General features: G+C 39.2%; 48 protein-coding genes and 1 pseudogene (1 of these 49 running past the window's edge). 33 read left to right on the plus strand and 16 right to left on the minus strand.

Translation table 11 applies throughout. The features are described 5' to 3' along the window. Nucleotides 1-546: 546 nt before the first annotated feature. The 15 genes from MKJ01_RS13745 (at nucleotide 547) to MKJ01_RS13815 (ending at nucleotide 17,636) form a co-directional block, all read left to right on the plus strand. Nucleotides 547-834, plus strand: coding sequence for a helix-turn-helix domain-containing protein (locus MKJ01_RS13745; RefSeq protein WP_241614671.1), 288 nt, complete (start codon nucleotides 547-549; stop codon nucleotides 832-834). Nucleotides 835-1,007: 173 nt separating this feature from the next. Continuing rightward, the gene (locus MKJ01_RS13750; protein WP_241614672.1) at nucleotides 1,008-1,253 is read left to right on the plus strand and encodes a hypothetical protein; all 246 of its coding nucleotides are present in this window, start codon (nucleotides 1,008-1,010) and stop codon (nucleotides 1,251-1,253) included. A gap of 625 nt (nucleotides 1,254-1,878) precedes the next feature. Then, nucleotides 1,879-2,520: a DUF6266 family protein gene (locus MKJ01_RS13755; RefSeq protein WP_241614673.1), complete on the plus strand. Its 642-nt coding sequence runs from the start codon at nucleotides 1,879-1,881 to the stop codon at nucleotides 2,518-2,520. Nucleotides 2,521-2,719: 199 nt separating this feature from the next. Then, entirely contained in the window at nucleotides 2,720-3,034 is a 315-nt protein-coding gene (locus MKJ01_RS13760) for a GIY-YIG nuclease family protein (RefSeq protein WP_241614674.1), read from the plus strand. Nucleotides 3,035-3,265: 231 nt separating this feature from the next. After that, nucleotides 3,266-5,002 (plus strand): DKNYY domain-containing protein, encoded by a 1,737-nt coding sequence (locus MKJ01_RS13765; protein WP_241614675.1) that lies wholly within the window; start codon nucleotides 3,266-3,268, stop codon nucleotides 5,000-5,002. A 263-nt stretch (nucleotides 5,003-5,265) separates the two neighbouring features. Continuing rightward, the gene (locus MKJ01_RS13770) at nucleotides 5,266-5,430 is read left to right on the plus strand and encodes a hypothetical protein (protein WP_241614676.1); all 165 of its coding nucleotides are present in this window, start codon (nucleotides 5,266-5,268) and stop codon (nucleotides 5,428-5,430) included. Nucleotides 5,431-5,499: 69 nt separating this feature from the next. After that, nucleotides 5,500-6,060: an NADPH-dependent FMN reductase gene (locus tag MKJ01_RS13775; RefSeq protein WP_241614677.1), complete on the plus strand. Its 561-nt coding sequence runs from the start codon at nucleotides 5,500-5,502 to the stop codon at nucleotides 6,058-6,060. Between the two features lie 218 nt (nucleotides 6,061-6,278). Beyond that, entirely contained in the window at nucleotides 6,279-6,467 is a 189-nt protein-coding gene (locus MKJ01_RS13780; RefSeq protein ID WP_241614678.1) for a hypothetical protein, read from the plus strand. Between the two features lie 155 nt (nucleotides 6,468-6,622). Further along, nucleotides 6,623-8,221, plus strand: coding sequence for a class I SAM-dependent DNA methyltransferase (locus MKJ01_RS13785; protein WP_241614679.1), 1,599 nt, complete (start codon nucleotides 6,623-6,625; stop codon nucleotides 8,219-8,221). Continuing rightward, entirely contained in the window at nucleotides 8,218-10,080 is a 1,863-nt protein-coding gene (locus MKJ01_RS13790) for a restriction endonuclease subunit S (protein ID WP_241614680.1), read from the plus strand. The genes MKJ01_RS13785 and MKJ01_RS13790 overlap by 4 nt, the downstream gene beginning before the upstream one ends. Before the next feature lie 25 nt (nucleotides 10,081-10,105). Then, entirely contained in the window at nucleotides 10,106-10,930 is an 825-nt protein-coding gene (locus tag MKJ01_RS13795) for an HNH endonuclease (protein ID WP_241614681.1), read from the plus strand. Nucleotides 10,931-10,933: 3 nt separating this feature from the next. Continuing rightward, entirely contained in the window at nucleotides 10,934-13,045 is a 2,112-nt protein-coding gene (locus MKJ01_RS13800; protein ID WP_241614682.1) for an McrB family protein, read from the plus strand. A 4-nt stretch (nucleotides 13,046-13,049) separates the two neighbouring features. Continuing rightward, entirely contained in the window at nucleotides 13,050-13,499 is a 450-nt protein-coding gene (locus tag MKJ01_RS13805; protein ID WP_241614683.1) for a hypothetical protein, read from the plus strand. Nucleotides 13,500-13,520: 21 nt separating this feature from the next. Continuing rightward, nucleotides 13,521-14,462 (plus strand): McrC family protein, encoded by a 942-nt coding sequence (locus MKJ01_RS13810; protein ID WP_241614684.1) that lies wholly within the window; start codon nucleotides 13,521-13,523, stop codon nucleotides 14,460-14,462. Between the two features lie 3 nt (nucleotides 14,463-14,465). Then, the gene (locus MKJ01_RS13815; protein WP_241614685.1) at nucleotides 14,466-17,636 is read left to right on the plus strand and encodes a type I restriction endonuclease subunit R; all 3,171 of its coding nucleotides are present in this window, start codon (nucleotides 14,466-14,468) and stop codon (nucleotides 17,634-17,636) included. Nucleotides 17,637-17,735: 99 nt separating this feature from the next. Here MKJ01_RS13815 and MKJ01_RS13820 read toward each other — a convergent pair whose 3' ends face one another. After that, the gene (locus MKJ01_RS13820) at nucleotides 17,736-18,038 is read right to left on the minus strand and encodes a hypothetical protein (protein ID WP_241614686.1); all 303 of its coding nucleotides are present in this window, start codon (nucleotides 18,036-18,038) and stop codon (nucleotides 17,736-17,738) included. An 801-nt stretch (nucleotides 18,039-18,839) separates the two neighbouring features. Between MKJ01_RS13820 and MKJ01_RS13825 the strand changes: the two genes are divergently transcribed. The 6 genes from MKJ01_RS13825 to MKJ01_RS13850 all read left to right on the plus strand — a co-directional run bounded on the left by MKJ01_RS13825 (nucleotide 18,840) and on the right by MKJ01_RS13850 (nucleotide 26,729). Next, a complete protein-coding gene (locus MKJ01_RS13825; protein WP_241614687.1) occupies nucleotides 18,840-20,702 on the plus strand; it encodes a type VI secretion system Vgr family protein in 1,863 nt (620 codons plus the stop codon). Between the two features lie 71 nt (nucleotides 20,703-20,773). Beyond that, complete coding sequence (locus tag MKJ01_RS13830) at nucleotides 20,774-21,865, plus strand: DUF2931 family protein (RefSeq protein WP_241614688.1); 1,092 nt, start codon at nucleotides 20,774-20,776, stop codon at nucleotides 21,863-21,865. Between the two features lie 21 nt (nucleotides 21,866-21,886). Further along, entirely contained in the window at nucleotides 21,887-23,767 is a 1,881-nt protein-coding gene (locus tag MKJ01_RS13835) for a DUF2235 domain-containing protein (RefSeq protein WP_241614689.1), read from the plus strand. A gap of 48 nt (nucleotides 23,768-23,815) precedes the next feature. Then, nucleotides 23,816-24,475 carry a hypothetical protein gene (locus MKJ01_RS13840; protein WP_241614690.1) on the plus strand — a complete coding sequence of 220 codons (660 nt, stop codon included), beginning with the start codon at nucleotides 23,816-23,818 and terminating at the stop codon, nucleotides 24,473-24,475. Then, nucleotides 24,463-26,043 (plus strand): hypothetical protein, encoded by a 1,581-nt coding sequence (locus MKJ01_RS13845; protein WP_241614691.1) that lies wholly within the window; start codon nucleotides 24,463-24,465, stop codon nucleotides 26,041-26,043. The genes MKJ01_RS13840 and MKJ01_RS13845 overlap by 13 nt, the downstream gene beginning before the upstream one ends. After that, complete coding sequence (locus MKJ01_RS13850) at nucleotides 26,040-26,729, plus strand: hypothetical protein (RefSeq protein ID WP_241614692.1); 690 nt, start codon at nucleotides 26,040-26,042, stop codon at nucleotides 26,727-26,729. Before MKJ01_RS13845 ends, MKJ01_RS13850 begins: the two co-directional genes overlap by 4 nt. Nucleotides 26,730-26,819: 90 nt before the next feature. Here the strand turns inward: MKJ01_RS13850 and MKJ01_RS13855 are convergent, their stop codons facing one another. Further along, nucleotides 26,820-27,176: a hypothetical protein gene (locus MKJ01_RS13855; protein ID WP_241614693.1), complete on the minus strand. Its 357-nt coding sequence runs from the start codon at nucleotides 27,174-27,176 to the stop codon at nucleotides 26,820-26,822. 407 nt (nucleotides 27,177-27,583) lie between these two features. Between MKJ01_RS13855 and MKJ01_RS13860 the strand changes: the two genes are divergently transcribed. The 7 genes from MKJ01_RS13860 to ychF all read left to right on the plus strand — a co-directional run bounded on the left by MKJ01_RS13860 (nucleotide 27,584) and on the right by ychF (nucleotide 35,341). Further along, nucleotides 27,584-27,841 carry a DUF1294 domain-containing protein gene (locus tag MKJ01_RS13860; protein WP_241614694.1) on the plus strand — a complete coding sequence of 86 codons (258 nt, stop codon included), beginning with the start codon at nucleotides 27,584-27,586 and terminating at the stop codon, nucleotides 27,839-27,841. Between the two features lie 190 nt (nucleotides 27,842-28,031). Next, nucleotides 28,032-29,840 (plus strand): translational GTPase TypA, encoded by a 1,809-nt coding sequence (typA, locus tag MKJ01_RS13865; RefSeq protein WP_241614695.1) that lies wholly within the window; start codon nucleotides 28,032-28,034, stop codon nucleotides 29,838-29,840. A 381-nt stretch (nucleotides 29,841-30,221) separates the two neighbouring features. Beyond that, nucleotides 30,222-31,250, plus strand: coding sequence for a M23 family metallopeptidase (locus tag MKJ01_RS13870; RefSeq protein WP_241632659.1), 1,029 nt, complete (start codon nucleotides 30,222-30,224; stop codon nucleotides 31,248-31,250). Nucleotides 31,251-31,262: 12 nt separating this feature from the next. After that, on the plus strand, nucleotides 31,263-31,379 hold the full coding sequence (locus MKJ01_RS13875) for an SH3 domain-containing protein (RefSeq protein ID WP_241632661.1): 117 nt from the start codon (nucleotides 31,263-31,265) through the stop codon (nucleotides 31,377-31,379). A 118-nt stretch (nucleotides 31,380-31,497) separates the two neighbouring features. Beyond that, nucleotides 31,498-33,090 (plus strand): glycoside hydrolase family 10 protein, encoded by a 1,593-nt coding sequence (locus MKJ01_RS13880; protein ID WP_241614697.1) that lies wholly within the window; start codon nucleotides 31,498-31,500, stop codon nucleotides 33,088-33,090. Nucleotides 33,091-33,542: 452 nt separating this feature from the next. Continuing rightward, nucleotides 33,543-34,094, plus strand: a complete 552-nt coding sequence (locus MKJ01_RS13885) for a ferritin (RefSeq protein WP_241614698.1) — start codon at nucleotides 33,543-33,545, stop codon at nucleotides 34,092-34,094. 155 nt (nucleotides 34,095-34,249) lie between these two features. Continuing rightward, nucleotides 34,250-35,341, plus strand: a complete 1,092-nt coding sequence (ychF, locus tag MKJ01_RS13890) for a redox-regulated ATPase YchF (protein WP_241614699.1) — start codon at nucleotides 34,250-34,252, stop codon at nucleotides 35,339-35,341. A 109-nt stretch (nucleotides 35,342-35,450) separates the two neighbouring features. Here ychF and MKJ01_RS13895 read toward each other — a convergent pair whose 3' ends face one another. The 3 genes from MKJ01_RS13895 to MKJ01_RS13905 form a co-directional block, all read right to left on the minus strand. Beyond that, nucleotides 35,451-35,615: a hypothetical protein gene (locus MKJ01_RS13895; RefSeq protein ID WP_241614700.1), complete on the minus strand. Its 165-nt coding sequence runs from the start codon at nucleotides 35,613-35,615 to the stop codon at nucleotides 35,451-35,453. Between the two features lie 73 nt (nucleotides 35,616-35,688). Further along, complete coding sequence (locus tag MKJ01_RS13900) at nucleotides 35,689-35,886, minus strand: hypothetical protein (protein WP_241614701.1); 198 nt, start codon at nucleotides 35,884-35,886, stop codon at nucleotides 35,689-35,691. 101 nt (nucleotides 35,887-35,987) lie between these two features. Next, the gene (locus MKJ01_RS13905) at nucleotides 35,988-36,170 is read right to left on the minus strand and encodes a hypothetical protein (protein ID WP_241614702.1); all 183 of its coding nucleotides are present in this window, start codon (nucleotides 36,168-36,170) and stop codon (nucleotides 35,988-35,990) included. A gap of 152 nt (nucleotides 36,171-36,322) precedes the next feature. Between MKJ01_RS13905 and MKJ01_RS13910 the strand changes: the two genes are divergently transcribed. Both MKJ01_RS13910 and MKJ01_RS13915 read left to right on the plus strand, forming a co-directional pair. Then, on the plus strand, nucleotides 36,323-37,270 hold the full coding sequence (locus MKJ01_RS13910) for an AraC family transcriptional regulator (protein ID WP_241614703.1): 948 nt from the start codon (nucleotides 36,323-36,325) through the stop codon (nucleotides 37,268-37,270). 86 nt (nucleotides 37,271-37,356) lie between these two features. Then, entirely contained in the window at nucleotides 37,357-38,121 is a 765-nt protein-coding gene (locus tag MKJ01_RS13915) for an SDR family NAD(P)-dependent oxidoreductase (protein ID WP_241614704.1), read from the plus strand. Nucleotides 38,122-38,218: 97 nt separating this feature from the next. Here MKJ01_RS13915 and MKJ01_RS13920 read toward each other — a convergent pair. From MKJ01_RS13920 to MKJ01_RS13950, 7 genes and pseudogenes are all read right to left on the minus strand, one after another. Then, a pseudogene (locus MKJ01_RS13920) lies at nucleotides 38,219-39,368 on the minus strand (methionine aminotransferase). A 501-nt stretch (nucleotides 39,369-39,869) separates the two neighbouring features. Next, nucleotides 39,870-42,650, minus strand: coding sequence for a T9SS type A sorting domain-containing protein (locus tag MKJ01_RS13925; protein WP_241614707.1), 2,781 nt, complete (start codon nucleotides 42,648-42,650; stop codon nucleotides 39,870-39,872). A gap of 114 nt (nucleotides 42,651-42,764) precedes the next feature. Continuing rightward, entirely contained in the window at nucleotides 42,765-42,968 is a 204-nt protein-coding gene (locus MKJ01_RS13930; protein WP_241614708.1) for a hypothetical protein, read from the minus strand. A gap of 109 nt (nucleotides 42,969-43,077) precedes the next feature. Continuing rightward, complete coding sequence (locus MKJ01_RS13935) at nucleotides 43,078-43,812, minus strand: LytTR family DNA-binding domain-containing protein (RefSeq protein WP_241614709.1); 735 nt, start codon at nucleotides 43,810-43,812, stop codon at nucleotides 43,078-43,080. After that, the gene (locus MKJ01_RS13940) at nucleotides 43,781-46,699 is read right to left on the minus strand and encodes a histidine kinase (RefSeq protein ID WP_241614710.1); all 2,919 of its coding nucleotides are present in this window, start codon (nucleotides 46,697-46,699) and stop codon (nucleotides 43,781-43,783) included. Before MKJ01_RS13940 ends, MKJ01_RS13935 begins: the two co-directional genes overlap by 32 nt. A 146-nt stretch (nucleotides 46,700-46,845) precedes the next feature. Beyond that, the gene (locus tag MKJ01_RS13945; RefSeq protein ID WP_241614711.1) at nucleotides 46,846-48,066 is read right to left on the minus strand and encodes a T9SS type A sorting domain-containing protein; all 1,221 of its coding nucleotides are present in this window, start codon (nucleotides 48,064-48,066) and stop codon (nucleotides 46,846-46,848) included. A gap of 439 nt (nucleotides 48,067-48,505) precedes the next feature. Next, nucleotides 48,506-49,225 carry a LytTR family DNA-binding domain-containing protein gene (locus MKJ01_RS13950; protein ID WP_241614712.1) on the minus strand — a complete coding sequence of 240 codons (720 nt, stop codon included), beginning with the start codon at nucleotides 49,223-49,225 and terminating at the stop codon, nucleotides 48,506-48,508. A 271-nt stretch (nucleotides 49,226-49,496) separates the two neighbouring features. Between MKJ01_RS13950 and MKJ01_RS13955 the strand changes: the two genes are divergently transcribed. The 3 genes from MKJ01_RS13955 to MKJ01_RS13965 all read left to right on the plus strand — a co-directional run bounded on the left by MKJ01_RS13955 (nucleotide 49,497) and on the right by MKJ01_RS13965 (nucleotide 54,715). After that, nucleotides 49,497-51,389 (plus strand): DNA topoisomerase IV subunit B, encoded by a 1,893-nt coding sequence (locus tag MKJ01_RS13955; protein ID WP_241614713.1) that lies wholly within the window; start codon nucleotides 49,497-49,499, stop codon nucleotides 51,387-51,389. A gap of 68 nt (nucleotides 51,390-51,457) precedes the next feature. Continuing rightward, nucleotides 51,458-54,049, plus strand: coding sequence for a DNA gyrase/topoisomerase IV subunit A (locus tag MKJ01_RS13960; protein WP_241614714.1), 2,592 nt, complete (start codon nucleotides 51,458-51,460; stop codon nucleotides 54,047-54,049). Nucleotides 54,050-54,073: 24 nt separating this feature from the next. After that, nucleotides 54,074-54,715 (plus strand): rhomboid family intramembrane serine protease, encoded by a 642-nt coding sequence (locus tag MKJ01_RS13965; protein ID WP_241614715.1) that lies wholly within the window; start codon nucleotides 54,074-54,076, stop codon nucleotides 54,713-54,715. A gap of 72 nt (nucleotides 54,716-54,787) precedes the next feature. Here the strand turns inward: MKJ01_RS13965 and prmC are convergent, their stop codons facing one another. The 4 genes in view from prmC to MKJ01_RS13985 are tightly spaced (at most 46 nt apart) and all read right to left on the minus strand, a layout consistent with a single transcriptional unit that may run on beyond the window. Continuing rightward, nucleotides 54,788-55,723 carry a peptide chain release factor N(5)-glutamine methyltransferase gene (gene prmC, locus MKJ01_RS13970; RefSeq protein WP_241614716.1) on the minus strand — a complete coding sequence of 312 codons (936 nt, stop codon included), beginning with the start codon at nucleotides 55,721-55,723 and terminating at the stop codon, nucleotides 54,788-54,790. Then, a complete protein-coding gene (gene yaaA, locus MKJ01_RS13975; RefSeq protein ID WP_241614717.1) occupies nucleotides 55,724-56,482 on the minus strand; it encodes a peroxide stress protein YaaA in 759 nt (252 codons plus the stop codon). 3 nt (nucleotides 56,483-56,485) lie between these two features. Further along, nucleotides 56,486-57,187 (minus strand): CPBP family intramembrane glutamic endopeptidase, encoded by a 702-nt coding sequence (locus MKJ01_RS13980; protein ID WP_241614718.1) that lies wholly within the window; start codon nucleotides 57,185-57,187, stop codon nucleotides 56,486-56,488. Nucleotides 57,188-57,233: 46 nt separating this feature from the next. Beyond that, nucleotides 57,234-57,671 carry the 3' portion of an L-threonylcarbamoyladenylate synthase gene (locus tag MKJ01_RS13985; protein ID WP_241614719.1) on the minus strand. 174 nt of this gene lie beyond the right edge of the window, so 438 of the gene's 612 nt are visible here — the last part of the coding sequence; its start codon lies off the right edge, out of view; the stop codon is at nucleotides 57,234-57,236.

The raw sequence follows: 57,671 nt of genomic DNA on the forward strand, positions 1-57,671 counted from the left end.
GTGAATGTTATCAGCTTTATAGGTTAATATTACCTCTGCTTATTTCTCTTCAATATCTTATGAAGCAAAGGTATAGACGCAATGCGACAAAACGTGTCGTGTTATACATTAGCTTCTGAAAAGTATCATCTGCTCCGATCTGTAAAATATCCGGCATTCTAAAAAAATCTTTACTGATCCATATCCATAATGAAACAGGGTGCCGGTGATGTCCTGATCTGCAACGCAAAGATACGGTTTTATATGATATAACAATATATCATTGAAAAATATTACAATGATATATTGTATTCTGTGCTTCGGAAAGCTCAGACCCTGCTATTAAAAAAAACTTTGAGCCCTGCGCAAATTCTTCAGCTTCAACTGTAAAATGCCGGTTTACCACGGCAAAAAATAGTACGTTAACAGCTTTGTACCTACAAAATTCAATAAAATAACCGGAATTTTGCAGAAGGCTGATAATAATTCACACAATGTTGACGTTAGAAACGTAAAACACAAATATGATGGGACAGGTCTATTATTGTATTTAATAACCATAACACGATGAAAACAAAATTCAACGGACCGTTCTCCGATGAAGAACAGTTCAAAGGCACCCTCCTGGCTTTCCTTTCCGAAATTCTCAAAAGCCTGGACAGAAAAGAGACCTGCAGCTCCGGCTATTACGACAGTGCAGATGTCAAGCAAATGCTGAATATCAGCGACCGCACCCTGCACCGGCTCAGGAAATCCAAGGCGGTTCCTTATATGAGGATCGGCAGGAAAATATTTTATCCCAAATCATTCTTCAGCGGTGAGCCGTATGGCGGCCCGGAAAAAAGGGAAGGGTAGTGCGCTTGGCCTTGTTCCCGGCTTTTACCCGGATGCTGTCCAGAGAGGCTGACCTGTAATTTCCCGCCGGGTGGGGTATCGGTTCCGGTTTTATCCGGCTGCCTGATCTTTCGGTGCTCCTCAAATGCGGTTCCGGCATTAAAATCGTATGCTATACTTCAAAACAGCATCATATGGATACCGGAAAAATAACAGTCAGGCATGCCTCAGGAACCTATACGATACAGGCAGACCCTGAAGCTTTCGATAAAGCCCGTAAAAAGATAACCGCCATTATAAAAGGCAAGAACAAATATTTCAGGCACAGGCCCGACCCTGATACGTTACAGGTGTTCACGGCAGAAATGCTGAGGCAGAGCGTAATCACCTTCGAGCGGCAGAAAGCGGGTGCGGGATTGATTTCGCAGGGCATCATATAGCGTTCTGCCCGTCCATCCGTACCGAAACAGCCTCCCGGCAGGGGCTGTTTTCTCTTGTTTACCCATAGGCCGGATCACCTTTTTACCCATTCAGCCACGAAAGTCCGTTCAGGAATATCCTGTGGTTACCTCTTTGGAAGGCTCTCCATCCTGCAGGCTGCCACCGGTTAGCGGATCAATCTCCGGCCGTACTCGGCACCTGGTTTTTTAACAGCCGGGATTATGGAACGGATCCCCGGTTTTTAGATGGCGTCCAAGCAAAATCCCTTATGTTTTTACGGTTTGTCCGTGATCAGCCTGCCGCCGCTTACCCGGAAGCTCCGGGAAGCCCATGCCATGTCTGTCCGGATTTTAATCAGAAGGAACCGGTGCCCTGCTCAAAACGGCCGGTCAAAATAAACCGGTCTTCCGGTTTTGTCCGGGTTTTGTTCGGTACTTGTTCGGAAAAAACATCTTTTTTCCGAACAAGTACCGAACAAGTACCGAAGGACTACCGAAGGAAGTCAGGAAGAGCCCTGACAAAACCTGCCAAAACCGGACAATAGCAGACACAGCTTTCCAGGGTATTTGAAAACCGGAAAACCTGTTTTACCTTCGTTCCGTTAACCATAAAAAACATAACATTATGGCAAGAATCACAAAAGGGATCCTCGGGGGATTCTCAGGGAAAGTAGGAACCGTCGTAGGCGCCAGCTGGCGCGGACAGGACATCATCAGGAGCACGCCGAAACCCAGCAGCCGGCAGGCGACCGGGAAGCAGATGCTCCAGCAGCTGAAGTTTAAACTGGTGATCGGTTTCCTCAAACCGCTTACCGGCATCCAGAACCGCTACTTCGGATCGGGGAGCGGTTCCAAGTCCAGGGTTAACCTGGCCGTATCCTATACCATCGGCGAAGCGGTACAGGTAACGGCGGATATTCCCAAACTGATCTACAGCAAAGTGCTGATCACCAAAGGCGACCTGGCCGGCTTCCAGGAACTCAGCGCAACCCCGCAGACGGGGAGTATCATCCGGTTTTCGTGGCGCGACAATTCCGCCCAGGGCAATGCTTCGGCTACGGATAAGGCCAATGTCGTATGCTACAGTGAAGAATTAGGCACATTCGAGATCTTTGAATCGGTTGCGGCAAGGACGGGCCTGACATCGGATGTCAAGCTGCCGGATTATTATTCGGGAGAGCAGGTCCATGTCTGGGCCTACTTCCATAATGCGGAAGGGAACTCGGCCTCCAACAGTGCTTACCTCGGCGCGCTGACCCTGGCCTAGCGGCGAAGGCTGATCGTATTTTGATCTCCACCCCGGAAGGGATGGGGATTTTTCTTGTTCATATTCCGGATACCATCAGTTTGGTGCGCTCCGGTGGCTGAGCGGAGCCGAAGCCACCGGGAAGAGCCGAAGCCACCGGGAAGACGTCATACATATGTTCCCGAAAATCACTATTTTTAACAACTAAAAAAGACCAACCATGAAAGGATGGATGTACATACTCCTGTGCTCCGACGGCAGCTACTATACCGGCAGCACCCATGACCTTGAATTGAGGCTGGTCCGGCATCAGGCCGGGGAAGGCGCCAACCATACTAAAAAACGGCTTCCCGTACAACTGATCTATTATGAGGAATATGACCGCATCGATCTTGCGTTTTACCGCGAAAAGCAGGTGCAGGGCTGGAGCAGGAAAAAGAAGGAGGCTCTGATCAATGGCTGGGACGAAGAACTTAAAAAAGCAGCAGAATGTATGAATGAAACCCATTATAAGTTCTATGATAAGGAACGATAGGGTAGCTTTCGGTGTCATCCGGTGGCTGAGCGTAGCCGAAGCCACCGGGTAGAATATGCGGCTGTCACCATTACCCTGAAAGCACAATTCGGAATCCGGTGACTGATCGTAGAAAGTACAATGCGGAATCCGGTGGCTGAGCGTAGCCGAAGCCACCGAACCCAGTCCCGAAGGCAGAAGCGGGAATGTCATTATTTTTCCTATTTTTAAACATGAATTAAACCGACCCCCATGTACAAATACCGTTACCTGTTCTATACTGTTTTAGGAATTCTTGTGGTATCCGCCGGAACACTGGTGTATTCCCTGATGTCCGACCCGGACCCGGCCCCTGATTTTGAGCAGAAGAAAACCGACCTGAACGGCGTATTCTCCGTCTATAACGGGAAAGTCTATGCCCTGGTGCCGGGCAACGGCTATTATGAAGTCAGCGGCGCCCGCCCGGGGACGTTCAAACCCCTGGAAGGGGAGTACAACGATTCCCATATCGGGTACGACGGTCAGCATGTCTATGCCGGCAACCGTGTGTTGGAAGGATTGCAGCCGGCAAAAACCGTGGCTTTGGGGAATAACTATTACTCGGACGGGAAGGTCACCTATTATGTGGATAGGAATTCGGAACGGAATGAAGCGTTAGGGACTTTCGGTTTCCTGGTACAGACGGTAGGGTACCGGTTCCATTGGACAGATAAGCCGCAGAACTATGGGTACCCTGTTGTAAGGCTTCCCGCAGGCCGCTATCATGCAGTACTTAACTATGCCGTAGCCGTCAATGGGCAGCAGTCATTTTTTAAAGGATTGCCGATGCCCAAGGCTGATCCCCACACCATGCATGCACTTCCGATCAGGTTTTCAGACCGTAGCGAGCGGGAAAGCATCGATTATTTTACCGACGGCAGGCACGTCTATTACCGCGATCAGCTGTTGCCGTTGGCTTATCATCCCGGACTGTACGAAACAGGCATTGAAGGCGATGTGGCTTCCCGGAATGCCTATCTGACGGATCAGCAGAACGGGATGGTGTATGTGGACGGCCATTCCTTTGCCCCGGAACCATCCCCTTACCGGCTCTTAAGTGCAGACAGCGAACATGCCAACCATATCCTGTGGCTTTCTCCAAAAGGCATTTATTTTTACAATGCCGAAACAGAAGAGCAGGAAAGGGCAGGGGACACTCCTTTTCAGGGCAAGCATCCGGAAGAACTCGCGCCCGATGTGTTCCGGAGCGGTGATGCGGTATATTACCTTTCGGCCTCTGAAAGCTGGGCCCGCAAATCAGGGCTGCAGAGCAGGAGCACCCACCTCAACAGACTGGAAAATATCCGGGCTTCCGGCTTGCAGAAAGTCCGTTCCGGGAGCCCGGACCACAGCAGGGTCTGGAAATCCGGAAGCCGCTATTTTTATTTTGACGACCTGGGGAGCTCACAGCTGCTGCCGTCCGCCATCTATGAAATCAAGGAAGCCGATGTCATTCAAAAGCTTATGGATGCAGATGACCTGGGAAGCGATGAGGTCCGCAGTCTTCTCAGTGACGGGAAGCTCACCGAACCGGACCACGACACCCTGGTCACCGCATCCACGGAGTACAACCGCCACACAAACGCTTTCTACTGGATTGCCGGCGGGGTTGTTGTGTTCATCCTGCTGTTTGCCCTGTTAGGCAGGATACAGGTTGACCCTTTTACCGTAAAGGGCGGGTACCTGATTGTGAATAATCTTTTCTTTAAAAAATACAAGCTTACGGATATTCAAAAAGTCGTTTTCGGGGTCAGTGTCCCTGTGATGAGCCGTGGCGGTGCCCTGGGAAAGATGCAGGTGGTGCTGTCTAACGGAAAAAGGAGCCGGAATTATACCTTCTCATCCAGAATAAAACTCCTGCCCGAATCCCAATACGAACTGAAATCCTATATTCAAAAGCTGCAGGCCCGGCTTAGGCAGTATGGGATCAAAAGCGAACTGGAAAAGTAAATAGGAATTCCTTTCCTTTGATATACCACTATGGCAAGGCAGCTTACTGCCTCTCCCGGACTGGAAACCGAAGAGGTCCGCAACCTCCGTCGGTGTACTGAAAAAAGCGGAATTGCCGACAGAGTTACGGTGTTGACCTATTATCCTGCCTACAGAAATATGCCGTACCGGATCACCGGCGGCAGTATTGTGCCGATGCTTATCCATTCACTGAACCGGAAAAAGATAAAAATGCCATTGGCTGATGAAGTTCACTCAACAGGTTGCCTACGTGCGTCCCTAACGAAAATACGTCCGGTGCATCCGGACCTTCGGGTTTTGCCCCTCAATCCAAACCCATCTTCCCGGCCATTCCACTGCGGCAGGATACTTGTATTGATGTGTGGGATCAGTGTGGGGTCGCGATGGGTCAGGAAATAGATTTATAACAGATCATCCGTCCGGTTGTTGCCGCCTGATCCGGAATGAATACAATACCAACTATAAAATATATCAATATGGAAAAAGTCATAGGGATTCTCGCAGGAAGCCTGCGCAAAGAATCGTTTTCAAAGAAAATTGCAGAAGCTATTATAAAGATGGCACCGGAAGGGTTTACGTTCCGGATCATTTCCTTAGACGGACTGGAGGTCTACAACCAGGATTTCGACGACCATCACCAGGTCCCTGAATCCTATAAAACATTCCGCGAAGCCATGCAGAACGTACAAGGGGTCATTTTCATCACCCCTGAATACAACCGCTCCATTCCCGGCGTCCTGAAAAATGCCATCGATATCGGTTCCCGTCCGGCCGGCAGCAGCGTGTGGGACCAAAAGCCCGCCGCCGTCTTCAGCAATTCCCCGGGAAACATTGCCGCCTTCGGAGCCAACCACCACCTGAGGCAGAGCCTCGTCTTCCTGAACATGCCCGTCATGCAGCAGCCGGAAGTCTACCTCGCCAAAGCCAACGAGCTGTTCGATGACAGCGGTGCCCTGAAAGAAGACGAAACCAAAAAGTTCATCGAAGAAGCGGTGGAGGCGTATGTTGCCTGGTTTGAAAGGAATGCAGAGGCTTAAATGCAGGAGTAGGGTTTTGGTATAATAACCACAAACAGATTGATAAATCTTTGCTGATCAAATGCCCGGTTGTTGCCGGGCTTTTTTGTGGAGTATATCGACAAGTTGTGTTGTGGTAGCTATGAGTTGCAATAGAACATAACAGCCGGAATTTATTTTTACGGCTTCCCATCTCATAGGGATTGATTTTTTAACTATATTTGACAAAACTTTAACCCATGAAAAAACTCTTTTTCCTAAGCATGCTCTGCTGTGCAGCCCTTTCTTTTGCACAGGTGACTCCCAAATTCGTTTATGCCGAAATCGTCGGCGAATCCAGGCTTTTCAGTACTAAAGTTACTGTGTCCATCGATTACGGTCAGGCGACTTCGTTTTTTGAGAATACAAAAGTTAAAAATGAAGATTGAAGCAACGGGAAGTTTAATTCTACGGGTGTATTAATAAAAAGGTATGGTTAATAATCATGTTTTAAGGCTTCTTCAGGTGAATAATTTGATATATTTTTATAATTCTATATTATTTTCTTGTTATGAAAATAAATAACTGAATTTAAGATAATTAAGTGACTCAAAAAGATATTAAACAGCTCGAAGTAGAACTTTGGGAAGCGGCAGATGAATTAAGAGCTAATTCAAAATTGACTGCTGCTGAATATAAAGATCCGTTATTAGGATTAATTTTATTGCGTTTTGCTGAAAATAAATATTTAGAAGCAAAAGATAAATTACAAGAAATACTACCTGTAAATCCTCGTACTGGAAAACGCCGTGACGCTACGAAAGATGATTATGTGGCTCTTGGAGCAATGTTTTTACCGGAAAAAGCACAGTATACCCATCTTGCCAACTTACCGGAAAGCGAAGATTTAGCCGAAGCGGTAAATTCTGCAATGAAGCTTATAGAAGCTGAATATGAAGAACTGGCAGGTATTCTTCCCAAAAACTATCAGGAACTGACTCCTGAAGACGATTCTGATAATAATTTGCTGGCAAATCTGATCCGCATTTTTAACAGTGACTCAGTACAAAAAGCTAAAGGCGATGTCTTTGGAAGAGTATATGAGTATTTCTTGATGAAACTTTCAATGATGGGAGCTGGTGCACAAGAAGGAGGAGAATTCTTCACACCTCCCTCATTGGTACAGTTGATTGTAAATTTTATTCAACCAGATCACGGGATAATCCATGATCCTGCTTGTGGTTCGGGAGGTATGTTTGTACAAACCGCACATTTTATTAAGGATCATCATAACAAAAAAGTAAACGAAGCCATTAAAGTTTTCGGTACAGAATATAAAAGCAATACCACACGTCTTGCTAAAATGAACTTAGCCATCCACGGAATAAACGGGAGTATCGCTAATAATAATTCTTTTTACAGCGATCCTCACGAATTATACGGGAAGTGCGATTTCCTGATGGCAAACCCGCCCTTTAACGTTGACAAAGTGGATGCTAAGAATAAATTTTTAGCAGAAGATAAGCGCCTACCATTTGGTGCACCATTAACAGGTAAGGGAACGATTGGAAACGCCAATTATCTTTGGATACAGTATTTTATGTCGTATCTGAACCCAACTGGAAGGGCTGGTTTTGTAATGGCATCTTCTGCAACTGATGCTGGAAATGCTGAGAAACGGATTCGTGAAGAATTAGTTAAAACAGGAAATGTAGATTGTATTGTTTCTATAGGGAACAACTTTTTCTACACTCGTTCGCTTCCTTGCCATTTATGGTTTTTTGATAAGGGTAAGGGAAAAGAAAACAAGAATAAAATACTGATGATCGATGCCCGTAATGTTTATCGAAAGGTAAGCACGACGATTAATGATTTTTCTCCTGAGCAATTGGAAGGATTAACGGCTATAATGGCATTATACCGAGGTGAAACTCCTGAAGTAGCAACAGACAATGCTTGGTTTAATGAGCATTTTCCTGATGGGACTTATCGTGATGTAGAAGGTTTGTGCAAAGTGGTGGATTTGAAAGAAGTGACAGAACAGGATTATAGCCTTACTCCGGGACGATATGTAGGTGTAAACATTGATATTGATATGGATTTTGATTACAAAACCCGAATGCAGGAATTGCATAGTGAACTAGCAGAACTGAATACAGAAGCTAACAAATTGATGAATCAAATTCAAGCTTTTAAATTATGAGAGAAGGTTGGAAGAAGGTGGCATTAGGTGATGTTTCAACTATGATCAAACGAGGTGTTTCCCCAAAATATGTTGATAATGAAGGGTTTGTAGTGCTTAATCAAAAATGTATTCGTGATTTTAAAGTAAGTTTTATTGGCTCACGTTTGACCTCAAAGGAAAAGAAAAGCTCAAAAGAAAAATTCTTACAAGTTGGTGATGTCTTAATTAATTCTACGGGAACTGGCACATTGGGAAGAACTGGTTTCGTAAAAGAACTATTTGAAAAGACTACAGTAGATACTCACGTTACAATAGTTCGAGGAGATGAAAAGGAGGTTAATTCAAGATTTTTAGGATTTCTTTTAAACTATTACGAACCCTTAATAGAAAATTTAGGTAAAGGAGCTACAAATCAGATAGAATTAAATGCAAAAGATTTAGCAACTTTAAAATTTAATCTTCCACCACTTTCAACCCAGCGTAAAATCGCCAATATTCTTTCTGGTTATGATGATTTGATAGAGAACAACCAGAAGCGCATCAAAATTTTAGAAGAAATGGCACAACAAACCTACGAGGAATGGTTTGTGCGGATGCGTTTTCCTGGTTATGAAACGGCGGTTTTTGATGAGAATGGTTTGCCGGAGGATTGGGAAAAGGTAACTTTAGATGAAATTACAAGTAAAATTGGTGATGGTTTACATGGAACGCCTAAATATGATGATAATGGTGAGTACTATTTTGTGAATGGGAATAACTTTGAAAATGGAGAGGTTATTATTAAAAGTGAAACTAAAAAAATATCTAAAATTGAATTCAATAAAATTAAGAAATCCTTAAATGAGCGAACAATTTTATTGGCAATTAATGGAACTTTAGGCAATATTGGATTATATTCAGGAGAAAAAATTGCGCTTGGAAAAAGTGCTTGTTATATAAATGTAGCTGAGAATGTTAGTAAGCTATATGTTAGATATGTACTAGAGAGTCAACATTTCCAAAATTATGCTTATTTATTTGCAACAGGATCAACTATTAAAAATCTTGGGTTAAAAGCTATTAGAAATTATAAATTAAATTTACCACCAATCATTGCTTCTGATAATACGCAAAGTATTCTATTTCAATTTGATAATTTAATACAGCCTATCTACCATTTTATAAAAAAACTACAATCTCAAAACCAACGTCTACGCGAAGCACGGGATATTTTGTTGCCACGATTGATGATGGGAATGATTGATGTAGAGAGTTTAGAAACAAAACCAGTTGAGGCTAAAATCATTCCGTTAGAACAACCTAAAAAAGAAGCTTCCAAAGAATTTAAAGAGGCTGTTTTGATTGCTTGTTTAACTAAAAGATTTGGAAGTGAAAAATTTCCTTTAGGAAGAAAAAGATATACCAAGCTATCTTATCTATTTCATCGATATTCAGACAATAAAATTCAGGATTATCTGAGAAAAGCTGCCGGACCTTATAACCCAAAAACAAAATATGGCGGTCCTGAAAAGATTGCGCTAAATAGTAAATACATTCAAAACTGGAAAGGAGATAAAGGTACGACAGGATTTGTCGTTGCCGAAAAGATAGATGATGCTAAAAAATACTTTTCCAACTACTGGCAAATAGCCGATTTGGATTGGCTTGTTACAGAGTTTAAATTCAAATCTAATGATGAATTGGAGCTTTTGGCAACGGTTGATAACAGTTTGATGGAGCTTGCTAAAAAGAATATGGAGTTTACTTCAGCCAATGTTTTGGACATTATAAAATCTGAAAAAGAATGGGAAGCGAAGTTGGAGCGAGCGATTTTCAGTGATGCAAATATGGAGAGGGCGATTGGGTTTTTGACTGAAACATTACAGTATGAGAAATAATTAAAAACTAAAAAAACTAAAACTTATGAAAATAATAAAAACAGAGTTCGTCGCAACTTTACTTTACGGAATCGATCACATAACAGGATTGGACGGACTAATAATAGAATCCAGAGGAGGGACAAAACAATCAAATAATTATAGAAACCCGGAACACAGTTTATTGCTAGCCTATGTTTTAAAAAAAATCCAGAATGCAAATGTTTCAGATTTAGAAATTTATGTAGCATCTAATTCATCAAATTATAAAAATATTGAAGACAGAAAAGTCTTATATAATGGTAATGTCAAAATTAATTTAAACTCCATTACTGATTTCGAATCTTTCTTAAAAAGTATAAAAAAATCTATAAAACAATCGGGACAAAAGAAAGGTTCAACAGGAGGAAATAGCACAAAGAGAATTACTTTGTATTCAAAAACCGAAAATTTGAAAGATTTGTTTACATCTGATGTAGAGGTTCAGGTAAGTAAACAAACCGAATCGGAACTTGAATATACCTATCAAAGAATTAAAAAACGCCTTCGTCAATCCAAATTCAGAAAAGAACTTTTAGAAGCTTACGATTATACTTGTGCAGTCACTGGAAGTAAAGTCATTGAATTATTAGAAGCTGCTCATATTCAACCGTATAATGGTGTTGATACAAGTGTGGTAAGCAATGGGATTTTACTGAGATCAGATATTCACGATTTGTTTGATTTAGAAACAAATGGTAAACGATTAATCAGTATATCAGCGGATTATGTAATTGAAGTTCATTCAGCATTAAAAGGTTCTGAATACTGGAAGTTTAATAGGAAAAAACTAAATCTTCCGGTAAATAAAAATAATTATCCAAAAATTTAATTAATGAATTACTGGCATATTCAGTTGCATGATAATCATTTAAGCCAAGCTGCTACCAAAGAAATTCTTTTATTTAAAAAAGTTATTGGTTTAGGTAGTTCTTGGAAAGACAAAAGTGGTAACGATGTACCTTTCCCTTCTTACTTTGAAAAAGATATGAAGATAGGAGATGTGGTAATGGTCAGAGATGGAAAGGAGCCAATTGCTTTAGTTGAAGTGTCGGGAAATGCTTACTTAGAGGACAGTCCAAATCTCGAACTCGATTGGTTTGATTTAAGAAGAACTATTAATCTCTTAGGTTTTTATGAAGAATCTGATAAAAATATACTTAAACAAATCTTAAGTCATTATGATAAAAACTATATACAAGCACCAGGAACTCTAACCTTTTGTAGTGGTAAAAATGCAACAAATGATTTTATCAAAGAATGGCACAAAGCAATAAAATTTAGGAACATTATGAAAAATATTATACTTTCAGACGTAAGCAAAAAACAATTAAGTCAACTCTTTGATACTTTTTGTCAAAAGTATAATGATAGCGATAAGATAACGCTAAATGATAATGCTTCTGTAATAGTTAATGAGTTTCAAACTTATATTGATAAGATTAAAACTAATTCTTTTACCCTTGATGATTACACGAATCGACAAGCTAATGATACAGGATTGCCTGGTTCTTATTTATGTAATTTTTTAGAAAGAAGATCAAGAGAATTGTTCGGTTCTTCTAAACCTGCAGGTTCGGCTTTGAGTTTTGGTATCAAAGCTGACAAAAATGAAAACTCATTTACAATCGATAGAAAAGATCCTGATAATTTTAATAAAAATAATAGAGGAGAAGCCGAGTCAGAATTTGAAAAGTATAAAACGTTTTTCAGAAATGTGGTAAATGAATCAGAAATTTTCCAACAAATGAAGTTGATAGAAGATTGTGATTTTATTTCAGCAAAACAGATTTTGAGAAAGTTTTTGGTTCTATCTCATCCCTTTCAGTTTATCTATGCATACAATGATAGGTTGGATGATCTATACCAATATTTCTTTGGTGATGATCAAAGTCTATCTAAAATAGAAAAGAGTTTTCATATCAATTTTGCAGTCAAGCAAATATTAAATGTAAATCAGGACAGCTACGCTAATCAAATAATTGTTTCTCGTTTTCTTTGGAAATTAGCAAGTTCTCAATCACTTTTTTCCAAGAGTAATCCAAATGTTATTTTATACGGTCCCCCTGGGACAGGTAAAACCTATAGAATTAAACAAGACTTAGAATTTTTAACTAAAGGTGATTCTTCACGAGTAAAATATATTGTTTTCCACCCATCTTATGGTTATGAGGATTTTATAGAAGGAATAAAGCCTTGTGGCGTAACAGAAAATGGTAATTTGAAGTTTGAGTTAATTAACGGCTCGTTTAAAGAATTTTGCAAACTGGCAAAAAGCAGACCTAACGAAGAATTTTATTTTGTGGTTGATGAAATTAACAGGGCAAATTTATCTGCTGTTTTTGGAGAAACTCTAGTTAGTTTAGAAAGTTCATACCGAGATGTAGTATCAAATAATTTTAATGATCGACATTTATTCAGTACGCAATATTCATCTTATCAAGAGCATTTGGACGAAAAGAAAAGGCTAGAGTTAGCTTATGAAATTTCAGAGACTGGAAGCGTTCTTTTTGGTGTTCCAGACAATCTATATTTCATTGGAATGATGAATAATGTGGACAAAAATATTGATAGTTTTGACCTTGCTTTACGTCGCAGATTTAAATGGATTTATTTTGGTTGCGATTATGATGTGATCGAAAATGTAAAAAGTAACAAAGGAGAATTATTTACAAATAGATTAGATTATGTTGATGCTTGTAAGAGTTTAAACGAATTTATTTCAGATTCGAAATATTTAGGATTAGGAAAGTCATTCGAATTTGGGCATTCTTTATATATGAAGATTTCAACAATTGAAAAGCAAAAACATATTCAACAAAAAAGTATGGATCAAATTTTCCGAGAGTTTTTATTGCCGACTTTAAATGAATATTTGAGAGCTTATTACGATGAGTCAGAAATAGAAAAGAAGTCAGAGGAAGCTCAAAATTATTTTAAGTTGTAATGTGATGCACATAACTTTACCAGTAAATTACAACTACGGAAACGATAAAATTGGTTGGACTGATTTGGAATTCAAACAATTCTTAAAATCCAATGACAGTTCATTTAATAAACAGATGATCAAAGACTGTTTTGATAATTTTGATGAAGTATATCTTAGTAATAGTCGCTACAGTAATTTAAATGTAATTTCTTTGCGTAAATCGACAAATTTAGATAAAGATCAAGATGCTTTTGTAATTAAGTTTTACAAAAAAAAAATTGGAGGAGAGACGATTTATTATATAGAAACCGGACAGTATGCTGGATATATTAATTACAAAGGATTTGTAATTAATATATCATTAAGTGAGCGATACAATGTTTCTGTATTGAATCATTTGCTTACTTATGCTAATAACATTTCTTTGGACTCAGAAGCCATCCTGACAAATTATAAAACACGAACGAATTAACTTGAATATCTTCTCTGTTTTATGTTTTTACAAAAACTAGAGAAAGCATCAATATTAGGACTCCCCAAAAGATTTCAAAATGTTAATGAGCGACTGAATACTGTTCGAGGTAAAGTCGAATTTAATTCATTCATAAAGAGAGACATTCCTTTTCAAGGAAAAGTTTCCGTTCATTACCGTGATAGAAGTGATATACAAGAAATTATTGATGTTTTGTTTTATACTTTATATATAATTAAAAATAGGTACTCATCAAATTCTTTATTTAAAGTAAGAAATGTTTATAATGAACTACTTTCTAAGTATAGCAAAATTAAACCAAAAAGTGATACAATATTTAAAGCTAAAAGCCATCCTGTTTTAGCAAATCCTCTATTTGTTCAGTTTAAAAAAGTCTTAGAATTAGCGGAAGTAATCATTAAGAGTTTTAGTCCTGATTTTAATCAAGAAAGTAAAAAACAAATATCTGGAAATCTCTATAACACATCAGAATTGTTTGAACTATATATTGAAAAGATTTTAAAATCTAATCTTAAAGGTTGGAATTTAGATGCTCAAAAAGAAATATCTATTTATAAAAATCATTTTTTTAGTCGTAAAATGATTCCAGATTTTATTCTGCATAATGTGAACCAAGATAAATATGCTATTTTAGATGCAAAGTTCAAAACAATGAATTATAATTATTTGGACGTTGATAGAGAAGATATTTTTCAACTGCATACATATAGCTATTATTATCACGATAAAAATGTATTGTCTGGATTAGTTTATCCACTACAAAAAGAGGTTGATGTTTCAAGAAAACATATATCAAATACTTTAGATCAATATTCAAACAGATTTGGAATCTTTGGAGTTGAATTAAATAAGAATTCAAATATAAAATCCATAAAAGAATCTGAGTCAAAATTCATAAATCAGATAAATGAATTGCTAAATCAAGAATCAGAAAAACTTTAAACTATGTCCTACGAATACTCAGAAGATGCATTAATAGAAAACGCTACCGAAGAAGTTTTAAGAGAACTTGGGTGGGAAGTTACTACAGCCTGGAAGAATGAAAGTTTTGGAACTGAAGGATTATTAGGTCGTGAGAATAAAGGAGAAGTAATCTTAGAACGATATGTTTTAGAGGCTTTACAGAGCTTAAATCCTGATCTTCCAGAATTAGCATATACACGAGCTTTAGAAAAAATTGTTCAAAAAGAAGCAGATAAAACTATTGCTCAGCAAAATAAAGCCAAATATCAATTATTAAAAAATGGTGTTGAGGTTTCGTTTACAAATGAGGATGGTAAAACCGAAAAGAAAACTTTAAGAATATTTGATTACAAAGATTATCTAAACAATCATTTTCTGGCTGTTCGGCAATTTGAAGTGAGTGGTGAGTTACATAATCGTCGTCCTGATGTGATTGGTTTTGTAAATGGTATACCTTTAGTATTCTTCGAGCTTAAATCTCACGCTGTCGATTTGCGATCTGCTTATGAAGATAATTTCAAGGATTATAAAGATACAATACCTCATTTATTTTATCACAATGCCTTTGTAATTTTAAGCAACGGTACAGATGCTAAAGTGGGTACTGTAACCAGTCCTTATAAATACTTTCTTGACTGGAAACGTATAACAGAAGATGCTGAAGGAATTGTAAGTTTAGATACAATGCTTAGAGGAACCTGTGGTCCTGAAAACCTGATGGATATTTTCGAGAACTTTTTACTCTTCGATGAAAGCAATGGAAATATTGTAAAGCTAATGGCAAAGAACCATCAGTTTATTGGGGTAAACAGAGTGTTGGAAAATGTTCAGAATATTAATGATCTCGAAGGGAAATTAGGAGTGTACTGGCATACCCAAGGTTCGGGTAAAACATATTCTATGGTCTTTCTTTGTGAGAAAATACATCGCAAGTTTGGAGGTTCTTATACATTTTTGATTGTTGTCGATCGCACAGAGCTGGAAAACCAGGCTTACGACACATTTTCAGGGGTTGGAATCGTTAACAATAAAAATGTAATTGCAGGTAAGAAGAAAGGTATAACGGGTAGGGATCATCTGAGAGAATTATTAAGCGAAAATCACAGGTATGTATTCTCATTGATTCATAAATTTTCTATTGATCCTGAATTAGAAAAAGAATACCCCTTAATTACTGAAAGAAAAAATATTATTGTAATTTCTGATGAAGCGCACCGTACGCAAGGTGGTAAATATGCAAGAAATATGAGATTTTTTGGATTGCCTAATGCTTCGTATTTAGGATTTACAGGAACTCCTATTATTAAAGAGGAGCAGGAAGTCACAAAGAATATTTTTGGAGAATATGTCTCTGTATATGATTTTAAAAGAGCAATTGAAGATGAAGCAACCCTTCCATTAAAATATCTGAATCGTGGGGAACGACTGAATATTGATAATCCTACATTGGATGAACAAATGGCTGAGATTCTTGAAAATGAAAATCTTGATGAAGATCAGCAAAAGAAATTAGCTTATCTATTTAAAAAAGAATACCCCATACTTACTGCAGAATCGCGTCTGAGAGAGATTGCTAAAGATTTGGTTTGGCATTTTAATGAAAGAGGCTATCAAGGGAAAGCAATGTTGGTAACACTTGATAAGCCGACAGCGGTTAGGATGTATGATTGCATTATGGAATATTGGCCAGAATATCTGACCGAACTGGAACAAAAAATTGCACAATCAAAAGACCTTCAGGAAGAGCAAGAATTGAAACGTAAATATAACTTAGTTGCTTCAACGGAGGTTTGTGTTGTCATCAGCTCAGAACAAAATGAAATTGATAAATTCAAAAAAATCAATTTGAATATTGAAACCCATCGTCGCAAAATGGTTGAAAGAAATCTTGAAAAAGAATTCAAAGATGAAGAGAATCCATTCCGATTGGCAATTGTATGTGCAATGTGGATAACAGGATTTGATGCGCCTGCTATTTCAACAGTTTATCTTGATAAGCCGATTAAAGGACATACTTTAATGCAAACCATTGCCAGAGCAAACAGAGTGTATGATGATGAAAAAGAAAACGGGCTTATTGTTGATTATGGTAATGTTTACCAACAATTAGAAAAAGCTTATGCTGTTTACGGAGAAGGAGATAATGGCAAAAAAGGAGAGAGGATTGATAATCAAAAACCATTCGAGCAATTAGAAGCAATGTCTGACGAAATCGAGGAAGCCATTTCTGAAGTTGTGGAAATGTTAAAAGAAGAAAATTTTGATTTAGATACTCTAATTGAAGCTACAGCTATGGGAAAAATTGCAGCAGTAAATAACGGAGCCAATGCTGTCTGTAGAAATGATGAATCCCGTGCTAAATTTGAAATAGCAGCTAGAAATGTATTTAGAAAGTATAAAGCTCTCTTCCCCGAAAAGCAGGCGAAAAAATTCACTCCACAATACAATGCTATTGATGCTATTTACAGCAAACTTAATCAAAAAGTAAAAGGTGCTGATGTTACCGAGATTATCTTAAGTTTACAAAGCATAGTTAATGATTCTGTTGTTGTAGATTCTGTTTACGAAAACCAGTATACAATGATAGATTTGTCTACTTTAAACATTGATGCATTAAAAAAAGCATTTGAGAAAATACCTCGAAAAAATGAATTGGTATATGATCTTAATAAAGCTGTAGAGCAAAAATTAGAACAAATGCTTAAGGAAAATCCTTTGCGTTTAGAATTTTATGATCGCTATAAAGAAATTGTCGAAGCCTATAATAATGGTAAATCTGAAGCAGAGCTTGTACGCAGTTTTGAGCAATTGTCAGCATTTGTTCAATCCCTGTCACAAGAAGAAAAAAGAGCTTACCAAGAAAATTTGGATGAACCTACCCTATCGATTTTTGATCTTTTAATTCAGGATAAAGAATTAAATAAAGAGGAGAGACAAAAAGTTAAACAAGTTGCGACACAAACGTTAGAGATTCTTATTAATGAAAAGCTTAACATTCCTCACTGGAAAGAAATTCGTGAAGTTAAAGCAAGTATAAAAGCTACTATTTATGAACATTTGTTATATCTTCCGGAAAATAAATATACTGATGAGGAAGTAAGTTTAAGAAGTCTTTCTGTTTATCAGCATATTTATTCTTATTCATTTGCATAAAAACCAAAGCCTGAGAACTCTCAGGCTTTACTATTATTTTTTCAATCAACTTCTCTATCAATTTAATCTGCTAATCCTTAGCCTTAATCAACTCCGCATTCAGCCGTTTAATCTCTTCCAAAGCTTCAATCCATTTTCAATGGGATTAACAGTAGGGTAGTAGCTAAATAGAGAATTGCCCGAAGCATGATCGCTGTTATTAACAGTATTCGAAATAATATTAATCGCCTGCTCTTCATCAAAATTCTGAAACGCCACCACGGGAATTTGCAGCACTTCGGAGATTTTATGCAGCAGGGCTTCTTCAGTAATCTCCTTTTGTTCGACGAGAGAATCTATGTCATAAAAGTTTTGATTCTTATTTTTTGGTTTTTCTTGAAATTGGTCCGGCGACTGTAACAAATGAACATTTCTATTAAGTACAGCAATTTCTCGATACGGTTTTTACAAAACCTACTCGAAGTGACGTTGGGAGCTCATCAATCGACGGAATTGAATTATTTAGGCCTTCTATTTGACCATTAAACTTTTAGCGTTAAGCAAATTGAAAGAAGGTGGCCACAGAGAAACCATCTTTGGTTCGGCGAAACCAATAAGAAATAAACAATGATGAGCCAAAAGTTTTATGTCCGAAGTGCGGACCAAAAAGTCACTAAGCACACAGATAGTCCATCCGCACAAACCTAACGGAGTGGTTCGACGACCAACGGGAGTCAATTTTTAAACTTTTCAGCGCCGGCTCAATTTGTAGCGTTAAAAAGTTTTGGGATCTTGAATTTTTGATTCTTTTGTTTGACTATGTCGAATCTTCGATTTCAAGACAAAAGAATTTCCACGAATCACACCCACTTCTCGATACTGTTTTTTCAAAACCTACTCGAAGTAACTACGCTTAAACGACAGTGTTTTCATTTAGGACAATTATTGGATTGGCTTTTTTCTGTAGAAGTTTCCCATCCGTCAATCCGAGTAATTTTCTGTAGTGCAGCGGAAGAAAATGGTATTGAGAATCTAAACCTGAAACTCTATCTAAGTCAAGCGAAAATAAATGTAAAGAACAACAATAACAGAAAAACCTTGAATAATAATCAGTTATCAAAAGTAGTAGTTTTACTACAATTTATCGAATAGTGTAGAATTAATAGTAATAAACCACAAGATTTAGCTACTTTTAAGATAAGAATTACACCAAACATCAATGATATGAGAAATTCTACAACCAATGCGGATAAAATTGCTGAAAGCCATGTTTCCGGGATACAGCGTGTGATACAGCTCGATATCGTCATCGACGGTAAAATCATCCGGCACTTCAAAAATTTTCAATTAAAGCAGAGTGTCAGAAAACACCATCATTTTGAACTCACGCTGGCTCATGATTCATTGGATGAAGTACAAAGCCATGAGCTTCAGGAGGCACACCGCTTTTTAGGGAAACGGCTCACGGTCGTTTTTAAATATAAGGATTTAGCCGGCGAAAGCCCTGAACGGACTTTTGTGGGGGTGATTACAAAAGTAGCGTACAGCCAGGAAAAAATGAGTCTTGGAAATGTTATTTTAAAAGGGTTCAGCCCGACCGTTCTTATGGATTCCGCGCCTCATACGCAAAGCTTCGGCGGAGATCAGGCGGTGAATACGTCGATTATTGCCGAAAGAATCATTAAGGAGACCATCGATTCAGGTAAATTTGATTATACCATTGATACACAGAATAAAAGCTACATCAATTACAGCGCCCAGTATAAAGAAACGCATTACAATTATTTATCGAGACTGGCAGAAGCGTATGGCGAGCAGTTTTTTTATGACGGTGAAGTCCTTCATTTCGGAAAGCTGCCTCAAAATGATAAAGCCGTAAAGCTGATGTACGGGAGTAATGTGACGGATGTGTGTGTAGAGTTAAAAGCAGTCCATACCAGGCCGGAATTTTTCGGATATAACAGCAGTGAGCATGCGAAACTGCAGAGTTCAAAAGCCGAGATCAAACATGTAGGACAGCTGGCGGACAAAGCCTATCAGATCAACCAGGATATTTATAAAACCCAGGCACTGATTTCTTCTCCTATTAATGCCAACCTGCCGATCGATCTGGATGACTCCCAGAAAAGTGCGGGGGGCAGTGCTGCTGTTGAAGTGTTTACAGTTTCCGGAGCAACATCGGTTCCGTTTTTATATCCCGGCTGTGCTGCGGATATTGAAATGAGAAAACCGGGCAGCAACCGGACGTCTTATTTTACAAAGCTCATGATCACCGAGGTGACTCACGAAGTCAATACCCGCGGATTTTACACCGGATCATTTGAAGGCATTGCTGAAGGGACAGGGTTTTTACCAAAAGCGGAATTTACTGTTCCTTCTGCCGAACCCCAGATTGCGACGGTTGTTTCCAATACGGATCCTTTGAACCAGGGACGTATTCAGGTGAGATTTGACTGGCAGGTGAACAGCACGACCCATTTTATCCGGATGATGAGTCCCGATGCGGGAGGTACCGGTGCCATTACCCAAAACAGGGGCTTCGTAGCCATCCCCGAAGTGGGAGACCAGGTGATGGTCGGTTTTGAATATCACCATCCCGATTTTCCGTTTGCCATGGGTGGCATGTTTCACGGGCAGGTAGGCCTTGGAGGAGGGGTGAATAATCACATGCGTTCCATCCAGACCAAAAGCGGGATACAGGTTCTGATGAATGATGATGAGAAGAGCGTTACGATCCTGGATCCCAGCGGCAATACCTATTTTATGGATGGAAACGGGAATATCACCGTAACAGCCCCTAAAAATATGACATTCAATGCGGGAGAAAATCTTACTATCAATGTAGGAACAGATATGAAAACCAATGTCGGGAATGATCATACTCTATCCATTCAGAAGAACCATCAGTTTTCATCGCTTAACTACAGGCAGACCGTGAACGAAAATAAAACAGTGAATGTCACCGGTGACCTGAACGAAACCACCTCTACCACCACCCATCTGGCAAAAAACGGAGATATCTTGTTGCAGAGCTCGGGAGTGGCCAAGATGTTAGGGAAGATTGATGCCAAAGTGAATAAGGGATGAAATTAAATACAGTACCCTTTACAGTGGTTTTCTTCTTTAAGAGATTATCGTAGAAGGAAAAATTACACATAATGAACTACATGCTAAAATATTTCTTTTGCCTTTTATTTTTTACACAGATTTCGTGTCAGGAAAAGAATGCCCATCAAAAAACAAAAGTAATGACAAAATATGAATGGACAGAAGGTACTTCTGCGTCTTTGGGGTATCCCATGGAAGTGTATAAAGGGGGAATGGAATATGAAGGCGACGGCTGGGTCGGTTTAAGTTTTGGGATTGTACCCGGAACGAAAGGCTGGGGATCTGTGAATAACGGGATGGACAGCGGCCTTAAAGGCTTGCCCACCCGATTAGATTTTGTCTGGATGTCTTACATGGAAAACCAATTCTACCAAATAGATACCGATATAGATACCAACAAGATAAGGGAATATTTTACCAAAGGATATGATAGTAAAGGGGCAAGCGGAAAAATACAACACTTAAATTACAATGTGATTTGTGTTGGCATGGCACCTGGCGGGGTTGTGGTGGTTTGGGTATCGGGAGTCGGCTGGCAAAAAGAAATAGGAAGATACCAGGGGAAGAAAGTGACCATCCCGGAATCGGAAATAGCTACATTGGATAGTCATGAAAACCGTTTTTGGAGGAAGGATTATTTGGATATGGTACGTACCGGTGATAGAATTGTTCCTAAAAAAGTACAGGAAGAAAACAAAGGAAAGCCTATACCGTTTGGAATTTGGGATGTTTATAGAACAAGATTTTCCTGGAAACCTGTATTTGAACTTCCAGTGGGAGCAAAACTCCATCCATCAACAATGGTGGGTATTGATTTTATAAATGGTGAGCGCGAGAAATTTGACGGATTAAAAACGCCATTATCAGATTATGATAAACGGGCCATTCCAACGTCTGTCTCTATGTCAATTTTAGACAAAGATAATCATAGATATGGAGCTTCCTGTGAAATAAATGAAAAGTCAAGCTTTGAAGCTTTCAACAAAGTTTTTGGGGATGATCCTGAAAGTACTAAAGCAGAACTTGTCGTCTATGTGAATGAAGCTTTCAGTTTTTTTACCATTAAATTAAAAGGTGAAAATGGGAAAGAGGTATTCATTAAGACTGATAGTGTAGAAATGTTTAAATCAAAGAAGAAATAATTAAATATTAATTATGTTAATATGGGAAAAACATTTGTTTATAACACGGGCAATGCTATATCTCCAATTGATCAACTACATCTGGAAGTAGGTGTTTTCTTTGATGGCACTTTGAATAACCTTAAAAATACTGAGCTTAGGCAAAAGTATAAAGACGGGAAGAATAAAATAGAAAGCACGGATTCTGATGAAGAGGTTTTGCAAAAAGAAAAAGCGATATCCAGTACTACCGAGCAACAGGAAAGCGAATATGAAAAATTAAAGACTAAAAAACATCCAGGGTCAGGCTCTGAATATGAACAGTATCTAAAAGCCATCCATAGAACCAGTATAGACAAAAGAGGGGTTGATAATAGTTTTAGTAATGATTTTACAAATGTGGCCAGACTGTATACATGCTGTGAACAAAATGACTACGCAATCTACGTGGAAGGGATAGGAACCGTAGATAACCGCAGGGATGTAGATGATGGATTTCAATATGGATCTGGATTTACAGGGGTAAGAGGAAAAGTAAGGCTTGGCTGTGAAAAATTGGCAGACCGGATAAAAAATAGTATTACAAAAGGTTCAAATTCAGATAAACAGTTAAAAAAAATCTCCATCGATACCTTTGGATTCAGCAGGGGAGCAGCGGCAGCCCGAAATTTTTCCTACGAAATCAACGGCAATAAAAGAGCTGAAGACATAGAGATAAAAACCGCTAAAAAACTGGTGGGTTACAGGAACAGCAGGTCTTACGGAAACGATGGTGTTATCCCGGAATATGAAACCGTTTGGATTGATAAAGACAAGACAGAGGTAGATCCGGATTTTCTTGTAGACGGAAAGCTGCCGAAATATGGTTTTCTCGGCTATTATCTGCTCAGTAAAGACATACTGACCCGCGAAGAACTTGATATATTAGAATTGGAAGTTCGTTTTATAGGGGTTTATGATACCGTTTCGTCCTATGAAGAATTTGGCGATATGGGTGCAGTAGAAAGAGTGGGACTGAAAGGAGCGATTCATTCTGCCATGGGCCCCAGCCATTATTTTGGTAATGATGTAGAGCAGCTTCAGCTAAAAAATCCGGGACCGTTTTTGAAGGCTGTGCATTTTACGGCACTGGACGAGCACCGTGAAAATTTTTCTCTTACCAGATTCCCGGGCAGCCTGGAAAAAGAGTTTCCGGGTGTACACTGTGATATCGGGGGAGCTTATGAAAATGGAATGGAAACAGTGGATGAAATTGAGACTTCCAACCACAAGCCTTTGTGGTTTCTGAATGACAGAAGGCAACATTTAATTGATGAGCATTGGTTTACAGACGAACAAATAGAGATAAACAATAAAATCTGGAGTGCTCTTACCTTTGGTACTGTTTACCGTAAAATTACCGGCAAACGTTTTTTAAGAAAAGAGTACAGCTATATCCCGCTTCATTTTATGGGAGAACATGGAAATCGATATTTTGATCATCAATTAATGAATAAGAATATTTTGGAAATATCTTATTCTATAGAGCACGATACATATTTACCATCAGCTAAAAATTATCTATACCATTATGTTTTTGAAAATGGAGAAAGATGGAATTTCAAAACAGATGAACAGGTAAAACTGGAAAGAGAATTAAAAGAAGCAGAACGTCTAAAAGAGGAAATACCTGCTGCTGTGATTGATCATGTTTACGTAAAACCTCCCCTGGAAGTCCCCGTTCTGCTCCCAGGATCAGAGCAGAATAGAGGAGATAAAAACGGCAATGAGATGAAAACGGTTGACCTTGAAGAGGTCACCGTAACAGGGTATTCTGAACAAACGTTATTGAGAATCTTAAGAAACAGGTATTTACACTGGTCAGCAAACAGGGATTGGTTGGGTATGGACCCTAATAGTGATTATAAACGACGGGTATATTAGCAAAGGTTAATGGGGATTTTACAGAACTTACATCAGAAAGTATACCGATTGGAAACAATGGTTACGGAGCAGAAAGATTTGTTTTATCTGACGGAGAAAAAATATGTAAGAAATGTGGAAGTTTATTATTTGGGTAAGACTGACAAAATTGATCATTTCCAGGTTTTGGTCGTTGAATTTGATTTTTCTGATGACGACAATGCTGAAGGAATACTTATAAAAGAGATCAGTTATTTATTTGATGAGCTGGAAATTTTTGTTGATGAGGAAGGAAATATTCTTAAAATTGGAAATTTAGATTTTCTAAAACGCAGATGGATTATCATATCAGGCAAACTTTCATTGAGCCACAAGGGTGAAACAATAGATAATTATCTTGCTCAAATAAGTGAGTTACTGGAGAATGAGCAGGAGCTGATTGATTTTTTATCTGGCTATAAAATGTTTGGATTATTGTTTAACGGGTTATTAAACTCATTTCAAAATAAGACAAGCAGGGTTTCTTCAGAAGGATTGACAGAAATTTTGAAGGTCAAAATTGAGAGCGATACAACGATGATATCAATTTCCGCAGATAACATTGAAGATACCGGCATCAAAGATTTTAGCGGAATATTACAATACAGAAATGATCGGTATGAAGAAGGTTTTATTCAAGTTAAAAAACACAATTACCATTTAAAACATTCATTACTATGGATAGGTTAAATAATGCAGCGCCCGGTTCCGTGCCGAATAACGATAAAAAGTCAAACGAATTTACTGAAAAATCTACGGGAACGGATAGCAGCAAAGATCTTAAATCTGAAAACAGCAGTAAAATGGAGGAAAAACGTGCTGATAGACAGAAGGAAGATAATAAATCAGACGATTTACTATTGGCCATAGATGGCGCAAAAATAAAGTTCAATGCCCATCCCGGAGAATTTAAAGTGATGAATGATGTCCCGACAACGCAAGGCAAACTCACCGGGACAATAGTGGAAAAACAGATTCCCAATTTTACATTTAATGATGGTTTCAAAATGATCTCCCTTACAGAATGGCAGGACTTTGGGACGGCCCAGGTACAGGACCATTATGTACTGTTAAAAAAATCCAGGCTCCCGGGAGTGGGTAAAATGCCGGGAAATATTCCGCCGGAAACAGGAAATATCGAATTTGTGGATTCCGGACAGATTAATCAGCCGGAAAGTATTGACACCGTGGGTGCACCGGTGCCTGAAAAGAAAGAGGACCGTTGCCCGGAATGTTCAAAGGAAATTACGGTTGAACAGATCAAAGACACCATTGGCGCTAAAACATTAAGCCAGAAACAAAACAGTACCATCAACTCTTTTTTGCCCTATTTAAATAAATACAGAAAAGATTTCGGGCTGGATACCTGTCTAAGGAAAGCACATTTTATAGCTCAGATTGCTTTAGAATCAGCCAGTTTTTCTACTTTCGAAGAAGGTGAGGAATGGTCTTCAACAATTTCTCTTGGAGTGTTCAGTTCTTCGGCTATCCAGATTGATGCTACGATTGTTGAGTCTTTAAAAGATCATCTGACGTCAATCTTTAAAATAACTGACAGTAAAGGAAAGGAACTGTCGAAATCCAATGAGGAGCTGAAAACAATTCTTCTCAGTGAAAAACCTTCTGTTGTTGATGGTGAGTTATACGCCAAGTATAAAGGGGTTAAAGATGCGAAAGATGCAAAAAAGAGGAATAATAAAGTTCTGAAACAGGTTCTGAATGCTGATAAATCTTTAAACTATAAGATAGAACTAAAACCGCACACGTTCTTCGGGGTGCCTCTACTATCAAGAGCTTACGCTCCGTATCCCGGCGATACAAGAGGGCTGGGCAATGGAAAAGAACTTACCAGGGATGGATGGAAATTTAAGGGCAGGGGATTAAAACAGGTTACGGGAAGAGCAAACTATGTGACATTCTCTAAGTATAGAAACAAAAATACATTTCCGGAAGATACTACCGGTTCAATTGATTTTACTGAGGAAAAACCAGGAGAAGATCTAAAAGGGAATTATTTGAAATTATCAGAAAATGCAATGTACGCCACACAGTCTGCTATCTGGTTCTGGAATGAAGGAACAAAATATAACAAAAAAACAGCAAAAGATCATGCCGATGCCGATGATGTAGATTCTGTTTCAAAGGCTGTCAATAGATATGACAGTAAAGCGTTGCCAAAAAGAAAAGCAAATTATGAGAGAGCAAAAGTTGCTTTTAAAATTGAAGAACATTATAAATCTTTAAAAATAAAAAAATGATAAGATTTTTTTCAGGTATATTGTTTTTTCTATTCTCCACTTATATGGTATATGCTCAGAATGTTTCTGTTTTAAAAGATTCCGTCTGTATCTCAAAGGAGTGTTTTGAATTGCAGGAGTTAAAAATCAATAGCCCAAACACACGGATCTATAAAAAAATCCAGAAAGATTATGACATTTTTAATGGCTTTTTATTTGACATTCCGGAAAAAAGACTGCAGGCAAAAAAGGATACGCTAAGAAAATTGATCTCGGAAAATTCCTTAAAAGAATCTCAGTTCGGCTTTGAAAAATACAGGATATTATTTGACAGAAATGGCTTGCTTAATTTATCTGTACGTATAAAGTCTTATGGCTCTCCCTGGGAAGACATCAGGTACTCTTTATTTGATATCAATGATCATACTGACATAGGGGATAAATTGTTTATCAATAAGAACCTGCTGTTGAAACTCTGCAATAAAAAGTTATACGATCAGGACCTTGTGAATTTTAAGGTGGACAGCCTGTCTGAATATATTTTAAATACGGATAATAAGAAAAACTTCACGGGTATTACTTTTATCATGTATAATACAGAAGAGAGAGAAAGTGGAGGATATAAGATGTATTCTGTGCCTTTTACACGCAGGGAAATTGAAAAATTTATTACGCCGAAATATAAAGAAACATTATTGAAACATTAATTGGTAAAGCTTACTGTCTTCCTAACCTAACTTACAAGTTAGACAATTAGATAGAGTCTGTATTCCTTCAGTATAGGATTTCTAATCTTGTTAATTCAAAATCTCCGAGCCCCTAATCCTTACACAATACTCACTTCCCAGAAACCTCGGGTCTCCATGCTTTTCAGACCAGAAACCGTCAAGGACATCATTGTTCAGGCATCGGTAAACGGCGGTTCCCTTGTAGATCGTATGATCTTCGCCTTCATAATTAAAATTGATCACCAGAATCCCGTCTTTATAAAACCCGGTGCCGTGCTGTTCATGGGCGCCGATCAGCCATTCGGCAATAATGCGGTTGTTTTCGTCGAGGGATAAGGTCAGGATGCCCTGATAGGAAAAGCCGTCTGTTTCTTCCTGGTTGCTGCCCTGGATAGAGTAGCTGCCTGTCAGGTCTTGTACTGTCATTGTTTGGTTTTTATCGGTAAAATAAGGAAAATTTTCTGGGATCAGGGTATTTTCATACCGGTAAATGGAAGAGCCTGTTTGAAAATGTCATTTTAAACGGATACCTGTTATTTCTGACATAAGCCTGCGGATCTAAAAGATTTTTCTGTGTTTTTACATCTGCGTCATCGCCATCACGATCATCTGCGGGAGAAAATCCTGTATAGCCGAAGGCAAACAGTCTTATTGAAATATGCAGCTGGATTTAAAGCGTGTTTGGAATATACGCTCGCAGATCTGCCGGATTGAGCAGATTTTATGAGCGTATATTTTTGTACTATTATTATCTGGGAAACCACAATATTGGGCTTAAGGTAATAATGCAATAGGATTATGAGGTTTATTATTGTTTCTTTAGATTTGTCTGTATGTTTTATGTACTGCTTCTCATTAACCTCATGACCTTTATCCTCTTTGGAATCGATAAGCGGAAAGCCGTGAGGCACCAACGGAGAATTTCGGAAGCTTCTTTGCTGGCCTGTACCTTCCTGGGCGGGACCATCGGGGCTATCGCGGGAATGCTGATCTTCAGGCATAAGGTTTCCAAAAAATCTTTCCTTGTGAAATTTGGACTGGTCCTTCTGGTGCAGGCGGTCGTGATTTATTTGCTGACCGTTATCAGATAAAGGCTCTGTCCAATTCAGGCTTTATAGAAATCTTCATGTTGATGGGTAAAGAATAAGAAGAGCATCGTAAATTATTTTGAGTCATTTGAGGAGGCAATTTAATTTCCTCATTATGAATTTGTTAATAAATAAAACTTCTTACCGGATATTTCATTTAATTTCCCTATTTTTGCACCCGTAAAAATCTTTTATGCAAAACATTAGAAATATTGCGATTATCGCACACGTTGACCACGGAAAGACGACTTTGGTTGACAAGATCATCCACGCTACCAATATTTTCAGAGAAAACCAGGAGAGTGGGGAATTAATTATGGATAACAATGATCTTGAAAGAGAAAGAGGGATCACCATCTTATCCAAGAATATTTCTGTTACTTATAAAGACACGAAAATTAACGTAATCGATACCCCTGGTCACGCCGATTTCGGCGGGGAAGTGGAAAGGGTACTGAAAATGGCAGACGGGGTGATTTTGTTGGTGGATGCCTTTGAAGGGCCGATGCCTCAGACCCGGTTCGTACTTCAGAAAGCTCTGGAGCTTGGATTAAGGCCATTGGTGGTGATCAATAAAGTAGATAAGCCGAACTGCCGTCCGGATGAGGTTCACGATCAGGTATTTGACCTGTTCTTTAACCTTGAGGCGACTGAGGAACAGCTGGATTTCCCAACGTTCTACGGTTCTTCAAAGCAGGGCTGGTTCAACACGTCATTAGAAAAGACGGAAGATATTTTCCCGTTACTGGATGGGATTTTACAATATGTTCCTGAACCTAAAGTAACCGAAGGGAACCTTCAGATGCAGATTACTTCACTGGATTTCTCTTCTTTCTTAGGAAGGATTGCGATCGGTAAAGTAACCAGAGGAGAACTTAAAGAATCCCAATGGATCGGTCTTGCCCAGGCAGACGGTAAAATAGTGAAAGGAAAAGTAAAGGAATTATACGTTTTCGAAGGATTAGGAAAGAAAAAAGTAACGGAAGTACAGGCAGGAGATATTTGTGCCGTAGTAGGTTTCGATGCATTCCAGATCGGGGATTCATTCGTAGATCTTGAAAACCCTGAGCCTTTGGAAAGAACGGCGATTGATGAGCCTACCCTGAACATGACGTTCTCCATCAACAATTCACCGTTCTTCGGGAAAGATGGTAAATATGTAACGTCCAATCACCTGAAAGAAAGACTGACGAAAGAATTAGAGAAAAACTTAGCATTAAGGGTTCAGCAGACGGATGATGCCAATACTTTCCTGGTATTCGGCAGAGGGATCCTTCACTTATCCGTTTTGATTGAAACGATGAGAAGAGAAGGGTATGAAATGACCATCGGTCAGCCACAGGTAATCCTGAGAGAAGATGAAAACGGGCAGAAACTGGAGCCTTATGAATCTTTGGTGGTTGACGTTCCAGAAGAGTATGCTTCAAGAGTAATCGATTTGGCGACTCAGAGAAAAGGGGACCTTCACATTATGGAAACCAAAGGCGAAATGCAGCACATGGAATTCGAGATTCCTTCAAGAGGATTGATCGGATTGCGGTCCCAGATGCTTACGGCAACTGCCGGAGAAGCGATTATGGCGCACCGTTTTACGGAATACAAGCCTTTCAAAGGGGCAATTCCGGGAAGAAACAACGGGGTATTGATCAGCAAGACCCAGGGTCCTGCTACAGAATATTCCATTGCCAAGCTGCAGGACAGAGGGAAGTTCTTTGTGGATCCGGGTGAGGAAATCTACGCCGGGATGATCATCGGGGAACAGAACAAGCCGGGAGACCTTGTGGTAAACATCGTGGAAGCAAAACAGCTGAACAACATGCGTGCTTCCGGAAAGGATAAAGATACCGGAGTGGCTCCTAAAATCTTATTCTCCCTTGAAGAATGTATGGAATATATCCAGGGTGACGAAGCCATCGAGGTTACGCCAAACTTCATCAGAATGAGAAAGAAAATCCTTTCTGAAGAAGAAAGAAAAAGAACAGAAAGATCTGCGAAAGCATAATCCTAACGATTCAATACAATTCTTAACAGAATTGATATCATACAACCTTCCGTTAAATACCGGAAGGTTTTTCTTTTTTAGTGAAAGTTAAATTATCCACCCCGCGCTTCAGATCACTGTAATTGATGCTTCTTTACTTCCTTATATTTAGTGTATACAAGAATCTTTGCATTAATACAGATCAGCAATCTTACCATCCGCTTCATTTAGACCAATTGCAATTGATCCGTCTTTACCCTCTTATCATAAACGCATATAAAAAATATTTGCGTTAAAAAAACACTTCATCTGAATAACCATGATCATTTAGAATAGTAAACATATTTCAGGTGATCATTTCGTCGATCCGGGGTTTACCGGTTTATCTTTAACCCTGAATACATGACGCTAAGCACCCGGCTGACTTTTTGCAGGATACTGGACATGAACAGATTGTTATCCTTCTTATCTTTTATCCTCACTGCATTTTTCATCTTTTCCTGTGACGGACTGAAAATGCCTAAACACATCTTTGAGACTTCCGAACGCGCCAAATACGAACGGGACTTTTCAGGGCCCGACAACCTGATGTCGAAATGGAAAGCCGGCTTCATTACTGCCGCAGCCAGCCAGCTTACAATACCGGATGGCTCGTCGTTTACGATATTCAGTACCGATCCGGATTTTTCTGCAGTGGCGTACTCGTTGGAACTTAAAAAAGGAGAGATGCTGGTTATCGAAGCAGCTGCCAATACGCAGGATGCTAAAATTTTCATTGATGTCCTGGAACAGGGTTCGGATATTGGGAAATCAAAAAGTGAAAGGATTAAGAACGGCCGGCTTACGAGGTTTATAGAAAACAGCGGCTGGCATAAAATCATTATCCAGCCTGAGATTGAGTACCGGGGAGCACTTGGAATGAAAATATACACCCAGCCTTCACTGGTATTCCCGGTAGCCGGTAAAGGCAACCGTGATGTACAGAGCTTTTGGGGAGCAGACCGTGACGGCGGAGGCAGGCGTCACGAAGGCGTCGATATTTTTGCCTCTCGTGGAACTCTTGTGATGGCTGTTGCTGACGGATTTGTTACCCGAACCGGCAACCAGGGCCTTGGCGGGAAACAGGTTTGGCTGCGTGACGGGATTCTCGGGAATTCATATTACTATGCGCATCTGGACAGCATCCTGACCGAAAGCGGGAAGCAGGTGAGAACCGGGGATACGCTGGGAAGAGTAGGGAATACAGGCAATGCCGAAGGTGGGCCGCCGCACCTCCATTTCGGGATCTACACCTCTGGCGGGGCAGTGGACCCGTATCCATACCTCCGCAAGCGTCTGGCAATGCCTTCTTCAGAAGCGGCTACGGAAATGCCGTCAGGAAAAAGCAGTAAAGCAGGCAGTACCCTCCGTACCGGTCCCGGTACGGAATAGGAGACGGTCACGATGCTGAAGTCCGCAATACCTGTTCAGGTACTGGCAGTAACAGGATCGTGGCTTCATATAAGAACTCCGGACAACGTAGAAGGTTTTATTTCTGCCAGCCGGTTAAAAGACCGTTAAATAACAGGTCTTCCTTATTTAATTTTTAATACATCATTTATCATTTATCATTTATCATTGTTCAAAACTAAACGCTTTCTTCCTGTCCGGAATAAAAGATTAATATTATTTTTGTGTTATGAACATCCGAACGATTAAACCTCTTATCTTTTTTCTTTCAGCAGCAGCCATGGCTTCATGCGCCTCACAGAAAGCTTCAGCACCGGCAAAAAGGCCTGCTGTGGAATCAAAACCGGCAGCTCAGGCCAAGCCTGTTCCCGCTGTGCCACCGGTAGCTGCGACAGCTGATGAGGTCTTCAGGACCGATCTTCCTGCCATAAAAAGGGAATTCCGCGGTGCCTGGGTTGCCAGTGTCGCCAACATCAACTGGCCTTCAAGAAACAGCCTGACCGTTGAACAGCAAAAGGCGGAAGCGATCAGGATGCTGGATATGCTTCAGGACAATAATTTCAATGCGGTTATTTTCCAGGCCCGGCCTTCGGCAGATGCTTTGTATACAAGCAATATTGAACCCTGGTCTTACTTTCTGACCAGTGAAACAGGAAGGGCACCATACCCGAATTATGACCCTTTACAGTTCTGGATTGAAGAAGCACATAAAAGGGGAATGGAGCTGCATGTATGGCTGAACCCTTACCGGGCACACCACAGCAACGGCGGTCCTGTAAACAGCTTATCGATGGCCAATAAGCTTTCGGATTTCGTCATCAGGCTTAAAAACGGGATGTACTGGTTCGATCCTGCCGATCCCAGGACCCAGGGGCATGTTTCCAACGTGGTAAAAGATATTGTGAAACGGTATGATCTTGATGCCATTCATTTTGATGATTATTTTTATCCGTATGCCACTTACAATAAAGGAGCGGATTTCCCTGACACTGCCACCTGGAACGAGTATGTAAGAAACGGAGGGACTTTAACAAGAGCCGACTGGAGAAGGGACAATGTAAATAAATTTGTAGAAAGGATCTATAAGGAAATCCATGCGGAAAAAAATGACGTACGCTTCGGGATCAGTCCGTTCGGAATCTGGAAGCCGGGTTACCCGCAGGGTGTGACAGGGTCTTCACAGTATGATGAGCTGTATGCGGATGCCAGATTATGGCTCAATAAGGGCTGGGTGGATTATTTCTCACCTCAATTATACTGGCCGGTGGAATCAAAAGGACAGCCTTTTGAGGCTTTGTTAAGCTGGTGGAAATCCGAGAACACTATGAACCGGCATTTGTGGCCCGGCCTGAATACCGTTGAAATAAAAGCAGCTGACCGCCCGGCGGAAATTAAAAACCAGATTGAGATTTCAAGGCAGGTTTTGGGCAATGATGCGGGAGAAATACACTGGAGCATTGCAGGGCTGACAAAAAATGCCGGTATGCTTCCGGCACTGAAAAACGGTCCTTATAAGGAAAAAGCACTGGTGCCGAAAAGTCCCTGGATTAAAGCGGCTCCTTTGCAAACCCCCAGTTTATTTATCAATGATAACGGAAGCAATGTACAGGTAAGCTGGAGCAATAAAAATATCCGGCAGGTATTCCAATGGGTACTCTTTACCCAGCACAACGGAATATGGGAAACAGAAATTCTGACACTTGATCAGCTTTCAAAAGAAATCCCCAAATATAAAGAAGGAAAAACCCTGAATGCAGTCGCCGTGAAAGCCATTGACAGGTTGGGCAATGAAAGCGATTATATCGCTAAAAAAGTAAAATAACTTTTATCCAATTCTTTATTCAGTACTATTCCTGCAGGATATCTTTGCAGGATTTTTTATTTTGATATTTTTTATAATTTGTTTAAAAACTTATTTTAGAATTTACGCTTGCGCATCTAACGGGTTCAGCAGATTTTATTTTCATTGACATCTGCGTTATCATCATAATCTATGGAAGATTATATGCTTCGGCCTAATATAAGCAGATTCTAAAAAAATTAACCATCTCACCAAGGAATTTTTAGGAAAAGAAAAAGCATTTCATTTATTTTCACTGCTAATAATAAATAGGATTTTTAACCACTGTTATTTTAGAATAACTTTAAATTGCTGTTTAAATATCAATAAATCAATATTTTATAGAATGTCTTTTTCGGTCGTGATTAAGATGAGGTACTTCTCGGAACTATTTTTGCATCCTTGATACCATAATCACTAAAGAATATTACATTATGAATACCAACAGACTTTCCGCGACGATAGAAAAAGCATTAAGCGACCAGATGAATAAAGAAATCCATGCCTCGCACGTTTTTTTATCATACGGGATCTGGGCGGATGATAAAGGCTACCAGGGAATTGCCAATTTCCTGTACCGGCACGCTCAGGAAGAAAGAAACCATTCCATTAAATTCATGGAATATGTACTGAACAGAGGCGGAAAACCGAAAGTAGAAGCCATTCCTGCTCCGCCGGCAGATCCGGAATCGTTAACGGCCTGCTTTGACGGTGTTTTCAGGCATGAAGTGGATAACACAACTGCTATTTACCGTATTGTAGATATGGCCCTTGAAGAAAAAGACTGGGCTACCTGGAACTTTATGCAGTGGTTTGTACAGGAACAGATTGAAGAAGAAACCCTAGCATCGAGCTTAATTGATAAACTAAAAATTGCAGGTGGCGACAGGGCTACTGATGAATCTCTTTTCACGCTGGATAAGACTTTACAGAATACCCCGAACGATGTCCCTCTGGCGCAGGAAGCTACAGGAGACAATCCGTAAAAAGATAAAACCGGATGAATTAAAATTAGATCAAGATCTGTCAGAATACTGGCAGATTTTTTTATTATGAAACTCCCTTTAAAATCACTATCTTTGCGCACCTTTATTTTTAACATGCAAAAAGCCCAAAGCCAATTGCTAAAAGCTAAGAAAATATGAAATGTGGAATCGTAGGCTTACCGAATGTAGGTAAATCAACTCTTTTTAACTGCCTGAGCAATGCAAAAGCACAGTCTGCCAACTATCCTTTCTGTACGATTGAACCTAATTTAGGAACTGTTTCCGTACCGGATCAAAGATTGTTTGAGCTTGAAAAAATAGTGAAGCCTGAGAGGGTATTACCGGCTGTGGTAGAGATTGTAGACATCGCAGGCCTGGTAAAAGGAGCCAGCAAAGGGGAAGGCCTTGGAAACCAGTTTCTGGCCAACATCCGCGAATGTGAAGCGATTATCCATGTGTTAAGATGTTTTGATAACGGCAATATCATCCACGTAGAGGGTTCGGTAGATCCTATCAGAGATAAGGAAATTATTGATATCGAGCTTCAGCTGAAAGATATGGAGACGGTTGGAAAAGCTGTTGAAAAAGCAAAAAAGTTCATCAAATCCGGAAAAAAAGAAGATATTTTAGCATATGAAACCCTTCAGAATCTTCAGAAATTTCTTGAAGACGGTAAAAATGCAAGAGAATTTCCTGTTGATGACGTTACGAAACCCATGATCAGCGATGTTCAGCTGCTTACCAATAAGCCGGTGCTGTACGTTTGTAACGTAGATGAAAACTCAATTAAGAACGGCAACGACTGGATTGCCAAAATTGAGGAAATGGCTAAAAATGAAAATGCTGAAGTGGTGGTTCTTGCTGCACAGATTGAAGCAGATATCAACGAACTGGAAACTTTTGAAGAAAGAGAAATCTTCCTTGAGGAATTGGGACTTACCGAACCGGGAGTAAACCGGTTGATCAGAAAGGCTTATGATCTCCTGAAGCTTCAGACCTATTTTACGGCAGGCGTGAAAGAGGTGAGAGCATGGACCATCGGTCAGGGCTGGACGGCACCGCAGGCGGCAGGGGTGATCCATACGGATTTTGAAAAAGGGTTTATCCGTGCAGAAGTGATCAAGTTTGATGATTACATGACATATGGTTCCGAGGCAAAAATCAAAGAAGCCGGAAAACTTGCTGTGGAAGGAAAAGAATACATCGTGAAGGATGGTGACATTATGCACTTCAGGTTCAACGTATAAAAAAATATTAAAGTTAGTTATATAGAAAAACGCTTCGGAATTTATTTCCGGAGCGTTTTTTGTCTAAAATGATAGCCTGATTAAGGATCACTAACAGGCATCCTCCTGTTTAAGGTTCTATTATAACATAATGGCATTCAAACTCCGCACATTGCCTGCCGTAGCTTTTGCATTGTCCTGTATACGGATCGATGCATTGCTGCAATCCTCCGGTAATTGATCTGAGCTGTTTTTTATCCAGCTTTTTTCCTTTTAGTAAGTTTTGATTTTTCATAATAATGAATTTTGGTTTTGGTAAATAATATTAACTAACATCCTGACTTTCTGCAGCAGCATGTTCTATGCTTTTATCTGGGCCTGCATTCTTTCTGCGCGCAGTCTATTGAAATTATCGTGCAGCCGAATTCATTTGCGGGCTGCTGCGGACATTCCGGGACGAATGGCGGACATCCCTGGGCAAAACAATCGGCTATGGCTCCTCCGTTAATAGAGCGAAGTTGTTTTTTATCTAATTTTTTTCCATGGATTACATTCAAGTTTTTCATAATAATTGATTTTGAGTGAGTTATTGAAACGGTATAATGAAATTATTCCTGTTTAGAAATTTTAGTAAACTAAATAAGTGTTTATCTGTTACTGTTTTACACTAAGGTCTGCAATTTGTTTGTGCACAGGATTTAGAGATGATTAAACACCCGTATTCATTAAGCGGTGGACATCCGTCGGGTGTCTGGCAGATTCCTCCAAGACAGTCCAATAATCCGCCTGTGATAGAGCGAAGTTGTTTTTTGTTTAGTTTTCTTCCGTTGATTGGATTCTGATTTTTCATAATAAATAACTTTTAAGTGTTTGATGAATACGAATATAGATATAATTTTGAACATATCACAAAGTTTTGAATAATAAATTATGAAAATAAAATGGTGCTTTTTAAGATGGAAATTGTTACTTTCATATGTTTGAATTTCACAAATTATGATCATGGAAAAAACTGCCCATACTTCACATACTTCACTCGAAGATTTCTACCGGGAAATGACGGATAAGCTCGGAGCTGATCTGGAAAGTATTTTCCCGAAAGGGCTCCATAAAGACATCGGGCATTTTAATGTGTTTGATATTGCGCAGACCATTGAGAAGATGAAGATGACTTCAGAAATGCCTTATAACAGGAGAAAATATTATAAGATCAGCCTGATAAGAGGAAGAAACAGGGCGGAATATGCAGACAAAACCATCCAGATCAGACAGAATGCCTTATTGTTTGCGACTCCCAAAGTACCGTACCACTGGATTCCTGAAGATTCCCTACAGTCAGGGAGCTTCTGTGTGTTTACGGAAGATTTTTTTATCAAGGACAGGTCGCACAGCACCCTTGAAGACCTGCCGATTTTCCAGCCGGGAAATGTTCCTTTGTTTGAAATTGATGATGAGCTTGCAGATGAAATTCAGGAACTGTATACCAAAATTAAAAAGGAAATTGCTTCGGATTATATCTTTAAATATGACCTGATCAGGAATTACGTGATGGAACTGATTCATTACGGACAGAAATTACAGCCTGCTGCAAAGCTCTCAACTTCCAATGATGCTTCCCTTCGGGTGGTCTCATTATTCATTGAGCTGCTGGAGCGGCAGTTTCCTATTGAATCTCCGGATCAGCGTTTAGCTTTGAAAACCGCCAAAGATTATGCGGACCGCTTAGCGGTTCATGTCAATTATTTAAATAAGAAACTGAAGGACAGCACAGGAAAAACCACCACGGAGATCATTGCTGAACGCGTGATTCAGGAAGCCAAGATTTTATTGAGGCAGACCCGATGGACCGTTTCGGAAATCGCATATGCTCTGGGGTTTGAAGAAATCGCTCACTTTTCGAATTTCTTTAAAAAGAAAACGTTAATGGCTCCTTTGGAATTCAGGTCATGATTTGAATTTTGCAAATTTCAGTTTGATTGGAGCAAACCGGCTTTTAAGCAAATGGCTGAACTTTGTCACTGTAAAAATATTGAAATATGGAAACAAGAACAAAAATTGCATTCATTACCGGCGGAAGCCGCGGACTTGGCCGGAATGCAGCCTTAAAAATTGCCGAAAAAGGGCTTGATGTCATTATTACGTATAAAAGCAATAAGGAAGAAGCTGAAAAAACAGTCCGTGAAATTCAGGCTCTGGGCAGAAAAGCTATTGCTTACCCACTGGATACAAAAGACATCAGAAGTTTTGATGCTTTGGTAAAAACCGTTGGGGACCATCTGGAAGAAAATACCGGGAGCAGGAATATCGATTACCTCGTTAATAATGCAGGAACCGCTTTATATTCCCCGATTGCTGAAGTGACGGAAGAGCAGCTGGACGATGTGGTGGATATTCATTTCAAAGGAGTATTTTTTCTCACCCAGAAATTTTTACCCTTTATTAATGAGAACGGTGGAATCATAAACATCTCTTCCGGACTGGCAAGGTTTGCTTTACCCGGATCTTCAGTGTACGGTTCCATAAAAGCGAGCGTTGAGACCTTAACGAGGTATATGGCCAAAGAATTAGGATCAAAGAAAATCAAAGCGAATGTAGTGGCTCCGGGAGCAATTGAAACCGATTTCGGAGGAGGCAGGACGAGAGATGATGAACAGGTAAACGCAATGGTTGCGGGTGCTACGGCATTAGGAAGAGCAGGAGTTCCGGACGATATCGGTGGAGTAGTGGCCTTCCTGTGTACAGAAGATGCACGCTGGATTAACGGGCAGAGAATTGAAGCTTCCGGCGGGATGTTCCTGTAAATAAGAGAATAAGTTTTTAAGAATTAATCCTATATAACGTACATCTGGGTAATCTCATTAAATAATCCGGTGGCTTCCTACAGAAGCCACCGGATTATTATATTTTTGAAAGGTTTTCAAGTGCTTTTTCCAGGGTTTCCTGCTTTTTGGCAAAACACAGACGGATCACGTGATCATTCCGTTTGTTTTTATAAAAGGAGGAAAAAGGAATGCTGGCAACTTTGTGGGTAGCAGTAAGTTCACCGGCAAATTCAAAATCATTTTTGTCAGAGATTTTGTCATATTTTAAAGCCTGGAAATACGTGCCTTCACAATCCAGCAACTCAAAAGGCGTATTGGATAACCCCCTGTCTTAAAAAGTCCCTTTTTTCCTGGAAGAATTGGTTTAAATACAGGTAATGATCAGGGTTTTTCATATGTTCGGCCAAAGCCAGTTGAAGAGGCATGTTTACGGAAAACACATTGAATTGATGAACTTTCCTGAATTCATCTGTTAAATTCTTAGGTGCAGCACAATAGCCTATTTTCCAGCCGGTTACATGAAACAATTTCCCAAAGGAAGCGACGACAAGACTTCTTTCTTTTAATTCGGGATATCTGCAGATACTCAGATGTTGTTTACAGTCAAAAACAATATTTTCATATACTTCATCACTAAGGATCAGTATCGAAGTATCTTTTACAAGAGCAGTCAGTTCCTGAAGATCATGTTCTTTTAAAATCCTTCCTGACGGATTATTGGGATTGTTAAGAATAACCATTCTGGTTTTTTCACTCATCAGGCTTTTTACCGCATTCCAGTCAATACTGTAGTCAGGCGCCTGCATTTCAAAACGTTTTACAATGCCTCCGAAAAGTTCTACCGTCGGTTCATAACAGTCATAAGCCGGTTCAAAAATAATTACCTCGTCGTCTTTCCTGATGAAAGTGGCAATGGCAGTAAAGATGGCTTGGGTGCCGCCAGCCGTTATGGTAATTTCTGATTCGGGATGATAAACAGCCTGATGGCTGTGTTCGATTTTTTTGGCAATCTCTTCCTTCAGGCCGATTATGCCACCCATCGGAGCATACTGGTTGAATCCTTTTTTTATAAAATATTCGGCGTGGCCTAACAGTTCTGGATCCGACATGAAATCCGGAAATCCCTGGGAAAGATTAATCGCTTCATGCTCATGAGCCAGCTGGGTCATCTGGCTGAAGATGGTAGTCCCGATATGAGAAAGTTTGGATAAAGGAAGTTGAATCATTAAAGGAATTATTTCTTACTTCGAATTTAATTCATTTTTTGTAATCAGAAGCAGAAATTCCATAAAAAAGACTGTCTTTCCAAGAACAGTCTTTGAAGTTGCAGCATTCTGTGAACGTCTATTGTGAAATCAGCAGTTTCTGGAAACTCCTGGTATGTTCAGATTTAACTTCAACAATGTAGGCACCCTGTACCAGCTTCTCAATATTCAGGCCATCCCCATCATTATAATTGACCATTCTGGAGATCTAGGCAAAAAGCAATTAGACGCATATAATATAAAAAAAATAGATGAAAAAGTGTAATTTTTTCACTATTTATTGAATAATATGGTGAATGTATAATTGATTAATAATGCAACATAAGCTGGAGAATGTTGCATGGAAACCTATGTTTGGGTGATTTTAAAAAAAGCAGCAGAAACTTTTAAAGCTTCTACTGCCCGCGAATATTTGTATTTTATATATTTAGCCTTAAAAAAGATGAATTATGCTTTCATCAGTTAATTTTTAATTAATTTATGAACCGCACTATATCCTTTAGTGTCCTGAATTGTAACGAAGTAAACGCCTGTATGCAGTTTACTTATATTTAGTGTTATGGAATTTTTTCCTGCCTCTGTCTTATGGGAATAATCCATTACTGTTTTTCCCTTCATATCAGTAACCATGATCTTTATCGTAGTTTTATATTCACAATCCATTGTTAATGTGATATCATCTTTTGCCGGGTTTGGAACCATTGTTGACTGGGCTGTATTAATACTTGCTTTTGGAATAGTAGGACTTGGCGGAGTATCTTCCATTCCGAAATTTTCAGAATCTTCATTGTTTTTTAGCATTTGTGCCGCATTCCAGAAATAGTTTTGCATAAACCCGTTATTTCCCCTGTAAAATAATTTGTTCCCCGGACCTACGCCTATTGAGCCCGCTACATTATTAGCATTGGGAGCCTGCCAGCTGGTTTCAACCCAGTCATGAATCCATGTATTATTGTTACTGCGATAATATAGATGCATTTTCCCGTCAGTACCACGGTAAAAAATCTGATTACCTTCTCCTGCACTTACATCCCCATACACATTGGTATCATTGCTTGTGCCCAGCCATTCATGCTGCCAGGAATTAGAGCTCCAGTAATACCTGTGCATCTTATTGTCTGCACCACGATAATAAACAGTATTGTTATTGTTTTTATCAATACTGATAGCCCCCGGAGCGGAATGGATATTGTAACCGGAATAGGCGTTACTTCCGGCAGGGTCCACATAGGCATGTACCCAGGCATTGTTACCCCAGTAATACATCTGTAGTTTTCCGTCCCCGCCCCTGTAAAATACCTGGGTTCCTTGGCTACCCACCACAATATCGCCATCGATTTTCGTATTGTTATTAATGCTTCCTGAGATAACCCCATGCTGCCATGCATTATTACTCCAGTAATAAATATGCATTTTATTGTCTGTACCACGGTAGTATACTTCATTATTGACGTCTCCCAATGCAAGACTGTGTGGAGAGCTGTGAACGGAGCCTCCCAGAACGCCATGCTGCCAGTTATTATTGGCCCAGTACATGGTATGTATGCTTCCATTGATGCTTCTATAGAACACCTGGTTACCGAGACCTACAGCTATATCCCCATTAACCAGATCTGAAGCTGAGCTGGTAGGCTGAATTGTACCATGCTGCCAGCCGGCAATATTCCAGTAATACATCTGTATCTGATTATTGGGTGCCCTGTAAAATATCTGATTGCCGAGCCCTACATGAACTACATCATAGGCGCTGTTATGAACTTTTCTGGTATTGGTATTCTGCGGAAATTTGAAATGTCTCCAACCGGCAGGGATAAGCCCTTGTATAGACATCTGATTGGTATTATTGGGATCCAGATGGTCTCTAAGCCTTTGGCTTGATCCGCCATAATTCCAGGATGCTGATAAACGGCCGAAATAGGAATGATTTTCAGGTGGGCAGAAATATTTGTGCCTTATTTCAGGGAATGGCCATCCACCCACATATTCTTCACTGTTAGTCGCTGTTGAATTTCCTATAATTTTCCCATCCTGATTAAATAAAGGGGAGCCGGATGAGCCGCCTTCTATTGAAGCATTATCAGGATGTGATTCCCACAATGTGTAGGCTTCGAAGGTTCTTGTAAGTGTAGGGGTAATTTTTACATCAACAGGGTCTGGATTGGGAATCAATGGCTGATCATCAAACGTTATTTTTTTAGGATTTCCGCGGGGATGGTGGATCACGATACCCCTGTAAGGATTATGCTCTGATCTGTCCCAACCCGGAAAATAGGCTTTATAAGAAGACGGGATTCTGTCATTCAGCTGAAGCAGCAGCATATCAGCGTAATCATTAGAGCTTATGCGGGTAGCTCCTGATACTTTAATAACATCATCGTTTTTTCTGTAATCCGACTTAGGGCCGTCGCATTCTTCTTTCTCATGGTTAAAGTAGAAAACGCTGTTTGCCGGGTTGCTCAGTAAACCATAACAATGGTCAGCGGTCAGGAACAAAGGCTTTCCGTTATTGGCCGTATTATTGATCAAAGATCCTGAACAAAGTCCTGTACCACCCACAGTAATAAGTGCAACTCCTCTTTTATGGGTTTGCCATTCGTTTCCAACAGCACAGTTGATATCATTGTGGCAGTCTAAAATTTTCTTTGGTTTTTCTGTACTGCTTACTAAGTCAAACACATCCAGAAAATCATGAGACACATTTCCAATGGTGAAGTATGAAGCTCCTTCTTTATAGCTGCTGTCTTTAACAACCAGTTCTACGATGATACTGCTTCCGGGTACCAGCTCGGTAGGGTATATATCACTTTCCTTATTGTAATTATTGGTTACAGGTCCCACTACATAGCTCATGTCTTCGTTATAAAGAAAAAGGCTGGTGTCATCCGGGAGGCGCATATTTTTGAATATCAGCATCATGGAGTAGGCGTCTTTTGAGGTGATCCTGTAACGCCATACGTGCAGATCATCTACCTTTTCCCATTGGCCGGAATTTACTGTTGTGATTTCAGTGTCAAATTTTTTGGCAAAAATCAAAGGAACTGATTGATCGCTAAAATCGTTTTCCTGTAGCGTTTCCTGAATACTGAAAGAAGGACATACAAAAGTTTTGATGTCGGTGCTAAAACCATCATAAACGGTTGTTGTAGGATTCAGAAGAGCTTCCTGGGCTGATAATGCATTTCCCAGCAATGCGAATAGAACGAGGGGAATATTTTTTCTAAAAAGAATAGGTATTGTTTTCATAGGTGGTATAGTGGAGATTAAAAGTTTTTATAAGCTTGAGTAATCCGGCAATGAGCAATAAAAAAAAGTAAAAACACATTCCGACCCATGGCTGGAATGTGTTTACAATCATCATTATTTAGGCTCTACCCATGGAAGACCTCCCCATGGCATTGTGTAGATAGCTGGAATCCCGCCAATAGGTTGGTTGGGATTTTGAACAATAGGTGGCTGGGCCGGGTTAATTGCCCCCGGACTACTTGGCGTAATAAAAGCGGTTCCACCTGCAATAGAATTCATTTCCTTTTTCTTAAGTACTTTTCCTATGATTTTTTTCATGATAATTTTTTTAGTTGATTAACATGACGAAAATAGAGAAGAGTATTAACAAAAAACATATATAACTAATAAGTGCGGGGGCTGGGTCAGTAAATGCGAAAAGAATATTTTAATCCGTATTTCCAATTTTATGAAGGAAATCATTTTTTCGACGGAATGAAACGTCAAGAACAGAGCCGTCACTCATAACAACCTGTCCGCCCCGGCCTTTGATATATTCCTGAAGATGATCCACATTAATAAGATGTTTATGATGTATCCTGAAAAAATTAAGTTCGGGAAGTGCCTGTTCAAATTCATGAAGAGTCCTGGAAACCATTATTTTGGTTTTATTGGTAAGATAAAAGGTAGTATAACTGGAATCTGCTTCACAGCGGATAATATCGGCAATACCTACGACTTTAAATCCCTGCAGGGTAGAAAGAGTGATTTTATTGTCCTGCCACGGATTATTGTTATGTGCAGGCTGTATTTTTTTTATATTTTCCAGCGCTTTGTTGACTGCAATGATAAAATCAATTTTTTTGATAGGCTTTAAAAGATAATCGGTAGCTCCGTTTTTAATAGCCTGAATGGCAAAATTCTCAAAAGCTGTAACGAAGATAATTTGAGAGGACAGTTCTTTAAATTTAGCAAGTAAATCAAAAGCGGTACCATCACTCAGCCGGATATCCAGAAACAAAATGTCCGGTGAGTTTTTGGTAAGATAAATGTAAGCTTCTTCCACACTTGAAGCCTCGAAACTTATTTCAAGCTCGGAAAATTCTTTTTTCAGCAATAAGGAAATATAATCTCTTCCATGCTTTTCGTCATCAATGATGCAAATTTGTGTTTTCGTTTTCATATGATGTTATATAAAGTTTTATTTGTGTTCCATGCTTTCCGTATTTTTCAGAAAGATTAATGATTTCTAAAATAATATTGGTTTCGAAGAGCTGTTTAAAGGTTTCAATTCTTTTTTGGGACAATTTTAACCCAAAAGAATTATTCCCGGCGAAAGATTCATTTTTGATTCTGATCCCGTCACCATTATCTTCAATCGTAATGCAGAGGGTAGAATCTGTATGGTCAAAAGATATTTTAATAAAACCTTTTCGGTTCTTCAAACCGGAAATCCCATGTTTTATGGCGTTCTCTACAAAAGGTTGAATTAATAATGAGGGAATTATCCAGTTCCTGTTTACTTGTTCAGAGATATGTATTTCATAATCAAACAGTTCATTTTGTCGAAGTTTTTCCATATCCATATATAAAAAGAGATATTCTGCTTCGTCTCTTATAGGCATGAAAGTTTGTTCCGAATAATAAAGTGTTTTTCTGATGAGCTGAGAAAATGTATCCAGATAATTTTCCGTTTCCTCATAATCCTCTTTGAACAGCAGATATTTAATAGAATTAAGGCAGTTATAAATAAAATGAGGGTTGATTTGTGCCTTGATGGCCTGCAGCTCCAGTTCCGCAATCTTTTTCCCATAATAGATCTTTTCCAGCTTTTTACTGCGCTTCCTTTTAAAATAAACACTCATCCCGAGAATAAGAATTACCATGGCCAGTATTGCTACAAGTAATCTAAACCATCGGGTCTGCCAAAAAAGAGGATGAATTTCAAATTCCGTATCGGTAGACCGGAAAGACTCCTTGCCATTGTATCCTAAACCGAAAATTTTCAGGACATATTTTCCGGGAGGCAGTGAACTTAAAATGATTTTCGATGAATTATTGATCTGCCACTTATGATTCAGCCCTTCCACCAGATAACGGTAGCCGATCTTGCCCTGTGAAGCATAATCAGGAAAGCTTACATTAAAAGTGACATCTTCAGGAGAAGTACCCTCCAATTTTTTATTGGCCCCAAAATACTCTTTATCACCTATTTTTACGGAATTCACAATAACTTTCTTATTGATGGATTTTTCCTGGACCAGCAGCTTTTTTATGGAAAACCTGCCGAGACCTTTAGAGGTACCGATGAAAACCGAATCGTTCCTCATAACACAGCCTGCTACGAGATTCGATGGAAGGCCGTCGGTCTTCGTAAAGTTATTAATCGTAAAACGGTTTCCTCTCAGTTCAATCCTGGAAATTCCGGAGTTTGTACCTGCCCAGAATGTATTTTGATTTTCGACGGTGATTTTTTTTACCTGATCGCTGATCAGCCCCGTGTGCTCGGTTATCTTTTTTACAATTCCTTTTGAGTCGAACAGAATGATTCCGTTGAGGTTGGTAGCACCTGCGTAAAGATTATCGTGCAGTTTTTTAAGATCCGTAAAATAATACCCCTTCAGGAATATTTTTTTTCTTTTCGTCTTGGCATTTACTTTGTAAAGATCGCTGAAACTGCCTACGAACAAACTGTCTTTGGCAAAAGGTAAAGCCGTGTAGCATCTTTCAGGAAAAATCAGGTCTTTATTCCCCGTTTTTAAATCATAGGTAAAAAGTCCGTTGACCAGGCACAGCAAAACGGAATTCCATGAATAGGAAACAAGGTTTTTCGTACTTAATATATTTGCGCTCTGTGTTTTGCTCACCGTATCATACACCAGAAATTTATCCGAAAACCCGAATATGATATATTTACCTTTTGCCAGTACAGACCTGCATTCGGTCTTATCATACCGGTTAAAAACAATATTTTGAAACCTGCCGTTTCTGTATATTCCCCCTGCCGACCGGTTGTAGCCCAAAACAATATCTTCACCGTTTCTCTCTATGGACTTAATGTACTCCGAATTGTTTTTCAAAGGAAAGCCGATATGATTTTCAAAAAAAGCCCTGGCAATGAAAAAGAGCCCGTCATTCCTGGAATTAAACCAGACATTGTCGTCTTTATCCACAAGAATATGATGAACGATGTATTTATCAAGAAACTTTACCGGCTTTATTGGCTTTCGTCCGCTTTCTTTTAACGATTGATTGTAAAACAGGGTGCCTCCGTTTACCAGACTTACCCACAATTTATAATTCCTGTCGATAAAAGTGTAGAAGAATTTCTCCTTTACAGCATAGGTCCTGATTTTTTTCAGACGGTAAGGTGAGACGAACCTGAATACATGCAGCAGGTTGTTTTTGTCCTGAAAGGTTATGAAATTATCTTTGTGAAACATGAACCCGGACTTTTCAAAAGGGATAATCCGGATTTGGTGGGTTACTGTATGATAGGCGGTAATGGCTTTTTCTTCATCATTCTGAAGGTAAAGGATCTTGTTGCGGACGTCAAACTTCAGGGTATAATACGGTTTACCGTGAAAATTGATCAGGAGCGGGATTTTTTTTATTTTTCCGTTTTCATAGACAATAAGGTTCTTCGGATTTTTCATGCTGTACAGATAAAGCCGGTTGCCATCCCGTTCAACCCCCGGAATGGAACTTCCCAGCTGGTACTTCAGATGGTTGTTGATGTCGGAATTTATAATCTTCCCGTTTTTGAGATAAGCAAAATCGTTTAAAAACGGAATAATAAATACTTCTCCGTTGGGCAGCGGTTCGCATGAAATGACTTCGATGTTCTTCAGGCCGTCTTCTTTTCCGTACTGCCGGAATTCTTTTCCGTCAAATTTAAACAGGCCGTTATCACTGCCGATCCAAATAAAACCTTCTTTATCCTGCCTCAGGTGATAATTATAGGAACTGTTCAGTCCATCATTTTCATTATAGTTAATCAGCCCGGGAATCTGTGACTGATATATTGAAAATGATAAAGCAATGAAAATAAAAAATAATTTTACATACATTATTTATATCTGTTCATCGTGAATTATTAGTTTAAATAAATATATCAAAAAATATGGAAGTTTGCTCTTATATTTTTAATTTCTTCTGAAAGCAAAAACGGAAAGCTGCCTTAAAAGGCAGCTTTCCATACTAATTGTTAACGGTACTATTTTGAAATTATCAGTTTTTGAAAATTTGTTTTATTCTCTGCGTTTACTTCAACCATATAAACGCCCTGTATCAGTTTTTCTGTATCAATTCTGATGCTCTGTCTTCCGCTGTTAACAGTTTCAGAACTTTTGGTTAGAATTTTTCCGGAAGAATCAATGATCCTTATGGAAACGGAGCCTTTTTTTGAAAGGTTCGTGATGACGTCCACGTAATTTTTTGCAGGATTCGGAACAAGAGTGTATTCCGCTTGGATCGGGATACCTGTTTCTACCAGTGCAATATCCCGGACCTGATTCAACGGAGATTTTACATTAACCGGGTTTTTCCCGTCTCCGCCCTGAGCAGGTTTCGGAATACAGATCGAGAGACAGGTTTTGCATTTAGGTTTGTCTCCCTCATATTGTATTACACAAACCGTGTAGCTTCCCGGGTTGGTGTAAACATGTGAAGTTAATACATCCCCTAAGGTTCCGTCGCCCCAGTCCACTTTATAAAGGCTTGGAGAATTGGTGCTTTCAAGGAAGACCTGCCCTACGGTATAATTCCCTGAAGTGCTTGTTGTAGTCTGGATCTTGAAGTTAGAATTACATTCATTACAGCCTTCGCAGGGTTTTACACAAATATTATCGAAAAATACAACTTCCTGTTGAGTCGTCGTTATGTCAGGCGTAATGCCAATAACTTGGGAATTCATAATAATATTGTCGAAAATTGCGGCATTTACCGTACTCATAGTCCATGCTCCGTCTGAGTTGCTTGGAAGTACACCGCCGCTGGAAAGTTGGATCGGAGCTTTTATCCGGACCCATCCGCTTCCGGGAGTTACAGTAACACTGGCTACAAAACTAGCATTGTTTGTGCCATCTGAAAGGGTAATGTAAGGGTGATAAGGCATTCCGTAGCCACTGTCGTTTTCAAGATAAAAATCAAAGTAAATACACTGTCCCAGAAAATTTTTCCCGAGATATTGGTAGTCTTTCCAGTTTTCATACCAGGAACCTCCGGATTTATCTTTGATGATCAGAAACTGTGAGCCATCAAGCGCATTTGCGGAGCCTACACCTACGCTTACATTTCCATTCGGAGGGGCAGACGGAGCCCAATTTCCATAAGGATTGGAAGGATCATTAAAATCTGAACAAGGCGGGACGTTTTGTGCATTGAACAGAAAGCTACCGAATAAAAGGAACAATGCTGAAAAATATATTTTTACCATAACGCGCTATTGATTTTGTACATCAAAAATCAACAAAAACTTTAAAAATTAATATTCATTTTTAATAAGGTCTGATTCTATCGTTTCTTTTGTCTTAGTTTTACCGCTATTTCATAGAATAAATCTATCATTCGTTATAATATCACACTAAAGTGATTAATTAAGTGTCGGATGATTTTGAGTAAGTGTGGAGTGTTTTTTATCAGATGTTTAAATAGATATGTCTGGAGATAGATTTATGATTGAAAATCAAAGTAAGGTTGTTTGGATTCAGGCAGATCAATCCTGAATCGGCATTTTTAGTGTAGATATTTCACTGTCAATGTTCAGGTTATAAACATATGAACCCCTGTGAATTTCTATTAAAATAATGTTTCGTTAACCTAATGCCTGTGGGAAATGAGCGAGTGTAATTGTTTTTCAAATAGTTGTGATATATTTATGCGATGGCGTGTAAAAATTCATGTTTTTTTCGTATCGATACATCTAAAATAGAGTTATCCGCCATGATAACCTGTCCGCCTTTTCCTTTGATGTATTCTCTAAGGTGCTCAAGGTTGATAAGATGTTTGTGATGGATTCTGAAAAAATTATATTCTGAAAGATGTTTTTCAAAATCATACAATGTTTTGGAGACCATCACTTTAGATTTATCGGATAAATAAATGAATGTATAGTTGGAATCTGCTTCACACCGGATAATTTCATCAATATTTACCCTTTTGAAACCCTGGAGGGTAGGAAGGTTGATCTTATTATGGATGGCATTGTTAAGAATGGCTGCCCTCTGTTTCCTTACATTTTCAATCGCTTTGTTAACGGTAATTACAAAATCAAGATTTTTTACAGGTTTGATCAGGCAATCGGTAACTCCTTTTTTAATGGCCTGGATAGCGGTTGTTTCAGAATCAGTCATGAAGATGACGGACGAAAGCGTATCTCTGAATTTCGACAGCATTTCCACTGCTGTTTTATCAGCCTTTAAAAGATCGACAAACAAAAGATCCGGTGAATTTTTACACAGATAATCATAAGCATGCTGAATGCTGTCTGTTTGTAAATCAATTTCAAATTCAGGAAATTCGTTTTTTAGCAACAGGGCAATAGGATCGCCATTGTTTTGTTCATCAATGATGCAGACATGTAAAGTGTTTTTCATGGTGTGGTTTTGTTTTTTGTTCTTATATCAGGTTAGTTTGTTTTTTTCCATGTTCAGTTGTGTTTTTAAAATACAGGTTAAAATGCTAAGTTTGATGATCGTTACAATAGATTTATACAATATTGTCTTTTTCACATAGTATTGAATAATGTAAATATAACTTTTCATTGATAATTATACAAGAGTTTAGGATAAATTTTGTTAAAAAATGAATTAAAAATTTCGGATAATTTTTCACAATTTCGTACTTTTGTATGTTTGCTGAAATTATATGTCACAAGAAACAAATCCAATCTATTCCGAAGATAATATCAGAACCCTCGACTGGCAGGAACACATCCGTCTGCGCCCCGGAATGTACATCGGGAAGCTGGGAGACGGCTCTTCCGCCGATGACGGCATCTACATTTTACTTAAAGAAATCCTGGACAACTCGATCGATGAGTTCAGGATGAAATCCGGTAAAAGAATTGAAATAAAATTAGACGACGGCAAAGTTACGATCCGTGACTTTGGACGTGGGATTCCACTTGGAAAAGTAGTGGACGCAGTCTCAAAAATGAATACCGGAGGAAAATATGACAGCAAGGCTTTTAAAAAATCGGTAGGTCTTAACGGAGTGGGTACCAAGGCGGTCAACGCACTGTCTCAATACTTCCGTGTACGCTCTTTCCGTGACGGAAAAATGAAAATTGCCGAATTTTCCCGCGGTCTGATTACTGAAAATTTTGAAGAAAAAGATACTTCAGACCGTAATGGTACCGAAATTTCCTTTATCCCCGATGCTGATATTTTCCTTAATTTTAAATACCGGAAAGAATACATCGAGAGGATGCTGCGCAATTACGCCTATCTGAATCCGGGACTGAAAATAGTATTCAACGGTGAAACGTTTTATTCTGAAAACGGTCTTAAAGATTTACTGGATGAAGAACTGGAAAGTGAAACACTCTATCCGATTGTTCATTTAAAGGATCATGATATCGAAGTGGCGATCACGCATACCGATAAATCCCAGACGGAAACCTATTTCTCGTTTGTCAACGGACAAAATACAACGCAGGGAGGTACCCATCTGAATGCTTTCCGGGAGGCGTATGTAAAAACCATCCGGGAATTTTTCAATAAGAACTTTGATGCGTCAGACGTCAGGAAGTCCATTGTTGCTGCTATTTCAATTAATGTGGAAGAACCTGTATTTGAATCCCAGACCAAAACAAAACTGGGTTCAAACGATATGGGACCTAACGGGCCGACGGTCAGAATATTCATTATTGACTTCTTAAAAAGTAAATTAGATAATTTCCTACACAAGAACCCGGAAGTTGCAGAGGCGATCCAAAGAAAAATTATTATCTCTGAGCGCGAAAGAAAAGAGCTTTCCGGTATCCAGAAGCTGGCCCGGGAAAGAGCGAAGAAAGTTTCGCTCCATAATAAAAAGCTCCGCGACTGCCGCCAGCATTACAACGATCAGAAAAACGAAAGAAAAGGCGAAACCCAAATCTTCATTACCGAGGGAGATTCAGCTTCCGGGTCCATCACTAAATCCAGAGATGTGGAAACCCAGGCCGTATTCTCATTAAAAGGGAAACCCCTGAACTGTTACGGCTTAACCAAGAAAGTAGTATACGAGAATGAAGAATTCAACCTTCTTCAGGCTGCATTAAACATTGAGGAAAGCCTGGAAGATTTAAGGTACAACCAGGTCATTATTGCCACTGATGCCGATGTTGACGGAATGCACATCCGTCTACTGATGATTACATTCTTCCTGCAGTTTTTCCCGGACCTGATCAAAAACGGACATCTTTATATTCTTCAGACGCCTCTATTCAGGGTAAGAAATAAAAAAGAAACCCGGTATTGCTACTCTGAAGCGGAAAGGATCAAAGCACTGAACGAATTGGGGAAAAATCCTGAAATCACAAGGTTCAAGGGACTGGGGGAGATTTCACCGGATGAATTCAAACATTTCATCGGGAAAGATATCCGCCTGGAGCCGGTAGTAGCAGGAAAAGATCAGACGATTGAGCAGCTGCTGGAATTCTATATGGGTAAAAATACTCCCGACCGTCAGGCATTTATCCTTGAAAATCTGGTGGTTGAAGATCCTGACATTAATAAAAAAGAAGTGCTTAGCGAAGCTGATGATGAAATGGCTTAAATAAGCGGCAATTTGAAATTCTCATTAAAAAATAATAAAACCGATAACGGGAAAAGAGTTAATAACAAATGATGACAGAAGAAAATCCGCATGAAGGTGAAAGCTTAAAGAAAGTTTCCGGACTGTATAAAGACTGGTTTCTGGATTATGCTTCTTATGTAATTTTAGACAGGGCAATTCCTTCGGTATACGACGGTTTCAAGCCTGTTCAGCGAAGAATCATGCATTCCATGCGGGAGCTGGAAGACGGACGTTACAATAAAGTGGCCAACATCGTAGGGAATACCATGAAGTATCACCCGCATGGTGATGCTTCTATTACCGATGCCATGGTAGGGATAGGACAGAGAGAACTGCTGATTGATACGCAGGGTAACTGGGGAAACATCTATACGGGAGATTCCGCGGCGGCTGCAAGATATATTGAAGCAAGGCTGACCCCTTTTGCACTGGAAGTAGTATTCAATCCCAAAACGACGGAATGGGCAAAATCGTATGACGGCAGAAATAATGAACCGATTGACCTTCCGGTAAAATTTCCGTTGCTTCTTGCCCAAGGCGTTGAAGGAATCGGAGTAGGACTTTCTACAAAAATTCTTCCGCATAATTTCAATGAATTGATTACAGCTTCAGTAGCCTATTTAAAAGGAAAGAAATTTGAACTTTTCCCTGATTTTTTAACGGCAGGCTACCTTGATGTTTCTGAATACAATGACGGTCACAGAGGCGGGAAAGTAAGAGCCCGGGCGAAAATTTCGCCATTGGATAAGCATACCCTGATTATCACGGAGCTTCCCTATTCCAAAACAACGAGCGACCTTATTGATTCAGTGCTGAAAGCCAATGAGAAAGGCAAGATCAAGATTAAAAAAATTGAAGATAATACTTCAGACAAAGTGGAAATCCTGATCCATCTTCATAATGATGTTTCACCGGATAAGACCATTGATGCCCTTTATGCATTTACCGACTGCCAGGTTACGATTTCCCCTAATGCCTGTGTGATTGTCGGGGATAAGCCGATGTTCCTGAATGTGTCTGAGATTTTAAGGATGAATACGGACCATACGGTTTCACTGCTTAAAAAAGAATTGGAAATTGAGCTTCACGAATTACAGGAAAGCTGGCATTTTTCTTCATTGGAAAGAATCTTTATTGAAAACAGAATTTACCATGATATTGAAGAAGTAAAAACATGGGAAGAGGTGTTAAAGACAATTGACAAAGGCCTGAGACCTCACACCCAACATCTTTTGAGAGCCGTTACTGAAGAAGATATTTTAAGGCTGACCGAAATAAGAATCAAAAGAATTTCAAGGTTCGATCTGGATAAATTCAAAGAAAATATTGCGGCCCTTGAAGGTAAAATAGAACAGGTAAAAAACCATCTTGCCCATCTGGTCCAGTATGCGATTGATTATTACCTGAACATCCAGAAGAAATACGGTAAAGAACGGCAGAGAAAAACCGAGCTCAGAATTTTTGATACTATCGATGCCACAAAAGTAGCCGTTGCGAATGAAAAGTTCTATGCCAATTTTGAAGAAGGTTTTATCGGTACCTCGCTGAAAAAGGACCAATATCTGTTTGACTGTTCTGATATTGACGATATCATTACATTCAGGAAAGACGGAAGCATGAAAGTGGTAAAAGTCGAAGCCAAGACGTTCATCGGTAAAGATATCCTTCATGTCGCTATCTGGAAGAAAAATGATAAGCGGACGGTTTACAATATGATATACCGGGAAGGGCGTGAAGGTCCTTATTACATGAAACGTTTCTTTGTAACAGGCGTTACCCGAAATACGGATTATCCTTTAGCTTCAGATAAAAAAGGTTCGGAAATGCTGTATTTTTCAGCCAATCCAAATGGTGAGGCGGAAACCGTAAGCGTCCTTCTGAAGCCGAACCCCAGAATCAGAAAGAGCAAAATGGATATCGATTTCTCCGAACTGGCAATCAAAGGCCGTGATACCAAAGGGAACCTGGTGACCAAGTTTGCAATAAAAAAAGTAGATCTCAAAGAAGAGGGCGTATCTACTCTGGCACCGAGAAAAATTTGGTTTGATGATACGGTGAGGAGACTGAATGCAGACGGAAGAGGAACTTTACTGGGGACTTTTAAAGGGGATGACAAGATCCTGACGGTCAACACCAACGGAGAGGCCAAGCTGGTTTCTTTTGATCTGGGGAACCGTTTTGACGACCAGTATCTGGTCCTTGAGAAATGGCGTCCGAACCAGCCTGTGACGTGCATCTATTTCGATGGTGATAAAGATATTTATTTTATCAAAAGGTTCCTGTTTGAAAACACACCGAATGTTCAGACCTTCATGCCTTCGGAACATCCTAAATCGTTTATTGAAACGATCATTGTTTCAAATGGTGTAACGGCTGAAATTATTTTTGCCAAAGACAAAGGAAAAGAACGTGAGCCTGAAACCATAACTATTGATGAGTTTATTGCCGTAAAAGGAATTAAAGCGATCGGTAACCAGTTTACGAAGTTCAAGGTAAAAACCATTAATTTTACCATTCCTGAATCGGAAGAGGAAGAGGAGCCGGAACAGTATGAAGAACCTGAACGGACAGAATCTGAAGATGACGGCGGTACAATCGGGGATCTGTTCGAGAGTGATGAAGGAATTTTAGAAAAATGATGATAGAAATAAAAATTAAAAATTATGAATCCGATTGTTTTATTTATAATAGCTATTACCTGCATCATAAGTTATGTAGGAATGAATAACGTTAATATCTTTGAAAAATATAAATTTAATGTAAGTGCTATCAATAGCAGAAAAGAATATGTAAGGTTAATTTCTTCTGCCTTTCTTCATGCCGATTTTATGCATTTATTTTTCAATATGCTGTCTCTGTATTTCTTTCAGGGCGCTGTGACGATGTACTTCGGAACTATTGGTTTTATAATTATTTATTTCGGTTCATTGCTTTTAGGAAATCTGTTCAGTTTAATGATTTATAAAAACCAACCTTGGTATTCTGCAATTGGTGCTTCTGGTGCTGTATCTGGGATAATTTTTGCCTCTATCGCAATGGCTCCAAATGAAATCAGTGTGAACTTTTTACCCGGTTGGATCTTTGGAACATTATATTTCGGATATTCAGTATATATGATGCTTAACCCGAAACAATGGGATAACCTTGGGCATTCTGCACATTTAGGAGGAGCTTTTTTCGGATTGGTGTATTCAATTGTAATGCATCCGCAACTTGCATTAAGTAATCTGTACTTTTTAGCAGTAATGTCGCTTCCTTTAGTTTATTTAGCTTATCAGATCTTTGTGAAGAAAAAAATAGGATAAATTATACTATTCGATCAAATAAAAAGCAGTGGATTCACTGCTTTCTTTTTTATTTTTCACGATTGAAAATCATTATTTCCTTCCAAAAACAAACCGGTCATTCCTGGATAAATCTTTTATCAGAAGAGCTTCTGAAAAGCCGTTCTTGTAGAGTTCAAGCGTTTCCGGACCGAGCTTTTGGTTGATTTCTAAAAACAGCAGTCCGTTTTCATTAAGATATTTTCCGGCATGTTCTGCAATTTTCCTGTAGAAAATCAATGCATCATCCGTAGGAGAGAAGAGGGCCATTTTCGGTTCAAATTCTTTCACTGAATCAGCAATCTCATTTTCTTCTTCTATCCCGATGTAAGGAGGATTTGAAATGATCACATCAAAGTTTTCATTAAGATCATAATTCAGGTAGTCCGCATGAATAAAATTCACTTCCAGCCGATAGAACTCAGCATTTTTCCGGGCTGTTTCCAGGGCTTTTTCAGAAAAATCAACAGAGGTTAGTTCAGCCTGCGGAAAATGTTTTTTTAACACGAGAGGAATCACCCCGCTGCCTGTTCCGATGTCGAGAATCTTTATTTTTTTTAATTCGGGATTTTCGACCGAAGAAGAGCCTGATGTTTGGGTGTTTGGATGGCCTGTTTGCTCTGATTGTACATCAACTTGTCGGATTCTTGAAATATACTTTGTTATTTCTTTAATGGCCAGCTCCAGCAGTTCCTCAGTTTCAGGACGGGGAACCAGCACATTTTCATTTACGAAGAATGTCATTCCGTAAAAGTCGGTTTCCCCGAGAATATGCTGATAGGGTTTGCCGGTCTTTAATTCAGAAATAATTTCTTTGAGTTTGTTTTCATCATCAGCTAAAAGTTGCTGGTCAGCAAATCTCCTTTGGTAAAATGAATTGAATCCTACGGTTTTTTCAATGAAAACCGTACATAAGAAAGCACTTTCCGAATCTGTATACAATTCCGAAAGCTGTTCCTTACAATAATTTTTAAATTCTGAAATCGTCATTTATCTTGTAAAAACCAATTTTGTATCCGTTGATTTCTCTTCATCGATCCTGTAGCCTTCGTAATTGAAAGCTTTTACGTCATTCAGTGTTTTCGCCTGGGTCTGGGCGCAGAATCTTACAACCATTCCTCTTGCATGTTTCGTATAGACAACGATGGTTTTAAGCTTTCCTTCTTTTAATTCATAAAATTCAAAATCAACAATCGGGTTGGTGATTTTTTTACGGTCAATGACTTTAAAGTATTCCTGGCTGGCCAGGTTGAGAAGGATTTCGTTCTTCTTAAGTTCTGAATTCAGCTGTTCGGTTATTTTTTCTTTCCAGAATTCATACAAGTTGTGGTAATCTTCAAATTTGAATGGCCTGCCCATTTCCAGCCGGTAAAGCATGACCTTGTCAGAAGGTTTTAACAGGCCGTAAAGTCCGGAAAGAATCCTGTAATTTTTCTGTAAATAATCTACTGCATTTTTATCCAGGGTTTTAGCATCCAGCCCTCTGTATACTTCCCCGGTGAAAGCATATAGGGCAGGAGCGGATTCCTTTGCCGTAGGCTTGGGTTTCCATTTCTGGTTCCTTTCCCAGTTTTCATCCGCCAGCTTTGGCGAGATTTCCATCAGTTCAGAAAGATATTTCGGAGATTTATGTTTTAAATGAGATTGTATAAATTCTGCCTGTTCGATGAACTTAGGAGTTGAGGCTTTCAACAGGTCTGTTGAGTTTTCTACATTCATTAATTTGGCAGGTGATGTTATGATTTTCATAGATTATAATGCAGATATAGATTTAAAATGAATAAAGTTCATCAGCATCAATGAGATAAAATCATACATAAAATGACAGATGATCAAAATTTTAATGTTAGAATAAAATTTATAAAATGCAGCGAAAACAACTCCGATAAAGAACGGGATAAGCACCTGAGCAACCGTTCCGTAAGTGCTGTGGAGCATTCCGAATAAAACGGCGGAAATAATGATTCCGAAATAGGGGTTGTGATATATTTTTTCAAGCCTTGGCTGTATATATCCGCGCATCAGAAATTCTTCCACGACACCAGCTGTTATACAGGTCCATACAATCAGTGCATAATTGTTTTTAAAAATTAAAATTAAATTCAGTAAAGTATTGCTGAACTTTTCGTGGGTTAACATTTGAACCAATGCGCTCAGAAAACCTCCCCCGATAAGACAGGTAAAATACATTTTGGTAATGGTAGCCAGATAAAATGCAATAGGATATTTTCTCTCTTTCCAAAGCAGGAATGACTGTTTTTCAACAAAAAAAGTATATAAAAAGATTAGAATTAAAACAACCCACAATGCCAATCTTGTATAAAAGAACTTTTCTGAAGTAATGCCTGCAGTTCCCATCATGGTATTGATAACAGGTATGGCATACAGCATAACCAGCGTCAGCAATACAAAAGTGAGCAGAATTCCTAAAGAATATTTTCCGTTCAGACTCATAAATGACCGATTTGTCAACAGACAATTTAAAATAAGAACCTCAATATTAAATTTCGCCTTTTCCCTGTCTGATCAGTTCCGGTTCTCCGGAAGTGAGGTCTACAATTGTTGATGCTACATTATCTCCATATCCTGAATCGATGACAATATCCACCAGGTGGTCATACTTTTCTGCGATCAGTTCGGGATCTGTGGAGTATTCAATAATCTCATCATCATCTTTAATGGAAGTTGATGCAATCGGATGTCCTAACTTTTCAACAATAAGTTGCGGAATCGGATGATCCGGAACACGGATGCCGATGGTCTTATGATTTTTATATGCCAAAGGTAAACTTTTGTTGGCTTCAAGGATAAAGGTAAAAGGTCCGGGCAAGTGGCTTTTCAAAAACCTGAACACCGAAGTATTAATCGGTCTTGTAAAATCCGAAAGATGGCTGAGATCATTACAGATAATGGAGAACTGGGCTTTTTCCAGCTTAAG

It is taken from the genome of Chryseobacterium sp. SSA4.19, from assembly GCF_022601875.1.
Classification (GTDB): Bacteria; Bacteroidota; Bacteroidia; order Flavobacteriales; family Weeksellaceae; genus Chryseobacterium.

Excerpts from the sequence above, each read along its gene's own strand:
- MKJ01_RS13745 (WP_241614671.1), top strand. The coding sequence starts at position 547 with ATGAAAACAAAATTCAACGGACCGTTCTCCGATGAAGAACAGTTCAAA.
- MKJ01_RS13750 (WP_241614672.1), top strand. The coding sequence starts at position 1,008 with ATGGATACCGGAAAAATAACAGTCAGGCATGCCTCAGGAACCTATACG.
- MKJ01_RS13755 (WP_241614673.1), top strand. The coding sequence starts at position 1,879 with ATGGCAAGAATCACAAAAGGGATCCTCGGGGGATTCTCAGGGAAAGTA.
- MKJ01_RS13760 (WP_241614674.1), top strand. The coding sequence starts at position 2,720 with ATGAAAGGATGGATGTACATACTCCTGTGCTCCGACGGCAGCTACTAT.
- MKJ01_RS13765 (WP_241614675.1), top strand. The coding sequence starts at position 3,266 with ATGTACAAATACCGTTACCTGTTCTATACTGTTTTAGGAATTCTTGTG.
- MKJ01_RS13775 (WP_241614677.1), top strand. The coding sequence starts at position 5,500 with ATGGAAAAAGTCATAGGGATTCTCGCAGGAAGCCTGCGCAAAGAATCG.
- MKJ01_RS13780 (WP_241614678.1), top strand. The coding sequence starts at position 6,279 with ATGAAAAAACTCTTTTTCCTAAGCATGCTCTGCTGTGCAGCCCTTTCT.
- MKJ01_RS13790 (WP_241614680.1), top strand. The coding sequence starts at position 8,218 with ATGAGAGAAGGTTGGAAGAAGGTGGCATTAGGTGATGTTTCAACTATG.
- MKJ01_RS13795 (WP_241614681.1), top strand. The coding sequence starts at position 10,106 with ATGAAAATAATAAAAACAGAGTTCGTCGCAACTTTACTTTACGGAATC.
- MKJ01_RS13800 (WP_241614682.1), top strand. The coding sequence starts at position 10,934 with ATGAATTACTGGCATATTCAGTTGCATGATAATCATTTAAGCCAAGCT.
- MKJ01_RS13805 (WP_241614683.1), top strand. The coding sequence starts at position 13,050 with ATGCACATAACTTTACCAGTAAATTACAACTACGGAAACGATAAAATT.
- MKJ01_RS13810 (WP_241614684.1), top strand. The coding sequence starts at position 13,521 with ATGTTTTTACAAAAACTAGAGAAAGCATCAATATTAGGACTCCCCAAA.
- MKJ01_RS13815 (WP_241614685.1), top strand. The coding sequence starts at position 14,466 with ATGTCCTACGAATACTCAGAAGATGCATTAATAGAAAACGCTACCGAA.
- MKJ01_RS13825 (WP_241614687.1), top strand. The coding sequence starts at position 18,840 with ATGAGAAATTCTACAACCAATGCGGATAAAATTGCTGAAAGCCATGTT.
- MKJ01_RS13830 (WP_241614688.1), top strand. The coding sequence starts at position 20,774 with ATGAACTACATGCTAAAATATTTCTTTTGCCTTTTATTTTTTACACAG.
- MKJ01_RS13835 (WP_241614689.1), top strand. The coding sequence starts at position 21,887 with ATGGGAAAAACATTTGTTTATAACACGGGCAATGCTATATCTCCAATT.
- MKJ01_RS13845 (WP_241614691.1), top strand. The coding sequence starts at position 24,463 with ATGGATAGGTTAAATAATGCAGCGCCCGGTTCCGTGCCGAATAACGAT.
- MKJ01_RS13850 (WP_241614692.1), top strand. The coding sequence starts at position 26,040 with ATGATAAGATTTTTTTCAGGTATATTGTTTTTTCTATTCTCCACTTAT.
- MKJ01_RS13855 (WP_241614693.1), bottom strand. The coding sequence starts at position 27,176 with ATGACAGTACAAGACCTGACAGGCAGCTACTCTATCCAGGGCAGCAAC.
- MKJ01_RS13860 (WP_241614694.1), top strand. The coding sequence starts at position 27,584 with ATGTTTTATGTACTGCTTCTCATTAACCTCATGACCTTTATCCTCTTT.
- typA (WP_241614695.1), top strand. The coding sequence starts at position 28,032 with ATGCAAAACATTAGAAATATTGCGATTATCGCACACGTTGACCACGGA.
- MKJ01_RS13870 (WP_241632659.1), top strand. The coding sequence starts at position 30,222 with ATGACGCTAAGCACCCGGCTGACTTTTTGCAGGATACTGGACATGAAC.
- MKJ01_RS13875 (WP_241632661.1), top strand. The coding sequence starts at position 31,263 with ATGCTGAAGTCCGCAATACCTGTTCAGGTACTGGCAGTAACAGGATCG.
- MKJ01_RS13880 (WP_241614697.1), top strand. The coding sequence starts at position 31,498 with ATGAACATCCGAACGATTAAACCTCTTATCTTTTTTCTTTCAGCAGCA.
- MKJ01_RS13885 (WP_241614698.1), top strand. The coding sequence starts at position 33,543 with ATGAATACCAACAGACTTTCCGCGACGATAGAAAAAGCATTAAGCGAC.
- ychF (WP_241614699.1), top strand. The coding sequence starts at position 34,250 with ATGAAATGTGGAATCGTAGGCTTACCGAATGTAGGTAAATCAACTCTT.
- MKJ01_RS13895 (WP_241614700.1), bottom strand. The coding sequence starts at position 35,615 with ATGAAAAATCAAAACTTACTAAAAGGAAAAAAGCTGGATAAAAAACAG.
- MKJ01_RS13900 (WP_241614701.1), bottom strand. The coding sequence starts at position 35,886 with ATGAAAAACTTGAATGTAATCCATGGAAAAAAATTAGATAAAAAACAA.
- MKJ01_RS13905 (WP_241614702.1), bottom strand. The coding sequence starts at position 36,170 with ATGAAAAATCAGAATCCAATCAACGGAAGAAAACTAAACAAAAAACAA.
- MKJ01_RS13910 (WP_241614703.1), top strand. The coding sequence starts at position 36,323 with ATGGAAAAAACTGCCCATACTTCACATACTTCACTCGAAGATTTCTAC.
- MKJ01_RS13915 (WP_241614704.1), top strand. The coding sequence starts at position 37,357 with ATGGAAACAAGAACAAAAATTGCATTCATTACCGGCGGAAGCCGCGGA.
- MKJ01_RS13925 (WP_241614707.1), bottom strand. The coding sequence starts at position 42,650 with ATGAAAACAATACCTATTCTTTTTAGAAAAAATATTCCCCTCGTTCTA.
- MKJ01_RS13930 (WP_241614708.1), bottom strand. The coding sequence starts at position 42,968 with ATGAAAAAAATCATAGGAAAAGTACTTAAGAAAAAGGAAATGAATTCT.
- MKJ01_RS13935 (WP_241614709.1), bottom strand. The coding sequence starts at position 43,812 with ATGAAAACGAAAACACAAATTTGCATCATTGATGACGAAAAGCATGGA.
- MKJ01_RS13940 (WP_241614710.1), bottom strand. The coding sequence starts at position 46,699 with ATGTATGTAAAATTATTTTTTATTTTCATTGCTTTATCATTTTCAATA.
- MKJ01_RS13945 (WP_241614711.1), bottom strand. The coding sequence starts at position 48,066 with ATGGTAAAAATATATTTTTCAGCATTGTTCCTTTTATTCGGTAGCTTT.
- MKJ01_RS13950 (WP_241614712.1), bottom strand. The coding sequence starts at position 49,225 with ATGAAAAACACTTTACATGTCTGCATCATTGATGAACAAAACAATGGC.
- MKJ01_RS13955 (WP_241614713.1), top strand. The coding sequence starts at position 49,497 with ATGTCACAAGAAACAAATCCAATCTATTCCGAAGATAATATCAGAACC.
- MKJ01_RS13960 (WP_241614714.1), top strand. The coding sequence starts at position 51,458 with ATGATGACAGAAGAAAATCCGCATGAAGGTGAAAGCTTAAAGAAAGTT.
- MKJ01_RS13965 (WP_241614715.1), top strand. The coding sequence starts at position 54,074 with ATGAATCCGATTGTTTTATTTATAATAGCTATTACCTGCATCATAAGT.
- prmC (WP_241614716.1), bottom strand. The coding sequence starts at position 55,723 with ATGACGATTTCAGAATTTAAAAATTATTGTAAGGAACAGCTTTCGGAA.
- yaaA (WP_241614717.1), bottom strand. The coding sequence starts at position 56,482 with ATGAAAATCATAACATCACCTGCCAAATTAATGAATGTAGAAAACTCA.
- MKJ01_RS13980 (WP_241614718.1), bottom strand. The coding sequence starts at position 57,187 with ATGAGTCTGAACGGAAAATATTCTTTAGGAATTCTGCTCACTTTTGTA.